The following is a 57671-nucleotide window of genomic DNA, read 5'->3' on the forward strand; positions in this document are numbered from 1 at the left end:
ATTCGGTAATCCTGCGAGAGCATCGTTATTTTTTCGGATTCTTGCGGGTTGCGTTCGGTTTAGCAACCGGTTTCACGCCGCTCTTTGCCGCAGGTTTCGCTGCCGCTTTCGGTTTCGCTTTCGGCTTGGCGGCAGGTTTCGGCGTTGCCGTAACGGCTTTTGCTTTGTCGGGCTTCGGCACCGCCGCCATCAGGTCGGCGAAACTTTCCTCGATACAGGTCCGGAAAAAGGCGATGTCGGGCATCACGGCGCGCTCGGATATGAGCGAAAAGGCGATGCGGCCGTTGTAGCTGGGGGTCGCGACGAACAGCCCCATATTGTTCGCAAGCGGCGCCATGCCATGCTGCTGCACCAGTTGCGCGCCCGCGAGGTACAGCGGCACCTGCGCGCCCGGCACGTTCGAGATGAACAAATTGGTCCCGCGCACCGCGAACCGCTCGCTGGTGACGAGCCGCGCGACCGCCGCCATCGTCGCGCCGGGAATATGCTGCGACAGGTCGGTCATGATCCGCGCGCTGACGCCGGCCTTCGCTTCCTTCGCTTCGACGGTATAATCGCGGATCGCGGCGAGCCGTTCGAGCGGACCCGCGATGTCGGTGCGGATCGGCACGCTCATCGCCGACACCTGATTGCCCGGCGTCGACGCCTTCCCCCCCTTGCCGCGCAGATTGACCGGCGCGACCGCGACCAGGCTTTCCTTCGGCAATTCCTTATGCTTGGCGAGATATTTGCGCAGCGCGCCGCCGACGGTGGTCAGCACGACATCGTTGACCGTCGCGCCCGGCACCTTCTTGCGGATTTCGGCGACATCGGTCAGTGCGACCGTGGTCGCGTCGAACATCTTGTGCGGGCCGACCGGCACGTTGAAGCGCGTTTCGGGGACGCCCGCGGTCATGCCGCCCTCGGCAATCGACCGGCGCGCCGACGAGATGATCGCGGGCGACATCTTCATCAGCGCATTCATGAATTTCACCGGCGACTGCATCGACGCCGACCAGGCGCGCGACAGCGTCTCGGCGCTCGACGGGGCGGTGCCGAGGTCCTCCACCGGGGGCGGTTCGGCAATCGCAGGGGTGCCCTTGGCGTCGATGTCGCTCATCGCGATAAAGGCGTGGGCGCCCGAAGCCCCGTCGACCGCGGCGTGATGGACGCGGTGGAGCATCGCGAAACTGCCCTTGGGGATGCCCGGGATGCGGTCGAGCCCTTCGATGATATAAATGTCCCAAAGCGGGCGGTTCATGTCCATCGGCTTGGAAAAATGGCGCGCGACGGCGATGCAGAATTGCCGCCAGTCGCCGGGTTCGGGCAGGCGCGCGTGGCTCATATGCGCTTCGATATCGAAATGTTCGTCCTCGACCCAATAGGGATGGTCCATGTCGAAGGGCAGCCGGTGGAGGCGGCGCTTGAACAGCGGCGAGGTGTGGACGCGACTTTCGACGTGGCGAATGATGTCCTTGAATCGCACGAAGCCGCCCGGCGCGGTCGAGGGGTCGTAGATATAGACCCCCATGATGTGCGTCAGGTTGTTCGCGGTCTGGGTGTAGAGGAACTGGGCGTCCTGTGCGCTGAGCTGTTTGAGCATATTAGGTTCCTTTACAGACATCGTCATGGCGAGGAGCCGAAGGCGACGCGGCAATCTCCAGCTTTCGAGGTTGCGCGACTCCGATGGCTGGAGATTGCTTCGCTTCGCTCGCGATGACGAAACGGGGGTAAGTCACGTCCGCTCCCCCGCCTCCACCAAACGATCCGCCAGCGCCACCGTCGACAGCCGCATCGTTTCCATCACAGTCGCCAGCCCGCGCAGTTCCATCAGCAGCGCGCGGCGCGCGGCGAGGATGTCGGGGGTCGCGTCGTCGGCAAGGCCCATGTGGCGCATCAACGACAGGCCGTTGGCGAACAGCAATTTGCCGATCGCCGCCTCGCTGCTGATCCGGCGGAGCAGATAGGCCTGCTTGCCTTCGGTCAGCGCGGCGCCCTCCAGCGCCTTGTCATCGACCGCTTCGCCCGGCTTTGCGCGCGCGAGCAGGTCGGCGACGACCGAATAGGCTTCCGCAAAGGGCAGCAGGATCGCGTGGCCGACAACCGGCTGGCAGCGGCGCAGCATCTGCGCGATGCCGCGGTCGCCGCTTGCCAATCGGCGATCCCAGACGGGGTCGATGCGCGCCAGTTCAGCCTCGATCGCTGCCAGATGCTCGCCCCGCGGCGGGTAGAAAAATTCAAATTTGAACAGGTCGCGGAGGCGATCGATCTTGCCCCAGAAAGCGGCCGTCGCATCGCCGCTGTCGGCGTCGCGCAGATCGAACAGCGCAAGCTCGATCATCGCGCGATCGAGGAAATGATGCGCGATGATGTTGCGATAATAGCTCGCCATCGGATGTTTGTCGGGGTCGATCGAATAGATGGTCTCGCTGCCCGCTTCAAAACGCGTCAGCAGCCCGCTCGCGACGAGCGTGTCGACGGTCGCCGACAGCGCGGCATCGTCGCCGCTGTCCACTTCCTTGCTGAGCCGGATGCCCCGCGCCCTGGCCCAGTCGGTCACCGCGCCGATCGCGCCGAGCAATTCGGCCGAAGTCGCGCCGCGCGGCGCCATGCCGAGCAGGATCAGGCACATCACCGAGGTGACCGTCAGCGGCGTGACGCGGTTCGCCTCCACCGCGACCGCGAAGGCGATCTTTTCGAGCGCGCGCTTGTCGTCGGGACCGGGTGCCTCGTCGATCACGACCGGATTGCCGATGTCGAGCCGAATACGCCCCGAGGGCTCCTTCAGGCTTTTCATATAGCCGATGAACCACGACAGGCTTTCGGGCTTCTTGTTGCGGCCGGTCTGTTCGGCGGCATATTCCTCGACGTCGCGGATCAGGTCGAAACTGGTGACGAAGGGGACGAAATGCACATCCTTCGTGCCGGTCGCATGGGCGGCGTCGAGGACATATTTCATCAGCCCATATTTGGGCGGCATCAGCTTGCCGAGGCGCGAGCGCGTGCCCTCGAACGCCCAGCTCAAAGGAAAGCGTTTGGCAAGCAGCCAGGCGATATAGTGGCGCAGCACCAGCTTATAGACCGGCTGGTCCTGAAAGCTGCGGCGGATGAAGATCATTCCCGAACGGCGGAAAAATTCGCCCATCACGGCAAAGTCGAGGTTCGCCCCGCCGAAGCTGTGCAGCATCAGCATGTCATTTTCATAGGTCAGGCGGCTGGGCGTTGCGCCGTCGATATAGGTTTTGTGCGAAAAAAGGATCGCGGTCGGATGCTCGCGCAGGATATTGCGCAACTTGGCGAGTTCGGCCGCGTCGACCTCCATCGCGGGCGCATAGCCACCGAACATCATGCGGTCGAGCCGGGCGCGCAGGTCGAGGAACAACGCCGAAGGCCGCGCGATGACTTCCTTCATCAACGGGCGCGCCTCGCGGAAAAGTTCCGCGACCGGGCGGCCGGTCTTTTCGGACAGTTCGGCCAGCGCGGCGCGGAATTTGGGGCTGGTGCGCAGGCCATCGGCGACGAAGCGCGGCACCTTGTAGCGCGTGCCCCGAACGCCGCGTTCGGCGACGTCGAGCGCCAGCCCCGCTTGTCGCGCCACGAAGCCCGCGAATTCGGCGCTGTCGGTCCCCTCGCCGTCGCCGCCGCCGGTCTGGCGGCAGAAACGCATCCGCAGCGCGTCGAGCGTTGCCGCCTCCCCCACCAATATTTGCGCGCGGCGGCGGTCGCGAAGCAGGATCAGCCGCGCGCGGAGCGGCCCGGGGTGGCGCGGATCGCCGAAGATGATGTGGCGGAATTTGAGCGCGCGATCGCGATCGAAGCCCGGGATTCGCCACGCGACGCGCAGCGGCACCACCTGCCGCGACGGCTGCCCGTCGAGCCGCGCGCGGAGCGTTTCGAGCGGCAGGGCGTGGTCGTCGTCGGCGATCGCAAGGCTGGCCCATTGCGGCTCGGTCTCGCCCGCGGTGGCATGGACCCAGTCGAGCAGGAGCCGTCGCTCGACGCCGTTGCGCGCGTCGATGATATAGAGCCGGTCGGCCGCGTCCTCCGTCACGATCGGGGTGCGGGCGGTTCCGTCGGCCACCGCTTAGTTACTCTCCGCCATATGTCCGCTCGTGTCGAGCGAAGTCGAGACACCCCGATGGCTAGCGCCATGCCGATGGGCATCTCGACTTCGCTCGATGCGAACGGGGATTATATGTCGGGTGACAATCGTCATTTGCTCGACGGCTTTTTGGCGGGCGCCTTTTTCTTCGCGGCGGGCTTCTTCGCCGCCGCCTTCTTGGGCTTCGGCTTTTCGGCCTTGTCCTGGGGCGCGGCGGCATCGGGCGCAGGCTCCTTCGCCACCGATTCCGCCACGCTCTCCTCCGGCTGTCCCAGCGTGCGCAGGAACATGTTGCGGACGTCGCGGACGTGGTTGCCCACCGTCCGCGGTGTCCACCCCGATGTGTCGACCGGCGGCAGCACGGTGACGCGCACCGTCGCGGGGCGCATCACAAATTCGTTTTTCGGTGCGACGTCGGTGGCGTTGTGGATGACGATCGGGACGATCGGGACGCCCGCCTGCATCGCGAGGTGGAACGCGCCCTTTTTGAACGGCTCCAGCTTCGGCGTCAGGCTGCGCGTGCCTTCGGGCGAAATGCAGATCGACTTGCCCTCTTCCCGGATCGCATCGACCAGCGGTTCCATCGCCTTGATCGCGCTCTTGCCGTCGGCGCGGTCGACGAACACGGTGCCGCCCCATTCCATCAGCTTGCCGAGGATGGGGATGTCCTTGATCTCCTTCTTCCCCACGCCGCCCATGTCGCGGCGGATGAGCTTGGCGAGGATCATCACATCGGCCTTGCTCTGGTGGTTGAAGATGAAGACGCAGGGGCGCGACGACCAAAGGTGCCGTTCGCCCTCGACCTCCAGCTCGACGCCGGTGATCGCGGTCGCGAAATCGCCGAACAGCCCCATCGAGAAATTGACCGCCTCGCGCTGCGAGCGGGTCAGTGCCCAGATCGGCAGGCCCGCGGCAAAGGCGCCGACGAGCGAGCCGGTGGCGTAAATGGTGCGGGTGTAATCGACCCATGACGGCGTGCCGCGGCTGGCGAAACGCTGGACCGGCCAGTTCCGCTCGTCGGCGATACCCTTGAGCTTCATGTTCGGGTTGAGCGGGCGCGGCTTGCCGACGCGTTCGAGCAGTTCGATGTCGTCGTCGCTGTCGGAATAGAAAAAGCTCTGATCCAGATCGAGGCCATATTCGGCGGCGAGTTCCTCGGCGGCGAGCACCTTGCCTTCGCCGAAGCAGAGCGGCCGGATGATCTCGCCGGTAAACACCCCATCCTCAATCTCATAGGCCGAGCATTTGATATCGGTGATGCCCAGGTCGCGCGCGGTCGGTTCGATCTGGTAAATCGTCGCCGACGAGATGATCGCGACGCGGTGGCCCTTGGCCTGATGCGCCTCGATGATCGCGCGCGTTTCGGGGTAAATCTTGCGCGCGATATGCTTTTTGTAGAGTTCTTCGCCAAATTCGATGAAGCTTTGTTCGTCGACGCCCTTCATGAATTTGGCGGCGCCCGACATCAGCCCCGAAAACCCGATCGTGCCAAGGCTGTGCTGCGCGATGACCTGCGCGGTTTCGGCGATTTCCTCCACCGACATTTCGCGCCGCTGGAATTTCTCGCGCAGCATGGCGGTGGCGGAATAGCCCGAGATGATCGTGCCGTCGAAGTCGAACAAGGCAGCGATATGCGATCCGGGTTCGGACGCGAGGACTTCTTCCAGATGCGGCTGCGGTCTCGGCACGCCTGTCTCCCCACCAACGGCTATATTGCCGTTTTACCTAGGCACAGTGGCAGTAAAGATGGCGTTTATCAATGGCGGCGGATCACAGCTTTTTGCCGTGAAAAATGCGGTATGCACCCGCGAAGGCGGGAGCCCATCTTCGGCCGGCGCTATTTTGAGCCGGCAGGAGATGGGTCCCCGCCTTCGCGGGGACACACGGCCCTTATGATCCGGGTTTGTGATCAGGGTTTGAGCGCTGCCGCTTCTCTCGCCAACCCCTCGATCCGCGCCGGATCGACCGGCCCCGACGGGACGACCCAGCTGCCCCCGACGCACAGCACCGGACCCAGGGCGAGCCATTCGGGTGCGGTTGCCAGGCTGATCCCGCCGGTGGGGCAGAAATTGACCCCGCCGAACGGCCCCGCCAGCGCCTTCAGCGCCGGGATGCCGCCACTAGTCGCGGCTGGAAAAAATTTGAAGCTGTCGAGCCCGAGGTCGAGCCCCGCCATGATGTTCGACGCATTGGCGACACCCGGCAGGAAGGGAATCCCGGCGGTCACCGCCGCCTGCCCCAGATCATCGGTCAGGCCAGGCGACACGATGAATTCGGAGCCCGCGTCGAGCGCATCGTGAAGCATCCGCGGGTTGAGCACGGTGCCCGCACCGACGACTGCACCGGGCACCGCCTTCATTGCCTTGATCGCGTCGAGCGCGGCAGGCGTGCGCATCGTCACTTCGAGCACCTTGAGCCCGCCCGCGACGAGCGCCTCGGCCATCGGCACCGCATCCTCGACGCGGTCGATGACGATCACCGGGATGACGGGCGCCAAACGCATGATCTGTTCGATACCGCTGTCGGACATTCTATCTCTCTTTCATCGTCATCCCAGCGAAGGCCGGGATCTTATTGTTGCGTCTTAAACTACCGACAAATTAAATGACGGCCTCCATCGCCGCCAATACCGCCGATCCGCCCTTTTCGGCCTCGTCGGCGTGGTGGCGGAACAGGGCGAAGAGTTCGCGCCCGACGCCCAGCGCGGGTGGCGGCGCGGTGGCGGGGGCGCGCGCGGCCCATGTCGCTTCGTCGACGAGCGCGACAACTTCGCCGTTCACCGCGCAGATGCGGACGATGTCGCCGTCCTGCAAAAAGGCGAGCGGGCCGCTGACCCCGTCGATGCCGGGCAAGGCTTCGGGCGAGAGATGGATCACCGCCGGCACCTTGCCGCTCGCCCCCGACATGCGCCCGTCGGTGAGCAGCGCGACGCGGAATCCGCGGTCCTGAAGCACGCCGAGCGCCGGGGTCAGCTTGTGAAGTTCAGGCATGCCGTTGGCGCGCGGTCCCTGAAAGCGAACGACGACGATGACATCGCGTTCGAGTTCGCCCGCCTTGAACGCTACCAGCACCGCATCCTGATTGTCGAAGATCCGGACCGGGGCCTCGATCGTCCAACGATTCTCGGCCACCGCGCTGGTCTTGATGATCGCGCGGCCAAGGTTGCCCGCAAGCAGCCGCATCCCGCCATCGGGCGAGAAGGGCGCGGCGACGGGGCGCAGCATCGTGTCGTCGCGGCTTGTTGCGGGCGCCGCCTGCCACTGGAGTGCGTCGTCGACAAGAACCGGCGCATTGCCATAATCGGCCATCGCGCCGCCGACGGTGAGCACGTCGCCGTGCAGCAGCCCGGCGTCCAGCAGTTCGCGCACGACATAACCGATGCCGCCCGCGGCATGGAAATTGTTCACATCGCCCGCACCGTTCGGATAGACGCGCGCAAGCAAAGGCACTGCATGGCTCAGCTCATCGAAATCCTGCCAGTCGATGATGATCCCCGCGGCGCGCGCGATCGCGGGCAGATGGATCGCATGGTTGGTCGAACCTCCCGTCGCGAGCAGCCCGATCACGGCATTCACGATCGCCTTTTCGTCGACGCAGCGTGCCAGCGGACGGTAATCGTCGCCGTCCCAGCCGATCTCCGCAATCCGATGCGTCGCGGCGCGCGTCAGTTCCTGCCGCAATTTGGTGCCGGGATTGGTAAAGGCGCTGCCGGGGATGTGCAGCCCCATCAACTCCATCATCATCTGGTTCGAGTTCGCGGTGCCATAGAAGGTGCAGGTGCCCGCGCCGTGATAGCTGGCCGCTTCGGCTTCCAGCAATTCGTCGCGGCTTGCCTTGCCTTCGGCATAGAGCTGGCGGACGCGCTGTTTTTCCTTGTTCGCGAGGCCCGAAGGCATCGGCCCGGCGGGGACCAGGATTTGCGGCAGATGGCCGAAGCGGAGCGCGCCGATCAACAGGCCGGGGACGATCTTGTCACAAATGCCGAGCAGCAGCGCGCCCTCGAACATCGCATGGCTGAGGGCGATGACCGTGCCCTGCGCGATATTGTCGCGGCTGAACAGCGACAGGTCCATGCCCGCCTGCCCCTGCGTCACACCGTCGCACATCGCCGGAACGCCGCCCGCGACCTGCGCAGTGGCGCCGACTTCGCGCGCGAAGAGTTTGATCTGCTCGGGATAGCGGCCATAGGGCTGATGCGCCGAGAGCATGTCGTTGTAGCTGGTGACGATGCCGATATTCATCGCGCCGCCGGTGCGGATCGCGGGCTTGTCCTCGCCCGACGCGGCGAAACCGTGCGCGAGATTGCCGCACGACAGGCTGCCGCGATTGGTCCCGGCGTCGCGCTGGCGGTCCATCAGGTCGAGGTAAGCCGCGCGGCGCGGCGCGCTGCGAGCGATGATGCGGTCGGTGACCGCGGCGATGGTGGGGTGGAGCTTGGTCATATTTTCCTCGTCACCCCGGCGAAGGCCGGGGTCTCAACGGCGCGACAGGATGCGAGGTCGAGATCCCGGCCTTCGCCGGGATGACGATCAAAAATGCTAATCATGCCAGCTCGCCCCGTCGCGTTCGATCAGCGCGATCGACGAACTCGGCCCCCAGCTTCCCGCGGTGTAAGTCTGCGGTGCCATGTCGACCGCCGCCCAGGCGTCGCGGATCGAATCGATCCACTGCCACTGCGCCTCGACCTCGTCGCGGCGCACGAACAGCGTCTGGTCGCCCTCGATGAAATCGAGCAGCAGGCGTTCGTAAGCGATGCGCCGCCGTTCGCCCGCAAAGCTGTGCGAGAGCGAGACGTCCATCGTCACTTCTTTGAGCTTCACCCCCTCGCGGTCGAGCCCCGGCTGCTTTGCCATCACCTTGACCCGGATATTCTCTTCCGGCTGCAAATTGATGATCATGCTGTTGGCATCGAGCTTGCCCGCACCGACGCGCGCGAAGATATTGTGCGGCACCGGCTTGAACTGGATCAGCACCTCCGACTTGCGTTCGGGCATCCTTTTGCCCGTGCGCAGGTAAAAGGGCACGCCCTTCCACCGCCAATTGTCGATATAAGCCTTGAGCGCGACGAAGGTTTCGGTGTTCGACGGATTGCCAAGCTCGTCGGCATAACCCGCGACCGCGCCGCCGTTCACCGCGCCGCTGCTATATTGCCCCTTGACGCTGTGCGCCTTCACATCGTCGGCGCTCATCTTGCGCAGGCTGCGCAAAAGCTTGACCTTTTCATCGCGCACCGCGGTCGACGACACGCTTGCGGGCGGCTCCATCGCGATGATCGCGAGCAATTGCAGCATATGGTTCTGGACCATATCCTTCAGGGCGCCGACGCCGTCATAATAGGACACGCGGCCTTCGAGCCCGACGGTTTCGGCGACGGTGATCTGGACATGGTCGATCGCCTGGGCATTCCACAGCGGCTCGAACAGCATGTTCGCAAAGCGTAGCGCGAGCAGGTTCTGGACCGTTTCCTTGCCCAGATAATGGTCGATGCGGAACACGCGGTCTTCGGCAAAAGCGTCGCCCACCTCGGCATTCACCTCGCGCGACGAGGCCAGGTCGTGGCCGATCGGCTTTTCCATCGCGATGCGGCATTCGGCGCAAGCAATGCCCGCGGCTTTCAGCCCCTGTGCGATCGGGCCGAACATCGACGGCGGGGTCGACAGATACACGCCGATGGGGTGCGCCATGCGGTCGCCGAGCAAGGCCGCAAGTTCGTCGTAGCCAGTGCCGGCCCCGGCATCGATCGCGCAATAATCGATGCGGGCAAGGAAGCTTTCGACGCCGGCATCCTCGATGCGGTCGGCGGGCAGATGTTCGACCAGCGCCTCGCGAACCTGCGCCCGAAACGCCGCGCGGTCCATCCTGGACCGGCCCGAACCGACGATCGTCAGCGCATCGGCGAGCAACCCGTCGAGATGCAGATTGTAGAGCGAGGGAAAGAGCATGCGCTGCGCCAGGTCGCCCGTCGCGCCGAACAGCACCAGTGTTTCGACTTTCACGCTCACATTCGTCCCCTTGGATAACGCATCAGAATTGGAGGATGCGCCACGGGAATGCAACGCGCATACGTAGGCCGCAGTTGATGTCGCCCCTTGGCAAAACCGACAACGCTGCCATAGGAATGCCATGATGCCCGGCACCCCTCCCCCCTATGACGTCATCATTGTCGGCGGCGGCGTCAATGGCGCGGGCGCCGCGCGCGACGCCGCCGGGCGCGGCGCCCGCGTGCTGTTGATCGAGGCAGGCGACCTTGCGCAAGGCACCTCGTCGAAATCGACCAAGCTGATCCATGGCGGGCTGCGCTATCTGGAACATTATGAATTCGGCCTGGTGCGCGAGGCGCTGAAGGAGCGCGAGATATTGTGGGGCATTGCGCCGCATATCATCCGGCCGTTGCGCTTTGTGCTGCCGCACCGGCCGGGGCTGCGCCCGCGCTGGCTGCTGCGACTCGGCCTGTTCCTTTACGATCATATCGGCGGGCGCAAGAAACTGCCCGCGACGCGTTCGATCGATCTGTCCCGCCACGTCGCGGGCGGACCGCTCCAACCGCAATATCGGCACGGATTCGAATATTCGGACGGCTGGGTCGACGACGCGCGGCTGGTCGTGCTCAACGCGCGCGACGCCGCCGACCATGGCGCCAGGGTGCGCACGCGCACCCGCGCCGAGATGCTGCGCTGCGAGGATGGTTTATGGATCGTCGACGCCCGCGACGAACTGGGACATCAATATCGCTTCACCGGCCGCAGCATCGTCAACGCGGCGGGACCGGCGGTCCTCGACCTTTTGAAGCGCGCCGACGCCGAGCCCGACCACCAGATGCGGCTGGTGCGCGGATCGCATATCGTCGTGCGCAGGATCTTCGAGCATGATTATGCCTATTTCTTCCAATTGCCCGACGGGCGCATCTTCTTTGCGATCCCCTATGAGCGCGACTTCACGCTGATCGGGACAACCGATCAGGACCATGACGGGCCGGCAAGCGAAGCGAAGGCGAGCGACGAAGAGATCGCCTATCTTTGCGAAGGCGCGAGCCTGTATTTCCGTGCGCCCATCACCCCCGCCGACGTCGTGTGGACCTATTCGGGGGTTCGGCCGCTGATCGAGGACGGGTCGGGGCGCCCGGAGGCCGCGACGCGCGGATACCGGATCGACCTCGACATGGCCGAAGGCGCGCCGCTGCTCACCATCTATGGCGGAAAGATTACCAGCTATCGCCATGTTGCCGAGGCCGCGGTCGACGCGCTGGCGGGGCACATCCCTGCGCTGACCGGAAAGGACTGGACCGCGAAGGCGCCGCTGCCCGGCGGCAATTTCGCCACCGATGGCGCCGCGGCGCTCAAGGCCGAATATAAACTGGCCTTCCCCTTTCTAACTGCCGCGACGGTCGACCGCATCGCACAGGCCTATGGCACCGACGCGCGGCACTGGCTGGCGGACGCCACCGACTGGGCCGCATTGGGCGGCGAGATTGCGCATGGGCTGAGCGTTGCCGAATTGCGTTGGATGGTGACGCACGAATGGGCGCGCACCACCGACGACATCCTTTGGCGGCGCAGCAAGCTGGGGCTGCATTTCACCCCCGACGAAACCGCACGCCTTGCTGGCTATGTCGAACGTTTCGCGGCCGAAGCGCGGCTGGCCGATGCCGCGTTTTTCGGCGACATGCTGAATCACGGATCGGCGGCGAGCGGCTCAGGCGACTAGCGCGATCGCGTCGGCGCCCGCGGGGAAATGCGGCCGTCCCGTCTGGTCGTGCACCGCCTGCCACACCGCCTTGGCGACATCGGCCTCGGTCGTGAACAGCGCGGGCTCGGCCATCGCGGCGAGGATCGGTGCGGCATAGCTGCCATAAGGTTCGGGCAGGACGTCCTCGAGGCGGATATCGGTGTTCTGCGCGAAGGCGGTCGTCGGGCCATAGCCGGGCTCGACCAGCTTCACCACGATGCCGAGCGGCGCGAGTTCGTGCGCGAGGCTGCCCGTGAAGCCCTGGATCGCGGTCTTGCTGCCCGTATAGGCGGCGGCGAGCGGGAAAGAGGCGAGCGTCGCCGACGAGGTGATGTTGACGATCGTGCCCGAGCCGCGTGCCCGCATTTGTGGGATCACCGCCTGTGTCATCGCGATCGTGCCGAGGGTGTTGGTGGCATAGACGTCGCGGATTTTCGGCATAGGCGAATGTTCGAGCGCGCCGAACAGGCCGACGCCGGCGTTGTTGACGAGCACGTCGATCGGCCCCGCCAGTTCGAGCGCGAGCGCGATGCTCTCGGCGTCGGTGACGTCGAGGGCGATGACGCGCAGGCGATCAGACGCGGGAAAGAGGTCGCGGCGCGGGCTCCGCATCGTGGCGATGACGTTCCAGCCTTTGGCGTGGAAATGGCATGCGATTTCGCGGCCATATCCCGACGAGCAGCCAGTGATGAGGATCGTTTTCATGGAGGCTTTCCTTTTGAAGCTGGTGGAAAGCATCTAGCCAAGCGCAATCGGACTATCTATAATTTCAAATCCATATTTAGTTATTGATAGTCCAGATATGTCTGATCCTTTGTCCGACCTTATCGCGCTTCTCCGCCCCCGCACCGTTTTTTCAAAAGGGATCAGCGGCGCCGGGAACTGGTCGGTGCGTTATGGCGATTTCGGCCATCCGGGCTTTTGCACGGTGATCGAGGGGCGGTGCCGGCTCGCAGTCGATGGTGCGGAGGCGGTGACGCTCGATGCGGGGGATTTCGTCTTCCTTCCCGCGACGCCGGGCTTCACCATGTCGGGGTTCGAGCCCGCCGATCCGGTGTTTATCGACCCGCACGCCGCAGCCGGGATTGCCCAGAACATACGTCATGGCCGGCAGGAAGGCGACGCCGATGTGCGGATGCTGGGCGGCTATTTTGTCTTCGATTCGCCCGACGCGGACCTGCTCGTGTCGCAGCTTCCCGCGCTGATCCATTTGCGCGGCGCCGAAAGGCTGACGACGCTTGTCCAACTGGTGCGCGAAGAAGCGGGCGCGGAGCGGCCGGGATGCGACCTGATCCTCTCCCGGCTCGTCGAGGTGCTGATCGTCGAAGCGTTACGATCGGTCGAGGGGAACGATGCGCCGCCGGGATTGCTGCGGGCCTTAAGCGATCCGCGGCTCGCGGCGGCGATCCGGCATATCCACGAGGAGCCCGCGCATCCGTGGACCGTGGCCGAACTGGCGAAAGAGGCCGCGCTGTCGCGTTCGGCATTCTTCGACCGCTTCGCGCGCACCGTCGGGGTGTCCCCGATGGAATATCTGCAAGGATGGCGGATGAGCCTCGCCAAGGATTTGCTTCGTCGCAATGCAGGCGGGCTGGCCGAGATCGCCGAACGCGTCGGCTATGGATCGGCGAGCGCGTTCAGCACCGCCTTTACGCGTCATGTCGGAATGCCGCCGAAACGTTATGCGATGGCGGCCTAATCGACGCCCAATTGTCCGGCGAGCTTGGCGCGCCTCACTTTCCAGGTTCCGGCGAGTATCGGCACGTCGCGCAATGCGCTGAGGTCCGCGAGGCGATCCTTCGCCTCCCCGCCGATCAGCAAGGCGAACAGCGATGCCAGCGGCCATTCGGGATAGGGCCGCTCGACCAGACTCAGGGCATCGCCCGCTTTCACCAGACCCGGTTCGAGCACGCGGTAATACCAGCCCGTCCGGCGCGTCTTCACCACCTGTGCCATCACGCCCTTCGCCCCGAAACGATGATCGAGTTTCCAGCACGGCTGGCGCGCCTGCGTGACCTCGACCAGCGCGCTGCCGAGGCGAAAGCGGTCGCCGAGGAAAACGCTGTTTTCGTCGAGGCCGGTGGTCGAGATATTCTCCCCGAACGCACCGGGCGCATCGAGCAGGGGCGCGTCGCGCAGAAACCCGCGCCACCAGTCATAATGGTCGGCGGGATAATGGTGGATCGCCTTGTCGATGCCGCCATGCACGGTCCGGTCGGCCTGTTCGTCGCCGGCCAGGCCCATCGCGCCGACCGCGACCGCGTGCGCCACCGGCAGCTTGCCGATGGCGCTCGGTTCGTCGTCGCCGCGGAAGGGACGGACCTTGCCTAGGAGGACGGCTAGAATCTCGGCGTTCATGGCGATGATTGCATAGGCCCCACCGCCGAAATGGCAATCGTCAGGCTTGCGCCAGCACCACAGGTTTCCGTGCCCGCGCTGCCAGCACGATCACAAGACCCGCAACCGCCATCACGGCGCCCGCAATCGATACTGCCGGAAAGCCGAGGCCGAGGCCGATCACACCGCCGCCGACCGCGGCGCCAATCGCATTGCCAAGGTTGAACGCGCCGATATTGACCGCCGAGGCAAGGTTGGGCGCATCCGACGCAGCCTCCATCACGCGCATCTGGAGCGGCGGGACGATGGCGAAGGTCGCGACGCCCCACAGGAAGATCGTGACCGCCGCCGCGACGGGCGAGTACATGGTGACCGCAAACAACAGGAGCATCGCCGCCAGCCCGGTGAGCGAGACGATCAGCGTGCGGTCGATCGAGCGATCGGCGAACACCCCGCCGAGCCAGTTGCCGGCAGTGAGGCCGAGTCCATAGATCACCAGCATCGCGGTTATGAACAAGGTCCCTGCCCCTGTCGCTTCGGTCAGGATCGGCGCGATATAGGTGAAGACGGTGAACATCGCCGCCGAACCGATCGCGGTCAGCGCGAGCGCGACGAGCACTTCGCGGCGCTTCAGCACGCCCAGTTCGGCGAGCATGTTGCCGCCCTCGGCACGCGGGAGGTCGGGCAGCGCGAAGCGCAGCGCGGCCATCGTAAAGAGGCCCCAGACCGCGATGATGCCGAAGGCGGTGCGCCAGCCGAACGTCTCGCCGACCCAGGGCGCGAGCGGCACCCCGATCACATTGGCGAGCGTCAGCCCCATGAACATCGCGGCGACCGCGCTGGCGCGCTTTTCGGGCGCGACGAGGCTCGCCGCCACGACCGAGCCGACGCCGAAAAAGGCACCATGGTTGAGCGAGGTGATGACGCGCGCGATCATCAGCGTCGTATAATCGCCTGCAATCGCCGAGAGGAAATTGCCGAGCGTGAAGATCGCCATCAGGCCGATCAGCAAGGTGCGGCGGTTCAGCCGCGCGGTGGTCAGCGTCATCAGCGGCGCGCCGAGCATCACCCCGAGCGCATAGGCCGACACCAGCAGCCCGGCGGCGGGGATCGACACCCCCAGCCCGTCGGCCATGTCGGGGAGCAACCCCATGGGTGCAAATTCGGTGATGCCGATGCCGAAGGCGCCGATAGAGAGCGCCACGAGGGGAAAGTTGATTTTCATGTCGGTTCTTCCGATCAGACGAGCGGCGGGTTCAGCCGGGCAAAGCCCGCCTGCTGCCGGTATGGCGTGTGCGGATAGGGCGGCAGCACGTCGCTCGCGGCGTCGAGCGCCGCCACTTGCTCCGCAGTGAGCGCCCAGCCGACGGCGCCGAGATTCTGCCTGAGCTGCTCTTCATTGCGCGCGCCGATGATCACCGACGACACGGTCGGGCGCCGAAGCAGCCAGTTGATCGCGACCTGCGGCACCGTCTTGCCGGTTTCGGCGGCGACAAGGTCCAGCGCGTCGATCACGCGGTAGAGCAGCTCGTCGGCCACCGGCGGCGCAAATTGTTCGGTTTCGTGAAGGCGGCTGCCCGCGGGAACGGGTCGGTCGCGGCCGATCTTGCCGGTCAGGCGACCCCAGCCGAGCGGGCTCCACACCAGCGCCCCGACCCCCTGATCGGCGGCAAGCGGCATCAAATCGGCTTCATAGGCGCGGCCGATCAGCGAATAATAGACCTGGTGCGCGACAAGGCGCGGTTTGCCGAGCCGGTCGGCGGCAGCCTGCGCCTTCATCAGCTGCCAGCCGGGATAGTTGGAGACCCCGGCGTAGCGCAGCTTGCCCGCGGCGATCAGGGTGGCGAGCGTGTCCATCACTTCGTCGACCGGGGTCGACGCGTCGAAGGCGTGAAGCTGGAGCAGGTCGATATGGTCGGTGCCAAGGCGGCGGAGCGCGGCATCGACCGCGCCGATCAACCGACTGCGCGAGGCGCCCCAGTCCCGCGGACCGTCGCCCATCGGCAGGCCGGTCTTGGTCGAAATGAGCACCGCGTCGCGCCGCCCCTTGATGGCTTCGCCCAGGATCGTTTCGGACGCGCCGTCCGAATAGACATCGGCGGTGTCGAACAGCGTGACCCCGGCATCGAGGCTGATGTCGATCAGGCGCCGCGCCTCGGCGGCGTCGCTCGTGCCCCACGCGCTGAACAGCGGCCCCCGACCGCCGAACGTGCCGGTTCCAAAGCTCAGCGCCGGGACGCGCAGTCCCGATGATCCCAATTGACGATATTCCATGATCCTGCCCTTTCATTTGCGAGTCGGAGCCAGACGACTTCAAACCGGCCCGTCCCTGTTCCCCCGCGAAGGCGGGGGGCCATCTCCAAGGCTTTCGCCTCCCACCGCCGTCGGCTCGACATGGCAGCGGCAGGTGATGGGCCCCCGCCTTCGCGGGGGAACGGGTTTGGGAATAGCAAAGGTCATCATGCTCTAGACGCATAGATGGACGCGCAGCTCTGCACACAGTAGCGTCGCAAAAAGCGAAAGATTTTTGAAATGAACGCAAAGATGGACAATGGCGGCGACCGCGCACGGTCGATGGAGGTGTTCGCAGCGACGATTGCCGAGGGCAGCTTTTCGGCGGCCGGGCGCTGCCTGGGCCTGACTCCGTCGGCGGTGAGCCGCACGATCGACCGGATCGAGGCGCGGCTGGGCGTGCGCTTGCTTTTGCGCTCGACGCGCGGCTTGACGATGACCGCCGAGGGTGAGGCCTATCTGCGCGCGGCGCGGCGCATCCTGGCCGACCTTGGCGATGCCGAACAGGCGATCGCCGATCAGGGCGCGCCGCGCGGGCGGCTGCGCGTCAGCGCGGCGCAGGCGCATGGGCGGCTGACCATCGTGCCGCTGATCGGCGAGTTCGTGCGGCTGTATCCGCACATCGTCGTCGACATCAGCCTTGCCGACCGGCTGGTCGACATCGCGGCGGGACAGGCCGATGTCGCGATCCGCTTCGGCCCGCTTGCCGACAGTTCGCTCACCGCGCGCAAGCTTGGCGAAAGCCGCCGCGTGATCGTTGCTTCGCCCGCTTATCTGGCGGCGCACGGCACGCCCAAGATACCCGAGGATCTGCACGGCCATAATTGCCTGAACTTCAATTTCCGCCGCGCCGAGCCGGTATGGCCGTTCCGAGATGGCGAGCGGGACTATGCCCTGTCGGTGCGGGGGAATATCGAGGCGAACAATGGCGAGACGCTGGGCCAGCTTGCCGCCGCCGGGGTCGGCATCGCGCGCGTCGGCGCGTTCAGCATCGCCGACCAGATCGCAGGCGGCGCCCTGGTGCCGATATTGGAGGACTATAATCCCGGCGACATCGAGGCGATCCACGCCGTGTTCGCGGGCGGCGCGAACACCCCGGCGCGGGTGCGGGTGTTCGTCGATTTCCTGGGCGAGCGTTTGGGGCGGGGTGCGTGAGGCGGGAGCTGCCGCTTTGTCTCCCTTCGGCATGGGAAACGACAGCTTTCGACCAGAAACGGACGTAAAGTTCCTCCCCATCGACTTGCGATGGGGAGGTGGCAGCCCGCAGGGCTGACGGAGGGGTAATGGCGCAACGTTGCGGCCCCTCCACCACCGCCTGCGGCGGCGGTCCCCCTCCCCATCGCAAGTCGATGGGGAGGATCGTCAACGCCCGCTCTCCACCCCACACCGGCCGCATGCCATGTGGCCGGGTTGGGACAAGCCGATACAGATCGGCTATCGTGCGGACATGAATGACAAGATGATCCCCCTTCCCGTCCGCCGCCTCGGCCTTGCCGAAGCGGGCGACGCGATGCTGACGCGCAGCATCGCGATCGAGGCGCCGGTGTCGGTCGAGGTCGGCGGCATCGGCTATGCGGTGATGATGGCGACGCCCGCCGACCTTGAGGATTATGCCGTGGGCTTTGCGCTGGGCGAGGGGCTGGTCGAGACCGTCGATCAGATCGGGCGCGTCGATGCGCAACCGATCGAGGGCGGCTGGGCGCTGCGCATCTGGTTGCCGCCCGAGCGCAACGCGATCGCGCTCGAACGCGCGCGCAAGCGCGTGAGCGAGAGCAGCTGCGGGCTATGCGGGATCGAGAATATCGAAGAGGTTTTGCGGCCGTTGCCGCCCGTGACCGCGCGGATCGCGACCGATCGGCGGGCCATTGCGGCGGCGCTCGCGGCGCTGCGCGACCATCAGCCGCTCGCGCGCGCGACCGGGGCGGTCCACGCCGCCGCCTTCTGCTCGCCCGCCGGCGCCATCCTGCTCGCGCGCGAGGATGTCGGGCGGCACAATGCGCTCGACAAGCTGATCGGGGCGCTGGCGCGCGCTGGCACCGATCCGGCGAGCGGCTTTATCCTGTTGTCGGCGCGGTGCAGTTACGAGCTGGTCGAAAAGACGGTGCGTGCGGGATGCCCGATGCTCGTCACCCTATCGGCGCCGACCAGCCTGGCCGCCGCACGCGCGAGCGCGGCGGGACTGGCGCTCGTCGCGCTGGCCCGGACGGACTCGGCGCTGGTCGTCAGCGATCCGCACGGGATGATCGCATGACGACGCTCGGCGCGGTGCTCGCCGGCGGGCGATCGAGCCGTTTCGGGTCGGACAAGGCGCTGGCGATGCTGGCGGGGCAAAGCTTGCTCGACCATGCGGTGGCGGCCCTCGCCCCGCATTGCGATGCCGTGATCATCGTCGGTCGCGGCGACGTCGCCGACTGGCCGCACGCCGACATGGGACCGCTGGGCGGCATCGCGGGGGCGTTGATCCACGCGGCGGCGACGGGTTTCGACCGGGTGCTGACCGCGCCGGTCGATTGCGTGCGGCTGCCGGACGACCTGCGCGCGCTGCTCGAACCCGCGCCCGCCTTTCTCGACACGCAGCCGGTGATCGGGCTGTGGCCCGTCGCGGTGCTGAACGATATCAAGGCGATGCTGGAGGATGCGGGCGACCTTGCCGTCCGCGCTTTTGCGCGGCGGATCGGCGCGCGCGCGGTGGCGAGCGGCTTCGTGCCGCCGAACATCAACAGCCCCGACGACCTGACGCGCCTTGCCGCGTTATGACCCGCCGATGGCGTTCACGGTGAACGCCAAAATGCCCATGTTGAAGACGAACGCCGCCATGCAATGGCCGAGCACGACGCGCCGCATGTGCGGGCCCGATATGGTGACGTCCGACGTCTGGAAGGTCATGCCCAGCGTGAAGGCGAAATAGAGGAAGTCCCAATAATCGGGCTCGCGGACGCCCGGCACCTCGATCCCGGCGAGGTCGCGGCCGCCGACCTGAAGATAATAGAGATGGGCATAGTGAAGCGTGAACACCATGTTCGCGAACAGCCACGCGAGCGCGAGTGTCGCGACGATCAGGATCACGTGGGGACGGCCCAACCGGCCCGGACTGGCGATCAGCGTGCCGACCGCAAACAGGATGACGAGCGACAGCAGCACCGTGATTGCAAGCAGGCCGAGGCGGTTCGCGTCATTGTCCGCCGCGCGGCGGCGCATCCGGTCGGCATCGGCGCGAAACAGCGGGACGAGCGAGGCCAGAAAGACAAGCGCGGCGACATCAAAACCGATGAGGAACGCGGCGCGCGGATCGGCGCTCCATTGCAGCGCCGCGGCGGCCGCGCCGACGAACAGGACAGGGAAGACCAGGAAACGGACCGGCGCGATATGCCTGCCGACGGCCACCCGGAGCGTCAGCCCGCGACCGCGACGACGCGCACGGGAATCGACTTTGCCGCGGGGCAACCGCTGATCCCGTCATGGTGGGCGAGCGGCAACAGCGGGTTGAGTTCGGGGTAATAGCCCGCGACCGAACCGCGCGACATCGGATAGTCGATGATCGTCAAACCATCGACGCGGCGGCGCACGCCATCGTCGCTGATCGTTTCGAGCGCGACCTTTGTCCCTGCCGCCAGCCCGCGGCTGGCGATGTCCTCGGCATTCATGAACAGGATCATGCGGTCGTTATACACGCCGCGATACCGGTCGTTGTAACTATAGATCGTGGTGTTGAACTGGTCGTGCGAGCGCACCGTTGCGAGGCGCAGCATGTCGGTATCGGTGACCGGCGCGTTGACCGCGAGCCCCGGAATCACGAGGAAATTGGCCTTGCCGTTCGGGGTTGCCCAGACGCGGCGGCGCGGCGGGATGTCGAGGTGAAAGCCCATCGGCGCCTTGATGCGGTCCGAAAACCCCGCATAGAGCGCCGGATAGACCTCGGCGATCTTGTCGCGGATCAGGTCGTAATCGTCGATATAGCTGGCCCAATCGACCTTGCTGCCCGGCAAGGTCGCCATCGCCATGCGGCAGACGATTTCGGTTTCGGGCAGCAGGTCCGGGCTGGCGGGTTCGAGCACACCGCGCGACGCGGTGACGTTCGACATCGAATCCTCGATCGTGACGAACTGTTCGCCCGCCGCGGTCTCGATCCGTTCGGATCGTGCGACGACGGGCAGGATCAGCGCGTCGCGCCCATGCACCAGATGCCCGCGGTTGAGCTTGGTCGCGATGCCGACGGTCAGATCGAGTTTGCGCATCGCTTCGTAGGAGCGATCGGTATCCGAAATCGCACGGACGAAATTGCCGCCGAGCCCGATGAAGACCCTGGCGGTGCCCGCCACCATCGCCTCGACCGCTTCGACCGCATGATGGCCGTGCATACGCGGCGGATCGAAGCCGAAAACATCGCGCAGCCGGTCGAGATAGGCCGGGGTCGGTTTCTCGTCGATCCCGACCGTGCGGTCGCCTTGCACGTTGGAATGGCCGCGGATCGGCGAAATGCCCGCGCCGGGCTTGCCGTAATTGCCCTTGAGCAGCAGCAGGTTGGCGATCTGCTGCACCAGCTCCGACCCTCGCTGATGCTGGGTCACGCCCATCCCGTAACAGATGATCGTCGCGTTCGAGCGGATGTAGATTTCGGCGCAGCGCCGGATCTGCGCCTCTTCGATCCCCGCCGCGGCGACCAGGTCGGGCCATGCCTGCGCGTCGATATCGGCCTTCAGCGCCGCGAAGCCCTCCGTATGTTCGGCGATGAAGTCATGGTCGAGCAGCTTTTCGCCCGCCGCCTCGCGCTCGAACAATATCTTCATCATGCCTTTCAGCAGCGCCAGGTCGCCGCCGATCCGGATATGGACAAATTCGCTGCTGATGTCGGTCGACCCGAAGGTCGCCATTTGGACGATATCCTGCGGCTCGGTGAATTTGATCAGCGCGCGTTCGGGCATCGGGTTGACCGCAACGATCGGCACGCCGCGTTTTCGCGCCTCGACCAGCGGGGTCATCATGCGCGGTGCATTGGTCCCGGCGTTGTGGCCGATCAGGAAAATTGCCTCGGCACGGTCAAAATCGTCGAGGACCACCGTGCCCTTGCCCACCCCGATCGAATGCGGCAGCCCACGGCTTGTCGGTTCGTGGCACATGTTTGAACAATCGGGAAAATTGTTCGTCCCATATTCGCGCACAAAGACCGAATAGAGGAACGCGGTCTCGTTCGCGGTGCGGCCCGAGGTGTAGAATTCGGCCTGATGCGGGCTGTCGAGCGCGCGGAGATGGTCGCCGATGAGCGCAAAAGCATCGTCCCAGCTTACCGGCACATAATGGTCGGTCGCGGCGTCGTAGCGCATCGGTTCGGTCAACCGGCCCTGCATTTCGAGCCAGTAATCGGACTGGGCCATCAGTTCGGTCACGCTGTGACGCGCAAAAAATTCGCGCGTGACGCGAAATCTGGTCGCTTCATGCGCGAGCGCCTTGGCGCCATTTTCGCAAAATTCGAGCTTCTTGGTGCAGGTCGCGTCGGGAAAGGCACAGCTCGGGCATTTGAAACCGCCCGGCTGGTTCATCGACAGCAGCGCGCGCGACCCTTTGGTCACCACGCTCTGTTCCAGCAGCACCTTGGCGGTCGCCGCCGCAGCGCCCCAGCCGCCAGCGGGGCTGTCATAGCTTTTGTAGCGGGGGCGGTCGCTCGTCATCGGCGTTCGGCTAGCTGACCTTCGCGGTCGGCATCAGCCACGCCGACCCCCGCCCGTTCAGCTTGTAGACAAAGCCCTCGCCGCTGCGCAGTGCGTTGCGCAGCCCCTTGACCAGCGGGCCGATCGACACATTGAGGTCGGCCGAGAACATCAGCATATAATCGCCGTCGACGGTCAGCTCCTTGCTGCCGTCGAGTTCGACGATGTCGATCTCCTCGACCGGGACCGGCGCCTCGACTGCAAAGACCCCGGCGCCCGCCATCTTGGGCTGGACCAGGCCATTGCCGCCGAGCACGCCCGCGACCGTGTTGTGACGGTGCGTGGTAAGGGCGATCCCCGACGAGCAGGCGTAAAAGGCCTTGTCGTCGAGCAGCAGCGCGTCGCCGTCGATCGCCCCGATGATGAAGTTGCGCCGCCCCGGTTCGGTCCAGATCGTCCCATGCCCCGAAAATTTCGTCGCAAAGGCCGATTCGCCCGTGCCCGCCGAGGCGAGCGCCCGGCTGAGGAAGCCGCGATCCTCGTGCTGCTGCACGGTCGATTCGATCTTGCCGTGCATATATTGCAGCGCGCCGGGTTCGAGCAGGATGGCGCCGCCGGTCAGCGTGATGCACAGCTGGAAGATGTCGGTCGCCTCGGCGACATAATGAAAGCCGCCCTCGGCCGTCGGGATGCCGCGGGTAATCAGACGTTTTTCGACGAACCGATATTTTTCGATCCGCACCCCGCCGTCTTCGACGCTTTCTTCCAGTCTGCGAAATTCGGTCATCCTCAGCCTCTTTCCTTATCGCGCGCGGGGCTTACCGGAACGGATTGTCGTCGTCCGAATAGCGTTCGTTGATGAATTGCGTGTTGTTGGTGAAGGCGTTGATATCGTGCTGCGCCAGGTCGCGCAGCATCGTATCGACTCGTTCCTGCAGCCGGTCGAGGCTGGCACCGAGAAGGAAACTCGCCGATTTTCCGGTCTTGCGAAAAATCTCGCCGCGGTGGCTGGCGGGCACGTCGATATAGCTCTGGACCAGCTGGGGCAGGTGGACGTCGCGCATCTGGCCGGTGTCGACACGGCTGAAGCTCGGCACCTGTTCGCGCTCCATCGCCTTTTCGACGGCTTCGATCGATTCCAGGATATGGGCGATCTTTGCCTGCGCGCTGTCGGGAATCCGGTCGTCCTGATAGTTGAAGGCTTTGGGCTGCGGCGCAGCCGGGGGCGACGGCGCCGCACGCTCGTTCGCCTGCGCTGCCCCCTCCCCGCCGAAAAGGCGGCCGAGCCGTCGAAACATGCTCATACCGTTGCCGCTTTCACCTCGTCCAAAAAATCGCCGTCCCTTCCATAGCCTTGCGCCGCAAGCTTTCCAAGAACAGCGAGAATTAAAGCGACCCCAACGCCGACTGCTGCTGGCTGCCCAGCGCGTCGACCGAGGCGGAAACCTCGGCAATGGCCGACCGCAACGCCGCGACCTGCTGCGACGCCTCTGCGCTGTCGAGCGCGATGCGGGCATTGCCCGCCGCCGACGCGCCGCTCGCGCGATTGCCCAGCGCCGTCGCGGCGGCTGTGACACCGCCGATACGGTCGAGCACGATCTGCTGGTTGGCGAGCGTCTGCGCCGCGACGATGGCGGTCTGGAGCGCGGCCACCGTGGTTGCGGAGGCGCGGTCGATGCCCTTGACCAGTTCCAGGTTGTTGGCGTGGACGATGCCGAGCATCGCATAGCTTTGCTGCGACACCGCCATTTGGGTCAGGAGGTCGCCGTGGCGCTGGCGCGCCTCGAACAGCGCGACCTGGCGCAGGCGCTGCGCCTTTGCGGGGTCGCGTGCGTCAAGCTGTCCCGCGAGCCGTTCAAACCGTTCGTCGAGGCTGGCGCACAGGCCGATCGCTTCGGCCAGGCTGGACAGCATCGGGCGGACCGTCCGGCGGTAGGCGGTCACGGCGATATTGTCCTGAAGCAGCGTATCGCGGCTGGTCGCCATCGTTGCCAGCGCCGCTTCGATTTCGCCCTCGCTGTCGCGATAACGGTCGAAATAGCTGGCGAGCGCGTCGCCGCGCGGGAACAATCCCAGAAATTTGCGCGGTTTCAGCAATTCGTCGCCGATGCCGGGGTTGAGCCGTTCGAGCACGGCGCGCAGCCGCGCGAGCTGGGCATGGACCGCGGCGACCGCGCCTTCGCGTCGGCCGCTACGCGCCATCGCCAGCCGCGCCTGGTCGGACAGCGCCCGCACCTCCTCGGCGCCGATCAGGGCAATCCGCGCCGCCATGCGGTCGAATTCGGGGCTTTGCGCCTCGATCGCGACGAAGCCGCCCGCATATTCGCGCGCGACCGCCTTGATCCGCGCCGCGGTCGCCTCGCCAAGCGCAAACTCGCCCGCCGGATCCTGCGCCGGTCCGCCCGGTCCCGGGGGTTCGAGTTGCAGTCCGTTCATCGCCGCGGCCCTGCGATCATGCGACCTTGACGCCGGTGTGCTGGTCGGGGCCCGCCACGCCGTGCGTCTGCGCGCGCTTGACGACCATCCCCGCCCAGGGGGCGTGCGTCGCGGGTTCGCACATGCTGCCGTTGCGGCCGAACACGGCTGGCGCCTCGTGGTTCAGGATCGCGCGCGCCTCGGCCATTTCCTGGACGTCGGGGCGATAGACCGAATGGATGATCGCGATCTGGTCGGGGTGAATCGCGGTCTTGGTCAGCAGGCCATGCTCGATGTCCTGTTCGACCTCGCGGCGCAGCACGTCGGGCGCGGCGAAATGTTCAAAGACCGGGGCCGCGACCGAGAATCCGTGCGGGATAAAGGTGCCCGCAATGTCGCGAATGACACTGCCCAGCGGGCCGTCATAGGCGGTCCGGTATCGCGAACGGCGGATGCCGAGCAGCCCGAGGATGTCGTTCCCGCCGATCCGCACCGCCGACACGCGTTCGGCATAGGGTTTGAGCTGGTCGCAGAGCCGGGCGAGCGCGAGCCGGTCGAACGCGTCCTCGCCCTCGATCGTCGGCATGATGCGATGATCCTCGTGCATCAGCGCGGTCAGCCAAACGGGCAGCGACTGGGTCGTCACCTTGGGCAGCACAAAGCCGTCGATGCGGTCGATGCCCTTCATCTTCAACAATTGCGTCAGCATCCGGAAATCGCGCGGCCGCACATAGACCGACAGCGTCGGCGATTTGGCGACGAGCGCGCGGAGCAGTGCCGCAAGATCGTCGAGCGCGGCATCGACCTGGTCATCGCGAACCGAATCCTCCAGGCACACGACCATCGACCGCAGGTCGTCGATCGCCCCATAGGCCATGGTGCGTGCGGCGGGGTTTGTTGCCGGCACATACAGGGTGGCACCCAGCTCGACAGCGTTCATTGCTGGTCTCCTCCCAGATCCTTGATAATGGTCACGGCGCGATAGCTCCGCAAGTTTCTTTCGATGACGGGAACCCCCGCGGCATCGGCCAACAGGACGATATGCGCGACGTCGGCATCGCCGCGTCGCTGGACATAGATGCGGTCGGGAACGCGGCGCAAGATGGCGCGCGTAGCCTCTGCAATTCCCGGTTTGATGCGGTTGAGATCGCGAACCCCGCATTCGGCCGCAATCGCCGCGATCGCCCCCTCCGCCGCCGCGCGGACTTCGGTCGCGGCCGCAGCGGACCATGGCGCCGTTTCCGGCTGCCACGCGCCCGCGCCCTCGATCGCGTCGATATAGGCGCGGCTGCGGTCGCTTGCGGCGTGGTCGGACAGGACAAGGCAGGCGTGGAAATCGTCGGGGCCGACGAGGGCGTCATTTCGCACCGACCGGCTGACCAGCCCCGAAACGATGCCGTTGAGCAGGCCGCCGGGGATGACATAATCGTCGAAGGTCGCGGCCAGGTCGGCGCGCCCCGCGGGGTCGGCGACCACGGCCAGGAACGGGGCGAAGCCGCTTGTCCCCGATGCGAGCGCGCGGTCGAGTTCGCCGCGGATTGCGCCCTTGCCGGTCCACCCGTCGACGAACACGGCGTTCGCCGTGCCGTGTCGCCGCGCGATATAGGCCAGCGCATTGTCGTCGATGCCGCGGCCGCGCAGGATGCTGACCGAATAATGCCAGGCCTCGACCCCCCGTCGGCGCAGCGCGCGCGCCAGCAGGATGCCGATCGGCGTCCCGGCACGCGCGAGCGAGATCAGGACGCAGCTGGTCGCGGTCTGCGAGCGATCGCCGATCGCGCGCGCAAGCCGTTCGACATCGTGCCGGACCCGTGCCGCATTCGCCGCGAGCGCCTGGTCATACAGGCGCAGGTAGCGCGCATCGGGCACCGATTCGGCCGACAGCATCTCCGAATAATGGCGCGCGCCCGACTGGATCAGCCGTTCCTTTTCGGCGATTGCGGTCGGCTCGATCCGCGCCGGGTTGAGCAGGAAGATGACATCGCCGGGATCGTAGGAGCCCGAAAAGGTCCAGTTCCCCTCGGCGTCGCGGTAACCGTCGCCAGCATGGCCGGGCGTCGCCATCAGTCGATCCAGCCGTTGCCAAGCGCGATATGCGACCAGAGCTGGGTGCCTGTCGGGACCGCCGCGAAATCGCACAGGTCCATGAAGCCGACGTCGGACACGCTGTCGCCGATGCCGATGATCGGCTGGTCGGGGCGGGCGGTGCGGATATGGTCGATCAGGTAGCGCGCGGCGTGCCGCTTGCTGAGCCAGGGCGGCAGATAGGCCAGATTGTTGCCATTGCGGTGACAGCGCCAGCCGGTCGGCACCTGCGGCGCCAGTTCCTGTTCGAGCACGGCCAGTTCGCCCGCGTCATGCGCGTTGCTCTTGACGACGATATAAAGCGTCAGGCCATTTTCCTCGACCGCCCAGTGGCGAAAACGATCGGTGCAGAGCGCGTCGGTAAGCGCATGATAGACGGCCTCGACCGGCGCCCCGCGGCGGGCTTCGGTTTCCAGGCGATCGTGCCATTCGCGGTCGAGCGCGCCGTCGTCGCCAAGGATACAGCCGCCGTTCGAGCAGATCGCCGGCGCCTGCCCGATATCGACCCGCGCAAGGACATCGCGCCCGCGCGCGGTTACCGGGATCACCGTCCCCGTTTCGAGCCAGCGCAGGAAATGCTGCTGCATCGGCGTCGCAAATCCGCTGGGGCTGCCGTCGAGCAGGCTGCTCATCTGTCGCAGTCCGTCCATCCCCGGCGGGCATTTGGGCAACGTCTGGAACAGCGTGTCGTCGAGGTCGGTCAGGATGACGGGGGTCATTCGCCCTCCCCCCCGGCATAAAGGCACGCGACGACATCGACGGGCACCGACGACCCGAGGTCCGCCAGCGCGGCCGCCGCCTCCGCCCGCTGGTCGGCAGGCCGTTCGGTGACGATCACCACCCGGTCCGGCGCGTGGGCCAGCATATTGTAAAGGAAACAGGGCGCGCCGCTGTCATAGCTGTCGCGAAACGTCGATTTGCTCGCCATGGCGCCGCCGATCAGCGCGGGGCTGCGGGTGATGCACTGCACCGCGGCGATGCCCCCCTGGCGCTCGATCTCCTCGGCGACCAGCAACGCTTCATAACTATGTTCGCCTTCGCCCAGCACCAGCACGCGCTCGCCGGGAGCGGCAGCGACCGCCGCGCGCCGGGCGCGTTCGGGATGCAGCAGGCCGGTGCGGCTTTTCATGCCGGCATCGGGCGCGGCGCCCGGTGCGTTGCTGCCCGCCGCCAGTTCGGCGGGCGGCGCCGCGGTCGCCGCCGACCAGCGCATCCGCCCGCTGACGATCGCCCGCGCCGCGGCAGGGCGCGGCATCGCATCCAGATAGCTGCCGTCGCTCCAGTCGGTGATGCAACAGGTTTCGATCCGTTCGAGCCGCGGCATCGCGCCCAGCAGCGCGGTCGCCGCCGCGACGAAGGTCGCGCCGGTCGAACATTCGTCATCGACGATCACCAGCGCGCGGGCCTCCGCCACTCGCGCGCGGATCGCCGGATCGGCGATCTGGACAAGGTGCGACGTCGCGTGGCTGTGCCCTTCCTCGAACCGGGCGGCGACCTCTGCCCCCGCCACGCGCTGCCGCGAGGATTGCAGATAGACGGCATCGGCGCCCGGATGCCGCGCCTGCCATGCGGCGAAACAGCCCTGCCCCAGCGCGGTCGCGGTTTCGGCCATGCCAAGGAAGACGACCGGACCCGGCAGGTCGCTTCCCACGCGGGCAGCAAGCCCGTCCATTGCCGCGCGCATGGCGCCGGGACGCGCGGGCAGGTGGCGGCCGAGGACGCGCGACACGATCAGGAAGCCGCGGCGCGGATTGGCGCGCGCCGCCACATCGCAAAAGGCCTCGAGATCCGCGTCGCCATCGACAAACAGGTCCAGCGTGCCGGTCGACAGGTCTACCGTCATTGCCGGCGCCGCACGCGTAAATTGCATAGGGTAACTCATGTCCTAGGGAGGGCGACGAACCGCAATCGGGGAATCGATACGGGCGCGCGAACGTCGGGGGATCAGGCGCGCTTTTTACGCGCTGACAATTATGCTGACAACCGAATCGCGCAGTCGGCCGACCAGGCTGCGCCGGTTGTTGTCGGTCGATAGCGGCACCGCCGTCCCTTCGACCCCCGACGCCGCCAGCATTTCGTGGACCAGGCTGACCTTGATGCCGAAATTGACATTTTCGCTGATCGCGCCGCGATCGCGCAGGTTGCCATGCGCCAGCGACGAAGAGGTGATGCCGACGAGATTGCCATATTCGTCGAGGATTGCGCCGCCCGACGATCCCGACCCGATCGGCGCGGTGAACTGGAACCGGGCGACATCGCCTTCCCAACCCTTCAGCCCCGACACATTGCCCGTCGAAACCTTCAGATCGGCACCGAGCAGGTCCATCAACGGGTAACCCGCCGCCAGCACCGCCTCGCCCAGCCAGATCGCCGCGCTGTTGCGCAGGGGCAGCGGCGTGCCCTGAACATCGCCCTGAAGGATCGCGAGGTCGTGCAGCGGATCGACCGCGAGCATGGTCAGCGCCTGTTTGCCGCGGCCCAGCTTGAAATCGCTGCCGCCTTCGATGACATGGGCGTTGGTGACGACGATGCCCGGCGCGACGAGAACGCCGCTGCCCGAACCGAGCGGGGTGCCCGGCGGCGCGGTCCGGCGCTCGCCGCGCTCGCCGCCTTCCCATCGTTCGCGATTTCCATCGCGGCGCTGGCGACCCGGAATGGCATCGACCGAAAAGTTCCGCGCCCGCGCAAAAGCCTCGATCCCGAACGTATAGCCTTCGTTGGCGACCTTCACCCGCCGTCCGCCGTCGCGCATATAGGCTTCGGCGATGATCACCGCCGCCAGCTGGTCGAACGGCTTGGGAAAGTCATAGCTGGTGCCGCCGAAATCGACGGTGACGGGATAGCTGTCGTTGACGAAGCCGCCGGTCCGGTCGTCGGCGATATAGAGCAGGATTTCCGCCTGGTCGCCCAGGTCGGCCATTGTCGAGAGGCGCCATTCGCCCGGCGCGCCGCCACGTTCGAGCGGCTGGAACGCCCCCTCGCGTGAGACGGCGACGACGGTGATCCGGTCGGCATCGCGGCCGCCGATGCGGATCGTGCAGGCGGCGTCGGTGGCGACGGCAAGTCGTTCGCCCGGCTGCGCATTCTTCATCGCCATCCCCCCACCATCGTCATGCCGCCACCATCGTCATGCTGCCACGGGGCGGACGACGGTCGAAAACGCCACTTCGGTATCGATCGCGGGCCGGTCGATCGTCGCGGCCGACAGCCGCCCGGTGAGCAGCCCGGCCCAGTCGGCGACAAGGCCGCAGCCAACCTGATCGGCATACACGACGCCGCCGGCCGGGCGCGCGTTGATTTCGAGCAGTTTCCACGTGCCGTCGACGGCGCGGCGGAACTGCGCATTGACCAGACCGTGGAGCGTGAAGCGGTCGACGATCGCGGCGACGACAGGCTCCAGCGGGTGGCGGGTGACGATATGCTGACGCGCGGTGCCCAGCTTGGTGCGCGCGGCATATTTCAACAATTGTCCCGCGTCGGCGAGAATGTCGAAAGAGATTTCGGGACCGGGAAGATAGGCCATTGCGACGATCTCGTCGATCGGCCCGCGCTGTTCCTGGTCGCGCAGTGCCGCCAGATAATGGTCGGGACGAATCCGGCGCCGTTCCGAATCCTGGAGATGCGCCATCGGCGACACGTCCGCCAGGCGCCAGAAGCCAAGGCCATTGACCCCCTGTCGCGGCTTGACGCACGGCGCGGCGTCGTCGCCGTCCGCCATGTCCGGCCAATCGGCGAGCAACGCCGCAAGGTCGTCGCTGCCCCGCACCAGATGGGTCGGGAGGTGATAATCCTCCCCCGCGAGCGCCGCCGCAAACGCATATTTGTCATCGAGCAGTTCAAGCGTCGGAACCGCCGCGGGCAGGTGGACGCGGCAGGGAAGGTCGGTCGCCGCGATCAGCTTGCGCCGCCGGGTGGGCACGAAGATATCGACCGCGTGGCGATCGATAATGTCCCGCACCCAATCCAGATAGGCGGCGGGATCGTCGGCCGCGCCGTCCGCGCCGTCCGCGCCGCCATCAATCCAGGTCGCGGTCGGTCCCGGATAATGGGCGCTCATCGGCGAAACGCTGACATAGACGTCGAGCGACGCGTCGGCGGCTCGCATCAGCGCCGCGATCGGGGCGAGCGAAAATCCGCGATTGAACCAGATCCGCACCGGCTGCGTCATCGCCAAAGGGTCATGGCACCCGGCGCGCCATCAACCGAGGTTGACGCCCAGGCTGCCGGCAAGGCCCGAAAGCCCGCTCGCCCAGCCTTCGCCGATCGCCTTGACCTTGATGTCGCCCTGCGGCCCGCGATAGAGTTCGACGAAGATCAGCGAGGTGTTGGTGCTGCCGTCTTCGGACAGGTCGAAACGTGCCAGTTCCTTGCCGTCGGCATCGTTTAAGACGCGCGCATAGGCGTTGGAAACCGATCCGAAATTCTGGCGGCGTTCCTGCCCTTCATGGATCGTGACCGCGACGACGACCTTTTTCACATCGGCGCCCAGTCGGCCGAAGTCGATCTTGATCGTCTCGTCGTCACCGGCGCCATCGCCGGTGCGATTGTCGCCGCCATAAACGACCGAGCCGTCGGGCGACGCCTTGTTGTTATAGAAAATGAAATGGGCGTCGCTCAGCACCTTGTCATTGCTGCCGACGACGAACGCCGACGCGTCGAGGTCGAACGCCGCGCCATCGGTCTGCCGCACGTCCCAGCCCAGCCCGACCGTGACCGACGACAGGCCCGGCGCCTCCTTGCTGAGCGAAACATTGCCGCCCTTGCTCAATGACACCGCCATGTCCGTTCCCTTTCCGAAAAAAATGCGGCTACCGTCGGCGATCACGCAGCCGGTAGCCATGGGCATCCATCAACCGACGTTGACGCCAAAGTTGCTCGCGAGCGGGCCGAGCCCGCCCTTGAAACCCTGTCCCACCGCGCGGAATTTCCATTCGCCGGCGTTGCGATAGACTTCGCCCAGGATCATCGCGGTTTCGACCGATGCATCTTCCGACAGGTCGTAGCGGACGATTTCGGTCCCCGTCTTGGCATCGACGATGCGGATGAAGGCGTTCGACACCTGGCCGAAGCTCTGCCCGCGCGATTCGCCGTCGTGGATCGTCACCGCCACCGCGACCTTTTCGACTTCGGCCGGGGTCTTCGACAGGATGATCTTGATCTGCTCGTCGTCGCCGTCGCCTTCACCCGTGCGGTTGTCGCCCTGATGGATCACGGCGCCGCCGACATCCTTGTTGTTGTAGAAACAGAAATCGCCGTCCGAACGCACCTTGCCGTCGCCCTTCAACAGGAAGGCCGATGCATCGAGGTCGAAATCCTGCCCGTCGGTCGCGCGGACGTCCCAGCCAAGGCCGACGATGACTTCGTCGAGACCGGGCGATTCCTTCGACAGGCTGACGTTGCCGCCCTTGGAGAGAGAGATTGCCATCGAATTTGTCCTTTCTGATTCCGATCGAGTGGCCCGGATCACCGGGCCACCGTCACATGGGGGTTGTTTCAGGCCGCAGCCGAGGCTTCGCCCTCGCCAGCCGAATTGGCCCGGTTCCAGCGGACCGACGACCAGAAGGCGATGCCGATCAGCACGGCACCGATCAGGCCGGTGATCACTTCCGGAATATGCTGGAAGGTGTTGATGTACATGATCACCGCGAGTGCGAGGATGGCATAGAAGGCGCCATGTTCGAGGTAGCGATATTCGGACATCGTGCCCTTGCGCACCAGAAAGATCGTCATCGAACGCACGAACATCGCGCCGATGCCGAGGCCGATGGCGATGATGATCAAATTGTTGGTCAGCGCGAAGGCGCCGATGACGCCGTCGAACGAAAAGCTGGCGTCGAGCACTTCGAGATAGAGGAATGCACCGAAACCGGCCTTTGCCACGTCGCCGGTCGACGGCGTCGGGGGTTCCAGAATATGGTTGACGATCTCGACGACGATGAAGGTCAACAGGCCGCCGATCGCCGCGATGATGAAGGTCAGCGCGTCGGCATCGGACAGCATCGTCGAGGTTCCCCAGGTGGCGAGCAACACCAGCCCGATCGCCACCGCGTCGATATCGGCGACCTTCGCAAGCGGCCGTTCGATCGCGGCGATCCAGTCGACCTCCTTGTCGGAATCGAAGAAATATTTGAGGCCGACCATGCCCAGGAAGGCGCCGCCAAAGCCCATCAGCCCGATATGCGCGTCGCTGACGATACGCTGATATTCGGTGGGTTCATTCAGCGCGAGCTTGAACGCCTCGATCGGGCCAAGACCCGCGGCGACCATCACGATTACCAGCGGGAACACGATACGCATCCCGAACACCGCGATCGCGATACCCCAGGTGAGGAAGCGTTGCTGCCACACCGGGTCCATGTCCTTGAGCACCGATGCGTTGACCGCGGCGTTGTCGAACGACAGCGACACCTCCAGCACCGACAGCACGATGCAGATCCACAGGATCCCCAGCACGCCGTCGACCGTGCCGGTGAGTTCCCAGCCGTACCAGCCGCCCAATGCGAGCGCCACCACCGAAAAAAGCAGTGAGCCGCCGAAATGTTTCAACATCTACCTATGTCCCCTTGCCGCCCTGTGCGGCGCTTTTCGTCTTGCCGCCCGGCGCGGCGTTGTCGTCGTCAATCTTTCGATCCCGCTGCCCAGCGCAGGATGATACCGACGTCGTCGGCATATTCCTTCTGGTCACGGTAATAACGCATGTGCCGCTGCATCCGCAGGCTGCCACCTTCGTTTTCGAGAAGCGCTATACCGCAAAGGCGGCAATTGTCGCGCCCTTCGTCAAGCCGGACCTCGATCTCCGGCTGGCCGGGCACTGTCATCCGCACCACGCCGTCGGTCTTGGTCCAGTTCGGAACCCCGTCATAGATGAGCGCGAAGACCGCGATGCGTTTGATCTGGTCGAAATAGCGCCCGTTGACGCGGATCGTTTCGCCCGCCGACACGGCGCCCGTCCGGTCGTCGCCCGACAATTGGATGAAGGGTTCGCGTTCATAGTCGCCGAACGAGCGGCCAAGGGCCTGGATCACACCCTTGTACCCGTCCTGGAGTTCAAACAGGACGCCGAGATCGAGGTCGATGTTTTTCGCGCCGCCACCAAAGAAGCCGCGCTTCTGGTCGGCCTGGCTCCAGTTGAGGTTCAGCACAATCTCGCCGAACGTCGCCCCTGTTTTCTTGAGGCTGACGCTCGGGCTCGATTTTTCGAGGGTGATTTTCTTGAGGCTGACCGGCGCCGAAGGCGCTGGTGCAGGTGCAGGTGCAGGTGCGGGCGCCGGTGCGGGCGTCGGAGCCGGTGCAGGCGCATCCGCCACCTCGCCGCCGAAATGGGCGATCAGGCTCGCCAGCCCGCCCGCAAAGCCCGCGGCAATGGTGCCGCACTTCCAGCCCGAGCTGTGCCGGTAAAGCTCGATCATCATCACCGCCTTTTCGTCGGTCAGATGCTCGGCGACGTTGAACTCGGCCTTGCCCTGGTCGATCGACACCAGCAACGGCCGCGCCTCGGCGATCGGGCGGCTGTCGTGCGTCGCGGTAAAGACGATGCGGTCGACCGTCGCGGGCAACGCGTCGAGATCGAGCGTGAACACCGCCTTGTCCGACGCGGACGCCAGGCTGATCGCGCCTTCGGGCGAGCGGGCGTTGGAGAACAGCACGACATAGCGATCATCGCCGATCTTGCGCGCGGCATCGAGCCCGAAGGCAGCGATATCGACCCCCGCCATCCCGAAGGACACCGCCACGTCGCAGCGCCCGCCGATCCCGAGATCGGACAGGCCGCGCTTTTCACCTTTTTGCAATTGCATGCATCATTTCCCACTGGCTTCGCGGCACACCCGCTGCAAAGCGACGCCGATTGTTCGGAAGGATCAGATCAGGCGCCGCGACTGGTCGACCAGTTGCTGGACGTGGACGCCCGCGGCACGCTCGCCGATCGCCTTGTAAACCCATTCCCCGCCGCTGCGTTTCAGCGAGGCGAGGATCAGTCCGGTGTAGGAGCCGCTTTCACTGATGTCATAACGCGCAAGTTCGCGGTTGGTCGACAGGTCGATCACGCGGCCGAACGCATTGGCGACCTTGTCAAAGGTCTGGCCGCGAAAGCTGGTCACCGTCAGCACGAGCGTTTCCACCGATGCGGGCAGCCGCGTCAGGTCGACCGAGATCGTCTCGTCATCGCCGTCGCCTTCGCCGGTCAGATTGTCGCCGCTGTGGCGGACCGAACCATCGTCGCTGGTCAGTTTCTGGAACCACACCGTGTCGACGACATTGCCCGCCGCATCGAAAACAAGGCAGGATGCGTCAAGGTCGATGTCGGCGGTGCCGCCCGACAGTTTCGCGAAGAATCCGGTCGGCTTGACCATGTCCCAGCCCACGCCCAGGGCGATCCGCGTCAACCCGCCTGCCCCGGCCTCTTTTGCCAGGCTGACGCTCGAATTTTTGTTCAGCGAAATAGCCACGCGCTTCACCCTCCTTACGACAATCAACAAATATGTCGTAACTGATATAAATTGGCCGATGGCCTGTCCATATCTTTGCGGTCGGGCTTCATAAGAAAAAATGAATGAAATAAATCTGCAATTCAAATTCTTAATATAATATATGCCCGGTCCGGAAACGGCGCACCGCACGAATAGCAACGCAGCGCAATCCTTTAGGGAAGTCCCGGCACGAAATTCGCGGCGAGCGCCTGCGCAAGGCCCGCAGGGTCAGGCCCCTAAAGAGTGACGCCGCGTTTCCAGATACCGATCGCGCGTTCGTCATTGACCTCGTTGCGCGCCAGCTCGCCGCTCGCCACCGCCAGGATGCGCGCCAACAGCGCGGCCGCCGCGGCATCCATCCCTTCGTCCAGCACCCGCCCGGCGTCGAAATCGATCCAACCCGGTTTGTGCGCGGCGAGCGCGGCGTTGGAGGCGATCTTCATCGTCGGAACGGGGCTGCCGAGCGGGGTGCCCCGCCCGGTCGAGAACAATGTGAGCGTGACCCCGGCGGCCGCGAGCGCGGTGGTCGATACCGCGTCATTGCCCGGCGCCTCGAGGATGGTAAGCCCGGTGCGTTCGGCGCGTTCGCCATAGGAAATCACGTCCGCCACGGTCGCAAGCCCGCCCTTCTGCACCGCGCCCAGCGACTTTTCCTCCAGCGTCGTGATGCCCCCCGCGACGTTGCCGGGGCTCGGATTTTCCGACACCGGCTCGCCATGGTCGAGGAAATAGCGTTTGAAGCCGTTGATCATTGCGGCAAGGCGCGTGAACACCGCCTCGCTTTCCGCGCGTTCGAGGAGAAGACCTTCGGCCCCGAAAATTTCCGGAATTTCGGTCAGCACCGCGCCGCCCCCGGCGCCGGTCACCGCATCGGCCATCCGCCCGATCAGCGGATTGGCGGTCAGCCCGCTCATCGCATCCGACCCGCCGCATTTGACGCCGAGCCGCAGCGCCGAAAGCGGCACCGCGCGGCGCGCGTCGGCCGCCATCGTCGCGATCAGCTCTTCGATCAGCGCGATCCCGGCGGCAAATTCGTCGACCTCCCCTTGCGCGTGCAGCGTGCGCAGCCGCCCCCGCGCGGCGGCGGGGATGCGGTCGATCAGCGCGTCGAGCTGGTTCGATTCGCACCCGAGGCCAAGGATCAGCACCCCGCCGGCATTGGGATTTTGCGCCAGCGAAGCCAGGATCGCGGCGGTTCCGTCGAGATCCGCGCCGAGCTGCGAGCAACCGAAGGGATGGTTGAACGCATGAACGCCGTCGATGCGCCCCGCACCGATCCGCTCGCCCGCCCGCGCCAGCCGCTCGCCGAGCCGCCCGACACAGCCGACGGTCGGCAGAATCCACAATTCGTTGCGCGTCGCGACGCGGCCGTCGGCGCGGACATAACCCTGGAAGGTCGGCGCGTCCTTGCAACGCTCGCGCACCGCGGCAGGCGCGACGAAGCGATATTCGCGCTCGCCGCCCAGCGCGGTCTTCAGATTGTGGCTGTGGACATGTTCGCCGCGCGCGATCGCGCGCGTCGCAATGCCGATGGGTGCTTGGTATCGGTGGACGCGCCCGCCCGCCGCGATCGGGTGCAGCGCGAACTTGTGTCCCGAACCGATCGCATCGACGAGGCGCACGGCGTCCTGCCCCACCATCACCGTCTCGCCCGCCGACAAGGGCGCCAGCGCGACCGCCACATCATCGGCGTCGGCAACGCGCAGGGCCCGTGGCCCGACCGGGTTCGCGGCATCGTCCATATCGCGGGATTACGTTATTGCCAGCGTTGGCACAAGCGCCTAGACAGCGATTTCGACGATTGCCAGCGCTAGCAACGCCAAGCTGCCGCGCGACGAGGAGAGACGCCAATGGCAATGCTTCAACTACACCCCGATCGCCTGCTCCCGGCCGACCCGAAGACCCGCGACATCGCGCGCGCGCTCTATGCCGAGGTTGCCGACCTGCCGATCATCAGCCCGCACGGCCATACCGATCCCGCATGGTTCGCGACCGACGCGGCGTGGGACAATGCAACCGAACTGCTCATCGCGCCCGACCATTATGTCTATCGTATGCTCTACAGCCAGGGCCTTGACCTCGATGCGCTGCGCGTCCCCCGGATCGACGGCGTTACGGCGACCGACCCGCGCGCGGCCTGGCGCCTGTTCGCGAGCCATTATCACCTGTTCCGCGGCACGCCCTCGCGCATGTGGCTCGACCATGTCTTCGCCGATGTCTTCGGGTTCGAGACGCTACTCGATGCCGCCAGCGCCGACGATTATTACGACCGCATCACCGCGTCGCTCGCCGCCCCTGCCTATCGCCCGCGCGCGCTGTTCGACCGTTTCCGCATCGAATTTCTCGCGACGACCGAAGGCGCCGACGATCCGCTCCACCATCATGCCGCGATCCGCAATTCGGGCTGGCCGGGCCGCGTCGTCACCACCTATCGCCCCGATTCGGTGATCGACGTCGAACATGAAGCCTTTCGCCCTGCGCTGGCGGCCTTTGCCGCGCTGACCGGCGAGGATGTGACGCGCTGGCAGGGCTATCTTGCCGCGCACCGCAAGCGTCGCGCCGATTTCCGCGCCGCCGGAGCGACCGCGACCGACCATGGCTTCGCGACGGCACAGACGGCGAACCTGTCCGCGGCCGAGGCCGAGCGGCTGTTCGATCGCATCGTGGCCGGCACATGGGACGCCGCCGACGCCGAACTTTTCCGCGCCCAGATGCTGACCGAAATGGCAAAGATGAGCGTCGAAGACGGGATGACGATGCAGATCCACCCCGGATCTTGCCGCAACCATAATCGCCAGCTTTTCCGCAGCCATGGCCGCGACAAGGGCGCCGACATCCCGATGCGCACCGATTATGTCAACGCGCTGAGACCGATGCTCGACCTGGTCGGCAACGAACCCGATCTGACCGTGATCCTCTTCACGCTCGACGAATCGACCTATGCGCGCGAACTTGCGCCGCTGGCGGGCCATTATCCCTGCCTGCGCCTGGGGCCGAGCTGGTGGTTCCACGACAGCCCCGAAGGAATGCGGCGGTTCCGCGAGATGACGACCGAAACCGCAGGATTTTACAACACCGTCGGCTTCAACGACGATACGCGCGCCTTCTTCTCGATCCCGGCGCGCCACGATGTCGCGCGGCGGATCGACTGCGGCTTCCTCGCCCGCCTTGTCGCCGAACATCGCCTCACCGACTGGGAAGCGGCGGAACTCGCTTATGAACTGACCAATGGCCTGGTGCGCAAGGCCTATCGCCTCGACCCGGCGGTGCCGGCCCGCGAGGCCGCGTGACGCGCCTGTCGAACGCCGCGCTCGCCGGGCTTCCCGCCGCGATCGGCCGCCCCCGCTATGATCGCGGCGCGGTTGCGCAAGGGGTCGTCCATTTCGGCCCCGGCGCCTTTCATCGCGCGCATCAGGCGGCGGCGTTCGACACGCTGCTGGGCGAAGATCCGCGCTGGGGGATCACCGCGGTCAGCCTCAATTCGGCCTCGACCGCGGCGGCGCTGAACCCGCAGGACGGGTTGTATACGCTCGCCATGCTCGATGCCGACACCGAATATCGGGTGATCGGCGCGATCGGGGGCGTGCTGACCGGCGATCAGCCGGGTGCCATCCGCGCCGCCCTCGCCGACCCCGCCACCCAGCTCGTGTCGATGACCGTCACCGAAAAAGGCTATGGCCTTGGCGGCGACGGCACGCTCGACTTTGCCCATCCCGCAATCGCCGCCGACCTCGAACCCGGCGCCGCGCCGCGTTCGATCATCGGCTGGCTCGCCGCCGGGCTGGGCGAACGTCGCCGCCGCGGCCTTCCGGGCCTCACTTTGCTGTCCTGCGACAATCTTGCCGACAATGGCCGCAAGCTGGGTGCCGCGGTGCGTGCCTTTGCCCAGGCGGTCGATCCCGAAACCGCACGCTGGATCGAACAGGAAGCGCGCTTTCCCAATGCGATGGTCGACGCGATCACGCCGGCCACCGACGACAGGCTGCGCGCGCGCGTTGCCGCCGAGCTTGGCCTCGCCGACGCCTGGCCGATCCAGCGCGAGCGTTTCACCCAATGGGTGATCGAGGATGATTTTGTCGGCGAGCGCCCTGCCCTCGAACTGGCCGGGGTCACCTTCACGCGCGACGTGCGCGGGTTCGAGGCGGCGAAGCTGCGCCTGCTCAATGGCGCGCACTCGACCCTCGCCTACATCGGCCTCGGCCTCGGCCATCAAAGCGTGGCCGGGGCGATGGCCGACCCCGCGCTCGCGCGCTTTGTCGAACGGTTGATGCGCGACGATATCGCGCCGTCGCTGACCCCGCCGACGGGGCTCGATCTTGACGCCTATATCGGCGCGATCCTCGACCGCTTCCGCAATCCCGCCATCGACCATCGCCTGTCGCAGATCGCGTGGGACGGGTCGCAAAAGCTGCCCTACCGCATCCTCGACACGGTGCGCGATGCGCTCGCTGCCGATCGCCCGATTGCGCGGCTCGCGGTGCCGGTCGCGGCATGGCTGCATTTCATCGCGCGCGCGGCGGCGACCAAATCGCCGATCACCGACCCGCTGGCCGACCGCTTGCTGGGCGCGGGTGGCGATTGGCGCGCGATCGTCGCGATGCGCGACATTTTCGGCGATTTGCCCGGCGAACCGCGCTTTATGGCGGCGGTCGAGCAAGTCCATGACGCCCTCGCCGACCCCGCGGCCTATGCGCTGGAACCCACCGCCTAGGGTCCGGGCCCTAGACGGGGGCTGGCCCGGTCGAACCGCCTTCGACAAGGCTGAGTTCCGCCGCAAGGTCGGTGCGGTCGCTGCCGCCTTCGACGATGTCGATCAACCGCCGCGTCGCGCGCAAGGCCATGTCGCCGAGCGGCCGCGCGACGGTGGTGAGCGCGGGGGTCAGCATCCGCGCGATCATGCTGCCATCGAAACCGACCACCGACAGATCGGCCGGCACCGCAATCCCGCGCGCCGCCGCGGCCTTCAGCAACGCGGCCGCCATGATGTCGTTCGCAGCGAAGATCGCGGTCGGGCGCGGCGACAGCGCCAGCAGCACCTCGGCCGCGGCAAAGCCCGAATCGAAATCATAATCGCCCTCCGCCTCGCCGACCATTTCGACGCCCGCCGCCGCCAGCGCGCCGATGAAACCTGCGCGGCGTTCGCTGGCCGATTTGACCGCAAGCGGCCCGTTGATCAGCGCGACGCGCCGGTGCCCCAGCCCGACAAGATAGCGCGCGACGGCCGCCGCAGCGCCGCGTTCGTCGGAGACAAGAAGCGCGGTGAAATCCGACGTCCGAACCGAAGAGAGCGCGACCGCGGGAACCTGGGCGGCGGCCAGCGCCGCGCCCATCCCCTCGACGCCCGAGACGGGCGGCATGACAAGGACACCGTCGACGCGCGAGCGGTGCACGAAATCGAGCACATCCTCGACCGATCCGTCGTGGCCGGTCGGGGTCGGATGCACGATCAGTTCATAACCGCGCTGCGACGCTTCGGCGACGATGCCGCGCTGGATGGTGTCGAGCACCAGTGCGTTGCGGTCGTTGTGAATGACCCCGATCAGATAGGACCGTCCGGTCGCCAACCCGCGCGCGCGCGCGCTGGGCGAGAAGCCAAGCCGCGCGATCGCTTCCTGTATCCGCGTGCGCGTTTCGGCGTTCACCTTGGGCGAATTGTTGAGCACGCGCGAGACGGTGCGAATGGAAACGCCCGTTTCCCGCGCAACATCGATGATCGTGGGTTCGGCCCCCGAGCGGCCGCGCGCCTGTTCCAGCATGGGAAACTGCTACCCCGGCGCCGCGGCCTGTCAAGTCCATCCTGCGCCGCCTTTGCCGCCGCCTCGCCCCGCAATTTGAACGTTCGTCGCGCCGTTGGCCCGATTGTCGGCCAGCCGATTGCATCGGGAAGGGTGCCAGCCTTGTTGGGCCCATGAGCCTTGCTTCGACCGTCCACCGTTTCGTATCGCCAGCATTCCTGCTGGCCTATTTCATGGATATTCGCGAACGGGCCAAGCAGATCAGCCGCGAACCATGTCACGGGACCTGCGGCTGATGTCGACCTGGCACGGCGCGCTGCCGAATTTCTCCCTGGACATGTCTCGGCCGCTCGCGCGCCTGTTGGGGGATGTCGGCGATTTCCATGATGCCGCGCGCCGGGTCGAAGGCTGGCCCTACGGACGCAACAGTCGTCCACTCGATTATCGCCTGGTGCCGGTCGAACAGCGAGGGACGTGCACGACCAAACACGCGTTCCTGACCGCTCTGGGCCGCGAACAGCAATGTCCGCTACAATTGCTGATCTGCTTCTTTGACATGAGCGGCGAAACCCATCCGGCCGTCGCTGAAACCCTTGCCCAGGCTGGCCTGCCGGCCATTCTCGAAGCGCATTGCGTCATCGGGTTTGATGGCAAGACGTTCGACATGACGGGGCTACCTCGCGGTGACCGGGCGCCGGAATATTCACGCTTTGCGGAACTATCGCTCGAGCGGCTGGACCAAAAGCCGGCGCTGCACCGCGCCGCGCTTGCGGCGTGGGCCGCGAACAGGCGAATCGCGGTGCCGATCGAAGCCTTGTGGTCGATACGCGAGCAATGCATCCGCGACTTGGCGGGCGACCAGCGACAGGAGTTGTACAGATGACCGTTTATGTGCTGGCCCAAATGACGATTACCGCTCCGTCCCGGTACAATCGGTATCGCGACGCGTTTCTGCCCACGCTCAAGCCCTTCAACGGCCGCCTTCTGGTTGCCGACCCCAATCCCCGCATCATCGAAGGCGAATGGAACGCCCATAAAGTGATCCTGATCGAATTCGATACCGAGGATCTTTTCCGGGCGTGGGTGCAATCGCCCGAATATCAGCGGATCTCGGTCGATCGCCGCGCGGGTGCGATGGGTCCCGTGCTGCTCCTTCAGCGCGTCGGAGCCGTCTAGCCGGCGGGTATATCCGCCGGTTGTTCGTTTTGGTCGAAATGGCCCGCGTGCGTCGGCGCGGCGCCGATGATCGTCAAAATATCGGGACTTCATCAGCCCGCCATCATCGCCCTCCTGCCTGCGATCCGATAGCCGCCGCGGCAGTTTCGCACTTCAGACCAGAGGCAAATGATGATCAACCTGTCCCCGCGGCCGCTTGGCCGCGCGCTGATGGCGGCTGCCGCCATCGCCGCCTTCCCCGTTCACGCCCAGACCGCGGACGAAGCCGACGAACGCGCGGTCGAACGCGCCGCCGACGCCTTCGGCATTCGCATCGGCGTCGAACAGGTCGGGCTTTACAACGAAACCCAGGTGCGGGGGTTCAACCTGCAAGACGCGGGCAATTATCGGATCGGCGACGCCTATTTCGCCAAATCGGGCGGTCTCGTCGACAGCATCCTGTCCGGGGTCGTCACGCGGGTCGGCTATAATGCCCTCGACGCCGACTTCGCCGCGCCTTCGGGGGTCGTCGAATATCGGCTGCGTTCGCCCTTCGACGCCTCCGCGGTCCATGCCGAAGCCATGCTCCGCGAATATGGCGGTCGATCCTATGACCTTCGGCTGGCCCAGGCCAGCGCCGACGGCCGCATCGCCGGACTCGTCGGCGCGCAGGCGCTGCTCGGCAAAAGCTCGTCGGGTCTGTCGCCCAAATATTATCGCTTCGGCGCGGTGACCGAATTTCGTCCGGCCGAAGGCACCAGCCTGACCGGCTTTGCATCGCTCAACATCTTCGACCTCGAAGGCTTCTATGGCGTCAGCGCAACCGGCACGGTGCTGCCGCCCAAGATGAAACACCCCCGCCGCTATGTGACGAGCTGGAGCGACCACGACGGGACCGATCTCAACCTTGGCGTCCTCGGATCGACCCGGCTGTCCGATGGCGTCGATATCAAGGGATCGCTCGTCTATTCGCGCCTCGATCTCGACCGGGCCGACTTCACGCAGCTTATCGTCGATGGGGCGGGCGTCGGCCGCGCCGTCGGCTTTTCAAACCGCCCGCGCGACAACCAGACCTGGTCGGCGTCGCTCGGCGGCAGCTGGCGTCCGGCCGAGGGGCACCGGCTATATGCCGAACTGCGCGGCCGCCAGACACGCAACCGCTTCGCTCCCGGCGTGTCGGTCGACCTTGGCGCCTTCGATCTCGACGACGGCATTGCGCCGTCGCCCGAACCCGGCCTGCCGCCGGTGCCGACGACGCTCGACGCGATCGACCAATATAGCGGCGCCGTCGGCTATGAACTGACGGCGGGGCGGCTTCGGGTGAAAGCCGGCGTGCAGCAGACGTGGCATCGACGCGCAATCACCGCCCCGGCAACCCCGCGCGAATCGAAAACGCAAAGCCCGTGGCTCTATGATGCGTCGGTCGCCTTTGCGCTCGCGCGCGACTGGACGGTCTTCGCCAGCGCGACGCGCGGGCTCGAGGAATCGGGGGCGGCACCGGACAATGCGGCCAACCGCAACGACATCCTGCCACCGGCGATTTCGACCCAGCAGGAACTTGGCATCCGGGGACGCCTGACCGACGGGCTGACGCTGATCGGCTCCCTTTTCGCGATCAAAAAGGCCGCCCCCGGTTTCGACGCGAACAATGTGTTCGGGCTGTTCGGCAAATTGCGGCACCGCGGCGCCGAACTGTCGCTGACCGGCGAAGTGGCCCCGCGGCTGCGCATCGTGTCGGGTGCCGTCTGGCTCGACGCCCGGCGCAGCGGCGATCCGGTCGAAACCGGCGTCTGGTCCAAAGAAGCGGTGGGTTTGCCCAAATTTCAGGCGATGACCGGCCTCACCTACGCGGTGGCCGCGATCGAGGGGCTGTCGTTCGACGGACAGGTCAACCATTCATCGAGCAGGCGCGTCTCTTCGCGGGGCGAATTGCGTACGCCATCGCTGACGACCGTCGACATCGGCCTTCGCCACGGCTTCGATATCGGCAAGGTCAAGGTGGCGCTGCGCGCACGCGTGACGAACCTGTTCGATGCCGACGGCTGGATCGCCGCACGATCCGAATTGCTCGACCGTCCCGGCCGCCGCGCTTTCCGCCTGTCGCTGACGATGAATTACTGACGCGGCGCGGCCGCGCCTTTGGAGATATGGAATGAAAACGATCCTATTTTCGGTGCTGGCGATGGTCGCGGCCCCGGCCGACGCGCCCGCGACCACGGGCTGCACCCCATTGCCGGGCGCCGAAACATTGCGCGACGTCCAGCGCCCCGACTTCGTCATCATGGGCGAAGCGCATGGCACCGCCGAACTGCCCGCGGCCTTCGCCGACCTTGTCTGTGCTTATGCGGCGTCGGGCACATCGCTGACCGTCGGGCTGGAATTTCTGCCCGCCGAACAACCGGCCCTCGACGCCTATCTCGCCTCGAACGGCGATCAGGCGGCAAGGCAGGCGTTGCTGGCCTCCCCCGGCTGGACGATCCGCGACGGCCGCGCCAGCCAGGCGATCTTCGACCTGGTCGAAGCCTTGCGAAAGATGAAGGCCACGCACGGCGACCTGGCGGTGGTTGCGTTCGACCACCCCAGCGAACGGGCGGGAACATCGGCTGCCCGCGAAAAAGGCATGGCGGAGCTTCTGCTCGCCGCCCGGCGCGCGCGGCCGGCCGCGCCGGTGCTGGCGCTGACCGGCAACGGCCACGCGGGCAAGAGCGAATGGACATCACTCGGCCCGCCCTTCCCCGCCATGTCGCAGCTTCTGCCCGCCGACAAGACGCTCGCCATATCCTTCCATGTCGAGGGCGGTGCGATCTGGGCGTGCGGCCGCGAGACGCCAGAGGCGGAGGAAACGTGCGGCCCCCGACCGATCCGGGTCCGGGGCGAAAGCCGCCCGCGCGGAATTTCGGCAGGCAGCAGCCGTAAGGGTTTCGACGCCACCCTTGCGGTCGGAACGGCTTTTTCGCCGTCGCCCCCGGCGAAGCCCGCACCTTGAACTGGCTTGGCTCCGGTCGGCGCACGCCGACCCGAATGGAGGCCGCCAACGACACCTGTTCATCGGCGGCCGGAATCGCTACGCAAGCTGCGATGGACGATTTGTCCTTCGGCACGGTCCAGGCGGCGATGAACGAGATGTCTTCCATCCCGGCGCGTCCGATCGAACTTGCGATCGAACCGCCGTTCCGGTTGCGAACGCTGGAGGTTACTCCGGCGGCGCTGGAGATACGCCGCGGGAACGATGTCGTGACGCTCGAACCGCGCGTGATGCAGGTTCTCGTCGCACTCCATCGCGCCGAAGGGCGCGTGGTCAGCCGCGAAGAACTGCTGGAACTGTGCTGGGAAGGCCGGATCGTCGGCGACGATTCACTGAACCGCAGCGTCAGCCAGCTTCGCAAGGCGCTTGCCGACGAAGATGGCGTGTCGGTCGATACGATCCCGCGCGTTGGCTATCGCCTGCTCATATCCCAAAATCCCAAAACCTCCGCCACCATAACTGAGGTTCCACCGGCGCGACCGCGCTTCTCCTTCCGAGCCAAGGTCGCCGCCTCGGTCGCCCTCGCCGCGGTCTGCGCCGTTGCCGGTGCGCTCACGCTTTACGCGGGCAGTTCCAAAAGCTGGTCGGCCAGCGGCGTGCGTCCGCTGACGCAGGAATCCGGCGTCGAGATGTTCCCCGCGATGGCGCCCGATGGCCTTACCGTTGCCTACGCCGCCGGTCCGGGGTTCTGGGAAACGCGGGACATTTATTTGCGCAATGTCAGTGTCGGCGACGCCACGCCGGTGCGGATCACCAATACGCCATACGCCGACGAATCGGCGCCGGTCTGGAGTCCAAACGGCGACCGCCTGGCCTTTCTTCGCGACATGCGGGATGGCGAATGCAGTATCGTGCTGGTGACACCGCCGAACGGGGCGGAACGGATCGTCAGCAAGTGCCTCGATCCCTACGCCGGGCTTGCGTGGCTCAATGCCAATGAACTGATTGTGGGTTTTCGCCCCGCCGGCACCAGAGCGCGGCACCTCGTCGCGATCGACGCAACGAGCGGCCGCTCGCGGCCGCTGACCAATCCGCCCGCCGACATGCTCGGCGATTCCGCGCCGGTCGTATCGCAAAGCGGCCGCTGGGTCGCCTTTCGCCGAACCGCCGCAATCGGCAGCGATTCGATCCAGATGCTGGATACGACGACAGGCCGCGAACAGACATTGACCGATGACGGGTGGAAAGCAGCCGGCTTTGCCTGGGCGAACGACGATCGCACGCTGTTTTTCAGCAGCAACCGCGGCGGCGATTTCGGTCTGTGGGCGATCGACACCGCGCGCCGGTCGGAACCGCAGCGGGTTACGCTCGGCATGCTCCCGCTCGGCCGCCTATCGACCGATCGCGAAAGCCGGAAAATCGCGGTCGAAACGGGACGCATCCAGGCCAATCTCGCGCGTGTGGGTCGCGATGGCGGATCGGCGTTGCCAATCACCATGGGCGAGGGAACCGACCGCGACCCCGATGTCCGCGGCGACGGAACGATTCTTTTCGCATCGGATCGCAATGGCACGAACCAGATCTGGACGCGGCAGACGGATGGCAGGATCGTGCGCCTGACCGATATGAAGGCAAGCTATGTCTACGCGCCGCGCTGGTCGGGCGATGGCGAGCGAGCGCTCTTTCTGGGCGTCGTCGACGGCCGCACCGACGTTTTTTCGATCCGGTCCGATGGCTCTGCGTTGACCCGGCTCACCAGCGACGGCGCACCGAAGGGGCGCGCTATATGGGCCCCTGGTCAACGCCGGATATTCTTCACCGCGGTCAACGGATCGGGGTGGCAGCTGATGTCGCTCGATCTCGCTTCGGGACGCAGCGCGCCCGTGCCCGACAGCCGGGGCATCGCCATTGTCGAGCGCGCCGGCACGCGGCTGTTCGCTCGGCGGTCCAGCGCCAGCCCCATCGTCGAGCTTGATCCGGCCTCGGGCGCTGTCCGTGCACTCCCCGTCGACATTGCGGTAAGTGAACTCGAAGGATGGGCGCCGCGCGGCGACGGCATCGTCCATATTCGCGGCAGCGGCACCTCGGCCGAACTGTGGATCACCGGCTGGAACGGGGTTAGCCGCCGTTTGGCCCCGCTGCGTCAGGCGCCGCGTTTTCCTCTCGCGATCGCGCCCGACGGCAGCGTCGTCACACCGCAGTTGATAGCAGACAACCGCGATTTGATGCTCATCGAACTCCGCTAGCTATCATCGGCTGCGAACCTCGATCCGCAGTTGATAAATGCCCGGCCCCGTCCGCTCGAAACGCCCGACAACCGACGCTTGCCAGTCATAGTCGCGCTGCGGGGTCAGTGCGGCACTCACCAGCATCGGCTGCCCGCGATGCGTCGCGGTGACGCGATAGGCCACCGGGCGCAATCCGGTCACGACCCAGCCCTCGCCGGTGCTGCGCAGCCGCTTTTCGATCGGCGCGCCGCCGCCGACCGGATGCAGCGTCACCGTCACCTCGTCCAGCGGCGTATAATCGCCGATGGCCGATTGGACGACCAGCATCCCGCCGACGCCATAAGCATCGTCGGCGGTCTGCTCGACAAAACGCAGCCGGAAATTCCGCACCGCACCGGCATTGCCGGCAAAGGGTGCGCGATTGTCGGGGACGAGGTCGACCGTCATGCGCGATCCGTCGATGGTCTGCGTCGCCTTTGCGTGCGCGGTCCAGACGCCCGGCGGCTGGCGGACGTCGATCCGGTAACGTCCCTGCCGGTCGGTCCGCGCCGACCGGCTGATGCTGCCCCCGCCGGGGTTCGATTGGTAACGCACGGTCACTTCGGCACCGGCAATCGGTCGCCCCTGCTCGTCGGCGGCCTGTCCCTGGACGACGCCCTTGACGGGTGCCTGCGCCTGCACGGCGACGGAAACGCCCGCCAACAGGGCGGCGGCGAACAAAGAACGGGACATCATCGAATCCTCGGCGGTTCAGCGGATGGCATAGCGGTTGAAAATCGCGTCGAGCCGCTGCTCGTGCCGTTCCGACAGTTCGACGCGGCGGCGCGTGAAGTCGGCGACGCGATCCGGCATATAGGCGTCGAGCGTCGCGTCGAAGGCCTTCAACTCGTCGGCGAACCCCGCATATTCGTCCTTATACGCCTGCTTATACCCCTCGCGCATGTCGAGGAACGTCCAGTCGGTCCGGTGAACATGCGGGTTCCAGCTGTTGCGCACCTGTTTCAGCGCGCGTTCGGCATCGCGCAGCCGGATCTGCGCCGCGCGCGTTTCCGCATCGCCCAGCGGCGCGATGAAATCATCGACCAGCGGCGCCGGCTGAAACCCCGGCGAGCCCAGCGGCGCGATATAATCGTCGGCTTTGGCCGCCTCGCGGGCGTGATAACGCTGCCACGCGCGTTCGAGCGCGCGCCGCGCCTCGACCACGCGGCGCACCGCATCCTCCAGCCGGGCGTGCATCACATCGTCGGGCGCATTCACGACGACGATCTGTTCAAATTCGCGTGTCAGCGTGTCGATCTCCGCAACGGCGGCCTCGATCTCGGACAGTGCGGTCGGGGCGCTCCGACGCGACACGGCAAAGGCGCGCATCGCGCCCGCATAGTGCCGCGCAGCATCGCGATAATCGCCGACTGCCTGCAACTGCTCGCCTTCGTCCTCCGACGCGCGTTCGATCCGCCGCCGCAGCCGCTCCTCATCGTCGAGGTGCAGGTCGGCGAGGATCGCGGCGGGGTCGACCCCGCTGGCCTCACCCTCGACCTCGACCTCGACCTCGACGGGCGCCGCCGCGCCGCCGCCCGCGCCGTGGCGTGCCATCAACGCATTCATCCGCCGCACCACCGCCAGGCATTGCTCGGGGTCGCTTTCGACCAGCGCCGATGCTTCGTCATAGAGCGCCTGCAAGGCGTCCGGCACCTGATACGGCACGTCGCCGGGCAGCTGTGACACCGCTTCCGCCGCCGACTGGAGCGGGCCGTCGCACGCGCGCGCCATCGCGCTCGCCGGCACCAGCGCCAACGAAACGGCGGCGGCAAGGCCGTACCGGCTTGTCAACATCGCCACGTCCCGCGCTCCGTCAGGCCGCCTCGGCGGGGCATGTCGGCGACGCGAACGCACCCACCTGCCGCGTGCGAATGACGTGCGTCTCGCCGTTCAGCTTCATCTCCATCACGCCCTCGACGTCAAAGGATTCCCGCTCGAACGTCCCGTCGATATTCAGCCGGCTGCCCGACGGATGCCGCGCGGCCACTTCGATCGTGCCGCCCGACATGCGGTTGGTGTCGATCGTCCAGCCGTCCTCGACCGTCCCCGGCACCGCGAAGCGCCCGGCCGCGACATCCGCCGCCTCGATGCACCGCGCGTCCTGATGATCGACGTCGCCGGTCTGGACGACGCGGTAAAAGCCCGCGCGCAGCGGTTCGCTGCTGGCGCTCGGCGTCGCGCGTCCCTTCGCATCGTCATTCTCGGCCGAGCTGCACCCGGCCAGAAACAGGACCCCGCCAACGATCGACAGGGCTTTGGATCGGCTCAGCATTTCGGCCGCTCCGGCGGTGGCGCCATGCGACTGGTGGCATCGGCGACGTCGATCGCGGTGTTCGCGGCCGAATTGACGAGCGCGCCGCCGGTCCCCGCCTTGCCGGCGACGACACTGAGCAACCCGGAACTGCGCGCCGCGCGCAGCAAGCCGCCCAGCCCCTTCTTTTTCTTTTTCTTGCACGCCTTGGCGGGGTCGACCGCCGCGGCCTGGTCGGGCGCCGCAGCGACCGGCTTGTCCTCTTCCCTGGGGGTCGCCGCCGAAGCGGGGACGACCAGGGCAAATGCGGGCAGGACCGCCCAAAAAGCAGGTTTCATATATATCTCCTCTGACTGCCGAGATCCGGGAACGGCGGTGCAGCACGCCCTTGCCGTCGCGCCGGATGGCCCCGCCTGCCCCGTCGCGCCGTGCGGCATAAGCACGCGCGCGACGAACGGCGGAACGAAGCGATGAGCGGCTGGACAAAGGAAACCCCGGCCGCGTCTGGACGCGACCGGGGTCAGGGGCCGGGACGTCGGACCAGACGTCCCGGCGACGGAGAAAAGGGTCAGAAACGGATCGAGAGGCCGCCGGAAAATGTGCCGCGATCCTTGTTCCCCAGGTCACGGCTATAGCCGACATTGACCCGCACCGATGGTGCCAGATCGATCGACGCGCCCGCGGCAAGGTTCGCCGCGCTGCGGTCGAGCCGCGCGCCATCGACGCGCATCCCTGCCCCCGGTGCCCCCGTGAAGCCGCCGGTCGCACTCGCCGACATGCCGTCGAGCGCGAAGCGATAGCCCATCTCGACATAGGGCGTGAACGCCGTGCCGCCCGCGTCCAGCGTCGACGACAGCTGCAACGCCACGTCGCCATAAAGCCCGCGCATCCGCTTTTTGTCGATCGACAGGGCAAAGGCGCCCGCGCCGTTTTCGGCCACTGCGTCGCGCTTGGTGTCGACATAGGTCAGGCCGACGCGCGGCGCCAAACGAATGTCCCCCAGCGCCATGCCATAATCGACGGTCAGGTCAGCAACCCAGCTGTCGAGGTCGTAACGGCCGACCGCGGCAGACGACGGCGCGGCGAGCAGCGACCGGCGCGTCGTCGCATCCGAACCGACGCGCGCAATCATCGCGTGCATCCCCAACCCGCCAAGACGCGCATTGGCATAGGCGCCGACCGCAAAGCCGTCCGCTTTTGTCGTGGCGCCCAGCGCCCCCAGGCTTTGCCGGGTGTCGAGCGAGCCGATGAACAGGCCCGCCTGGCTATTTTCGCCAAAGCCATAGCCGATGCCGCCATAGACACCGTCGGTGCTGCTGTGCCCGCCCGATGCGCCGGTGCGTGCGCTGCCGCGCAGCTTGCCGTCGCCCATCGCTGCCTGCCCGAACAGGAACAGGCCGTCGCGTTTCGGCGCGAAGGCGACCATCTGGCGTGTGCTGGCCGACAGCGTCAGCGCCGCATCGGCACCGATATGGAGTGCCGAGGCATAGGCTTCACCCGTGAGCTGTGCAAAGGCAGTCCGGTTCGCGCGGCCCTCGGCGTCGGTCAGTATGTTCAGCGCGTCGGTATAGGCCTGCACGCCATAGCCGCCGCGCAGCACCTGGTTTGAATAGTCGATGCTGGTCCGCACGTTCGACGGATAGGCGGCGTCATTTTCAAACTCGCTGCGGATTTGCAGGCGATTGCCGTTCTGGACGACGAAGCCGAAGATCGTGGCGGACTTGTTGATCGTGGTAAAGCGTCCCTCGATCCCGCCTTCGGCCACGACCAGGTCGAGCAGTTCGCCCGGCGACCCTTGCAGCGCCCCGGTGATATCGACCGCCGCACCCTGTTCGATCGTCATCGTCCCAGAGATATTCAGCAAGTCGCTGACCGTCGGCGTCAGTTCAAGGAGCAGGTTCGATCCGGTGCGGAACGTCACATCGCCGTTCACCGTCATCGTGCCCGGCGACGCGCCGGGCGACAGCGTGCCGCGCACGTCGATATCGGCATTGACGGTGCCCGCCGACCCGAATGTCGCGCCCGCCCCGACAAGGATTGCCGACGACGAGGTGATCGTCGTTCCTGCCTGACCGATCAGGCGGCCGCCGGTAATCGACACGCCGTCCCAGCTCGTATCGCCGGTGAGCGACACCACGCCGCCGCTGACCGCGAGCCGCTCGAAGTCGGCAATTTCGTCGCCGCTGAACGCGAACGGGTTCTCATAGGTCGATGCCGTGCGCAGCTCGATCGTATCGACGCCTGCGCCGCCCGCATAGCTGTTGGCGGGATCAAAGCTGGCGAGGATCAGGCGATCGTCGCCCGCGCCGAGGTCGACATCGCCGACCAGCGAGCCAAGCACCGCAAGCGTGTCGTTCGCTGCCCCGCCAATAACCGGCGCGGTCAGCGTCGTGCCTGCGACGATCGTCGTCAGCCCGCCGTCGATCGACACCGAATCAAAGGTCGAGTCGAGGTCGAACCGCAGCTCGCCAGCGCCCGAGCTTTCAAGCCGCTCGAAATTGGTCGCGCCGACCGACGACAGCGCGCGCACCGTGCCTTCGCCCTGGTTGAGCTGGAGCAGGTCGTTGCCGTCGCCGCCATCGACGCCGCCGGTGACGGTCGCACCGCTGGCGAGAAGGAAGCGGTTGTCGCCGGACCCGAAGGTCACGCCCCCCGCCGACGTCAGGCTGCTGCCCGCACCGAGTTCGAGTGCGCCATCGATGCCGACGGTCTGGAAGCTGTAGGCGCCGCCGATCAGTGCGAGCGTGCCCGGCCCCTCCGATTCCAGATCCTCGAAATTCTGGATCTGCGCAGCAATAACCGTGCGGTTTTCGTCGGCGCCCGACTGGATGCGAAGCAGGTCGCGGCCCTCGCCGCCATTGACCGTGCCGTCGAAGGCCGCGCCCGATCCGATGATCAGTTCATTGTCCGATCCGTCGAAATTGACCGTCTGGCCCGCCCCCAGATTGCCGAGCGTCAACTGCGCTTCGCCAAAGATGTTGGCGACCTCGAACCCGTTCATGCCGTTGATGGTCGATGCGTTGGTGAGTGTCAGGTTGAGCGTGTCGGTGCCCGCACCGCCGTCGAGCGCGCCCGACAATATCCCCGCCAGCGTCAGGTTCAGCGTGTCGTCGCCGCCGCCAAGGTTGACGCCGCCCGCCAATGTGCCGGTCACGGTCACGGCATTGTTGCTGTCATCGCCAACGATATTCTGGATCGTGCCCATGCCGTCGTTGAGGATCAGGTTCGCACCTTCGAGCAGTTCGATGGTGTCGATGTCCTGGTCGAGCGTGACGTTGATCGTGCCCTGCCCGCGCGCCGCATAGGATTCAAATCCGTTCAGCCCGCTCGGCAGGTTGCCGGTATCGCCGGCAAGCAGGAATTCAAACGTGTCGATGCCCTCCCCGCCATCGAGCAGCCCTTCGATCACGCTGCCCGCGCGCGCCACATATCGGTCGTTGCCCGCGCCCAGCAGCACGTCGCCCCTGATCGTGCCCGAATTGACGACAATGTCGTCACCCGCGCCCAGATCGACGCTGCCCGAGATGGTGCCATTATTGGTGATGCGTTCGGACCCGGTGCTGCCGGTGAAGGTATATTGGCCTTCGCTGCGCACCGTGTCACCTGCGTCGACCTGGATCGAAATATTGGCAAGGCCGACGGAAGCCACATCGAAATCGCCGACGACCGACAGGATGCCGGTGCCCTGCGGCACGCCCGCGAGACCCTCGATCCGCTCGAACTGACGATATTTGGCAGCGTCGAGCCGGCCGTTTTCGCTGCCGCTGCCGTCGATCAGCAGCGTATCGGTGCCGTCGCCGCCGAAGGCCGTTCCAGTCAACGTTCCGCCGAGCGCGAAGACATAGGCGTCGTCGCCTTCGCCCATCCGCACATCGCCCTCGACCGTGCCGCGATTCTCAAATCGGTCGTCGCCATCGGCCAGGTCGACATTGCCGATGATATTGCCTTCGTTGACGATGTCATCGGTGGTGCCAAAGGTCTGGATGGCGCTCGCGACCACCCGTTCGTCGTCGGAGTTGTTGATGGCGTCGGGGATATCCATCGCGGTGCGGCGGACAATGTCATTTTCCGCGAACACCGTGTCGACGCCGCTGCCGCGGATCGTGCCGCTGTTGGTCATGCGGAAGAACGAGCGCCCTGCGCCATCGGGATTATTGGCTTGGACGAACACGGCAACCGAGTCTGCGCCGGTCGATTCGATCGTCCCGTCATTCTCCAGCTCGACGATCGCATTATCGCCATCGATCTGCGCGCCGAAACCATAAGCAAGCGCCGTGCCGCCATCGATATCGGCGCCGCCGCCATTGGCGCGGATCGTGCCGCTGTTGCGCACCGATGCGACGGTTTCGGGCTCGCCGCTCAATGTGCTGCCTTTGGCGATGACCGTCAGGCCGCTGCCGCCTGCGCCGCTGCCGTCGATCGTGCCGCTGTTGTCGATGTCGATCGATGCCGCTTCGATTCGGACGCCGCCGTCGATACGGCTGCCGGCCGAAATCTCGCCCGCATTGTCCAGTTCGACGCGGCCCAGCGACCGCACGGTCATGCCGAAATCGCTGTCGGCGTTCGAGCCGGGGGTTGTCTGTGCGATCCGCCCGCCTGCGCTGTTCGTGATCCGCGCAAGATGATCTTCTGACGAGAAAGCCGCAAAAAAGGCCGAGCTATTTTGCGACGTGGCGGAAATAAGCCCCGAGTTGATGAAATCCAGCCTATCGCCGTCGGTCGACCCGCTTTCCAGCCTGACGCCCAGGCTTCCGGTCATCGATCCTTCGTTGCGGATCGTTCCGCTGAAACCCTCACCGAAGAGCGCATAGTTGCTCGAATTAATGTCGCCGCGATTCACAAAAGTGCCGCCGCCCGGGATATTCGCGATACCCCGCAAATAGGCGCCATAGCTGGCGCCCGACGCGATGTCGGCGTCGTTGACGACCGTTCCGTCGCCGATCATCTGGATGCCGTTCGACAGCGCGCCTTCGGCGGTGACGGTCACGACCGTGTCGGTACCAGAGGCCTCGATGCCGTGCATCTCGAACCCGCTGCGCCCGTCGATGTTGAGCATGTTGTTGGCAAGCGCAACGTTCGCGCTTGCCGAATAGGATCGGCCATAGGCGTCGTGGTCCCCGCTGCCACCCTGAATGCTGCCGGTAACGGTGCCGTTGCCCTTCGCAAGATAGATGTCGTTCCCCTGCCCCAGGTCGATATCGCCGACGATCGTCCCTTCGTTGACGACGACGTCCGTGCCGGTGCTTCCCTGATAGGCGGTGGTGCTGGTGCCGGTGCTCTCGAATGCGCTGCCGACCCGGATCAGGCCCTGCGCGCCGTTGCGCAGCACCGTGGTCGGACTTGAGCCCTGCGACCGCACCGCTGCTCCGAACAGGCTGGAAATTTCTCCATCGTTGACGATCAGGGTGTTGCCCTGCGCCAGAATCGCATCGCCCGACGCCTGGATCTTGCCGATCTGGCCGCCGTTGCGCCGGTTGACGATCGTCGCGTCGGTCGCATGGATCGCGTTCGCGTTGGTGCCGCCCGCGGCGCGCGTGTTGATGCCGGAAATCGTGCCAAGATTATCGACCGAACTGGTCGTGCGGATCGCCGCCGATCCATTGATAGTGGGAAGCGAGGTCTCGCGAATCTGCACGGTTGCGCCCGCCTCGACAAAGGTTTCTGCTTCGCCGGCATTCAGCGCGGTTCCGCTGGTGGTGCTGAGCGTGACGTTGCCCGCCACCCGGACGCTGTCGGCGGCCCGCGCATCGACAAGCTCGTTTACGCCATTGTTTGCCCGTCCGTTCTGGTTCGCGCGAATGACCAGGTCGATCTTGCCGTCGCCCCCCTCGCCCAATCCGCGCGAGGTCGAAACGTCCCGAACGACGATCGCCGACCGGCCTTCTGCGGCGGTCGTATTGACCACCGCATCGACATAGATCGTGCCGTCTCCGCCCAGGTTGAGCGTTTGCTCCATCTCGTTGTTCACGCCCACGCCCGGCGCGGTGAGTGTCAGGATCGAATCATTGCCCGACGCTTCATACCCGACCGCGCCAAAGGTGCGGCCATCGGCGAGCTGCGCCGTGCCCTCGAACACCGTCTCGGTCGTCGTGCCTTGCGCACGAAGCCACAGCTGATCGACGCCGTCCTCCATAATCAGGTCGCCGGTGAAGAGCGCCGGGCTGTTCGCCGTCGCACCCAGGTTCACGTCGCCTGTCGCATGATCGAGACGCCCGCCGTTCATGTCGAGCACGACCCGGCCATCCGCTCGCGGCACCGCAACATCGCCCTGCTGCGTCTGGCCGTCGGGCAGATAGATGAACTCATCGTCCGTCTGCGCCTGTGCCGCCGACGCCAGGATGATCGAAATGCCGGCGGCGCTCGCCAGCAACGACGTGCGGCTGAGCGCGCGGGAGACGCGGGGACGGGCGATGCGGGGGTGGGTGAGTTTCACGGGTGGGGACCTTTTCAATGACCTGAATGGTTGCCGGAGCGCACACGGGGCACCCTCCGGCGTCGCCACGCGACCGGGGGAGTCCACATGGCGTCCGGCGCATTGGCCGACGGGCACCAACGCCGGGATAGCCAGCGCGACCAATGGCGCACTCACGCGATCAATGGTCGCAATTTCAGCAAAAAAGACATGATTTGAACGCGATATATCGCCATAAAATCAGTCGGCCATCAGGTCGCCATCATGGCTTTTGCGGCGCCGGCGATCCAGACCGCCAACAATCATTCAACAGCGATGGGCACCATGATTCAGCCGTTTGCGAATTCACCTCTGTCAAAGCGCGCCAGCGGCTCCGCCGCGGCGCAGCCCCTCGTCTTTGCCATCTGGATCACAAGCTATCTGGCGATAGATCTCATCATGTGGGCCGGGGGACGATCGACCCTGGTCAGCAATATCGTCATCAGCTTGCCGATGATGCTCACCGCCCCGTTGCTGACGATGCGGCTCGACCGGCTGCGACGGCGGCTGCTCCCCCTCGGCGGCGTCCCGGTCACGCTCGTGCTGGTCCCCGCCGCCTTTGGCGCGGCCATGATGCAGGGCGCGGTCGACTATGCCTCGGTCCGCGTCGCGGCGGCGATGCTCTTTCCCGACTGGCAGGTCCATGTCCCGACCGAGCATCGCCAGTTCGGCTTCGGCATTTACGTCTATACCCTGCATTTCCTGTGCTGCCTGCTGGCCCTGACGTTGCTTCAGGCCCGGCAGTCGGTCGAAGTCGCCGTCCGGCGGCATGACGAGGCGCTGGGCGCCCGGCGCCGGGCAGAGGCACAGGCGCTCCGCCTTCAGCTCAATCCGCATTTCCTGTTCAACGCGCTCAATTCGATCGCGGCGCTGGTCGCGACCGGCGGGAACCGCGTCGCCGATGCGATGATCTGCCGCCTCAGCGACTTCATGCGCGCCACCATGACGGGCGCCGCGGAAAGCGACGTCAGCCTGGCAAAGGAAATTGCGACCACCGAATCCTATCTGGCGATCGAGCGGCTTCGGTTCGGCGATCGGCTGCGCTTCGCCTTCAACGTCGCGCCCGATGCATGGGACGCCACCACCCCGCCGCTTATCCTGCAACCGCTGGCCGAAAATGCCGTCAAACATGGCCTCGCGATCCCGCATAGCGCCATCCATGTGCAGACCGACGTCGAACGCGTCGGCGACCTGCTCGCCATCACCGTCACCGACCGGCGCGTCGCCACGGGCGCCGACGCTGTCCGCGTCGTCCCCGACGGCACCGGGGTCGGCCTGGGCAATGTTCGCGATCGCGTCGCCTTGTTCGGCGCCAGCGGCGGGCAGGTCGAAACCGAGGTCCTCGACGACGGCTTTTGCGTCCGACTGGTCCTTCCCTATCGGCGTTTCGCGACAGCGGGGGAGGTCGCGCAATGAAAGGGCGCATCGAACGGCCGCTGGATATTGTCGCGATCGACGACGAACCGCTGGCGCTCGCGCGACTGGCGCTGCTCGTTCGCGATATACCCGGCACCCGGCTGGTCGGATCGATCGGCGATCCGGACGTCGCCCTGTCGTGCATCGCGGAGCGCCGGCCCGACATCGTCCTGCTCGATATCGAAATGCCGGGCACAAACGGCATCGAACTGGCGTCGAAGCTCCTCCATATGGACGGTTATCGCCCGTTCGTCATTTTTGTGACCGCGTTCCAGCACCATGCGATAACGGCCTTTCAGGCGCAGGCGATCGACTATGTCCTGAAACCCGTCACCTATGCGCGCCTGGCACAAGCGATCGCCCGCGTCCGCATCCTGGTGCAT

The 57671-nt window shown here is 66.1% G+C and carries 48 protein-coding genes (1 of these 48 running past the window's edge); 15 read left to right on the forward strand and 33 right to left on the reverse strand.

The features are described from left to right. Nucleotides 1-25 precede the first annotated feature (25 nt). The 6 genes from A3E77_RS02765 to zwf all read right to left on the reverse strand — a co-directional run bounded on the left by A3E77_RS02765 (nt 26) and on the right by zwf (nt 10023). Nucleotides 26-1582, reverse strand: a complete 1557-nt coding sequence (locus A3E77_RS02765) for a wax ester/triacylglycerol synthase family O-acyltransferase (protein WP_293643375.1) — start codon at nt 1580-1582, stop codon at nt 26-28. A gap of 132 nt (nt 1583-1714) precedes the next feature. After that, entirely contained in the window at nt 1715-4060 is a 2346-nt protein-coding gene (locus A3E77_RS02770; RefSeq protein WP_293643376.1) for a glycerol-3-phosphate 1-O-acyltransferase, read from the reverse strand. 131 nt (nt 4061-4191) lie between these two features. Continuing rightward, complete coding sequence (locus A3E77_RS02775) at nt 4192-5769, reverse strand: HAD-IB family hydrolase (protein ID WP_293643377.1); 1578 nt, start codon at nt 5767-5769, stop codon at nt 4192-4194. 221 nt (nt 5770-5990) lie between these two features. Then, complete coding sequence (gene eda / locus A3E77_RS02780; RefSeq protein WP_293643378.1) at nt 5991-6611, reverse strand: bifunctional 4-hydroxy-2-oxoglutarate aldolase/2-dehydro-3-deoxy-phosphogluconate aldolase; 621 nt, start codon at nt 6609-6611, stop codon at nt 5991-5993. A gap of 70 nt (nt 6612-6681) precedes the next feature. Continuing rightward, a complete protein-coding gene (edd, locus tag A3E77_RS02785; protein WP_293643379.1) occupies nt 6682-8523 on the reverse strand; it encodes a phosphogluconate dehydratase in 1842 nt (613 codons plus the stop codon). A 96-nt stretch (nt 8524-8619) separates the two neighbouring features. After that, nucleotides 8620-10023, reverse strand: a complete 1404-nt coding sequence (gene zwf, locus A3E77_RS02790) for a glucose-6-phosphate dehydrogenase (RefSeq protein WP_293643525.1) — start codon at nt 10021-10023, stop codon at nt 8620-8622. Between the two features lie 184 nt (nt 10024-10207). On the opposite strand from zwf, the gene glpD reads away from it, so the two are divergent. Next, nucleotides 10208-11785 (forward strand): glycerol-3-phosphate dehydrogenase, encoded by a 1578-nt coding sequence (glpD, locus tag A3E77_RS02795; RefSeq protein WP_293643380.1) that lies wholly within the window; start codon nt 10208-10210, stop codon nt 11783-11785. Here glpD and A3E77_RS02800 read toward each other — a convergent pair. Beyond that, complete coding sequence (locus tag A3E77_RS02800) at nt 11774-12511, reverse strand: SDR family oxidoreductase (protein ID WP_293643381.1); 738 nt, start codon at nt 12509-12511, stop codon at nt 11774-11776. The two genes, glpD and A3E77_RS02800, sit on opposite strands and share 12 nt — an antisense overlap. Before the next feature lie 97 nt (nt 12512-12608). On the opposite strand from A3E77_RS02800, the gene A3E77_RS02805 reads away from it, so the two are divergent. Then, on the forward strand, nt 12609-13505 hold the full coding sequence (locus A3E77_RS02805) for an AraC family transcriptional regulator (protein ID WP_293643382.1): 897 nt from the start codon (nt 12609-12611) through the stop codon (nt 13503-13505). Here the strand turns inward: A3E77_RS02805 and A3E77_RS02810 are convergent. From A3E77_RS02810 to A3E77_RS02820, 3 genes are read right to left on the reverse strand one after another with little or no spacing between them, the layout of a single operon-like run. Next, complete coding sequence (locus A3E77_RS02810) at nt 13502-14164, reverse strand: MOSC domain-containing protein (RefSeq protein ID WP_293643383.1); 663 nt, start codon at nt 14162-14164, stop codon at nt 13502-13504. The two genes, A3E77_RS02805 and A3E77_RS02810, sit on opposite strands and share 4 nt — an antisense overlap. A 40-nt stretch (nt 14165-14204) precedes the next feature. Continuing rightward, nucleotides 14205-15368 carry an MFS transporter gene (locus A3E77_RS02815; RefSeq protein ID WP_293643384.1) on the reverse strand — a complete coding sequence of 388 codons (1164 nt, stop codon included), beginning with the start codon at nt 15366-15368 and terminating at the stop codon, nt 14205-14207. 14 nt (nt 15369-15382) lie between these two features. Continuing rightward, nucleotides 15383-16417, reverse strand: coding sequence for an aldo/keto reductase (locus tag A3E77_RS02820; RefSeq protein WP_293643385.1), 1035 nt, complete (start codon nt 16415-16417; stop codon nt 15383-15385). Between the two features lie 258 nt (nt 16418-16675). Between A3E77_RS02820 and A3E77_RS02825 the strand changes: the two genes are divergently transcribed. The 3 genes from A3E77_RS02825 (at nt 16676) to mobA (ending at nt 19192) form a co-directional block, all read left to right on the forward strand. Beyond that, nucleotides 16676-17590, forward strand: coding sequence for a LysR substrate-binding domain-containing protein (locus A3E77_RS02825; protein WP_293643386.1), 915 nt, complete (start codon nt 16676-16678; stop codon nt 17588-17590). A gap of 292 nt (nt 17591-17882) precedes the next feature. Continuing rightward, on the forward strand, nt 17883-18686 hold the full coding sequence (fdhD, locus tag A3E77_RS02830) for a formate dehydrogenase accessory sulfurtransferase FdhD (RefSeq protein WP_293643387.1): 804 nt from the start codon (nt 17883-17885) through the stop codon (nt 18684-18686). Next, entirely contained in the window at nt 18683-19192 is a 510-nt protein-coding gene (mobA, locus tag A3E77_RS02835) for a molybdenum cofactor guanylyltransferase (protein ID WP_293643388.1), read from the forward strand. Before fdhD ends, mobA begins: the two co-directional genes overlap by 4 nt. Here mobA and A3E77_RS02840 read toward each other — a convergent pair. From A3E77_RS02840 to A3E77_RS02920, 17 genes are all read right to left on the reverse strand, one after another. Beyond that, nucleotides 19187-19819, reverse strand: coding sequence for a DUF1345 domain-containing protein (locus A3E77_RS02840; protein ID WP_293643389.1), 633 nt, complete (start codon nt 19817-19819; stop codon nt 19187-19189). The two genes, mobA and A3E77_RS02840, sit on opposite strands and share 6 nt — an antisense overlap. An 8-nt stretch (nt 19820-19827) precedes the next feature. Beyond that, nucleotides 19828-22101, reverse strand: a complete 2274-nt coding sequence (locus A3E77_RS02845) for an FdhF/YdeP family oxidoreductase (protein ID WP_293643390.1) — start codon at nt 22099-22101, stop codon at nt 19828-19830. Nucleotides 22102-22111: 10 nt separating this feature from the next. Beyond that, on the reverse strand, nt 22112-22867 hold the full coding sequence (locus A3E77_RS02850) for an AIM24 family protein (protein WP_293643391.1): 756 nt from the start codon (nt 22865-22867) through the stop codon (nt 22112-22114). A 31-nt stretch (nt 22868-22898) separates the two neighbouring features. Continuing rightward, nucleotides 22899-23384, reverse strand: a complete 486-nt coding sequence (locus tag A3E77_RS02855) for a hypothetical protein (RefSeq protein WP_293643392.1) — start codon at nt 23382-23384, stop codon at nt 22899-22901. Between the two features lie 82 nt (nt 23385-23466). After that, nucleotides 23467-24516 (reverse strand): toxic anion resistance protein, encoded by a 1050-nt coding sequence (locus A3E77_RS02860; RefSeq protein ID WP_293643393.1) that lies wholly within the window; start codon nt 24514-24516, stop codon nt 23467-23469. Between the two features lie 16 nt (nt 24517-24532). Continuing rightward, nucleotides 24533-25435, reverse strand: a complete 903-nt coding sequence (locus tag A3E77_RS02865) for an HpcH/HpaI aldolase/citrate lyase family protein (RefSeq protein WP_293643394.1) — start codon at nt 25433-25435, stop codon at nt 24533-24535. Then, a complete protein-coding gene (locus A3E77_RS02870) occupies nt 25432-26559 on the reverse strand; it encodes a cysteine protease StiP domain-containing protein (protein WP_293643395.1) in 1128 nt (375 codons plus the stop codon). The genes A3E77_RS02865 and A3E77_RS02870 overlap by 4 nt, the downstream gene beginning before the upstream one ends. Further along, nucleotides 26559-27299, reverse strand: a complete 741-nt coding sequence (locus tag A3E77_RS02875; protein ID WP_293643396.1) for an HAD family hydrolase — start codon at nt 27297-27299, stop codon at nt 26559-26561. The genes A3E77_RS02870 and A3E77_RS02875 overlap by 1 nt, the downstream gene beginning before the upstream one ends. Then, nucleotides 27296-28462, reverse strand: coding sequence for a phosphoribosyltransferase domain-containing protein (locus A3E77_RS02880; protein WP_293643397.1), 1167 nt, complete (start codon nt 28460-28462; stop codon nt 27296-27298). The genes A3E77_RS02875 and A3E77_RS02880 overlap by 4 nt, the downstream gene beginning before the upstream one ends. 75 nt (nt 28463-28537) lie before the next feature. Further along, on the reverse strand, nt 28538-29677 hold the full coding sequence (locus A3E77_RS02885; RefSeq protein ID WP_293643398.1) for a S1C family serine protease: 1140 nt from the start codon (nt 29675-29677) through the stop codon (nt 28538-28540). A gap of 30 nt (nt 29678-29707) precedes the next feature. Beyond that, on the reverse strand, nt 29708-30748 hold the full coding sequence (locus A3E77_RS02890; protein ID WP_293643399.1) for an ATP-grasp domain-containing protein: 1041 nt from the start codon (nt 30746-30748) through the stop codon (nt 29708-29710). 30 nt (nt 30749-30778) lie between these two features. Further along, nucleotides 30779-31360, reverse strand: coding sequence for a TerD family protein (locus tag A3E77_RS02895; protein WP_293643400.1), 582 nt, complete (start codon nt 31358-31360; stop codon nt 30779-30781). A gap of 69 nt (nt 31361-31429) precedes the next feature. After that, nucleotides 31430-32005 carry a TerD family protein gene (locus A3E77_RS02900; protein WP_293643401.1) on the reverse strand — a complete coding sequence of 192 codons (576 nt, stop codon included), beginning with the start codon at nt 32003-32005 and terminating at the stop codon, nt 31430-31432. Between the two features lie 68 nt (nt 32006-32073). Continuing rightward, entirely contained in the window at nt 32074-33129 is a 1056-nt protein-coding gene (locus tag A3E77_RS02905; protein ID WP_293643402.1) for a DUF475 domain-containing protein, read from the reverse strand. A gap of 68 nt (nt 33130-33197) precedes the next feature. Further along, nucleotides 33198-34376, reverse strand: a complete 1179-nt coding sequence (locus tag A3E77_RS02910; RefSeq protein ID WP_293643403.1) for a TerD family protein — start codon at nt 34374-34376, stop codon at nt 33198-33200. Nucleotides 34377-34439: 63 nt separating this feature from the next. After that, nucleotides 34440-35027: a TerD family protein gene (locus A3E77_RS02915; RefSeq protein WP_293643404.1), complete on the reverse strand. Its 588-nt coding sequence runs from the start codon at nt 35025-35027 to the stop codon at nt 34440-34442. A gap of 257 nt (nt 35028-35284) precedes the next feature. After that, complete coding sequence (locus A3E77_RS02920) at nt 35285-36790, reverse strand: UxaA family hydrolase (RefSeq protein ID WP_293643405.1); 1506 nt, start codon at nt 36788-36790, stop codon at nt 35285-35287. 108 nt (nt 36791-36898) lie between these two features. Here A3E77_RS02920 and uxaC point away from each other — a divergent pair, with 108 nt between their 5' ends. Beyond that, a complete protein-coding gene (gene uxaC, locus A3E77_RS02925; RefSeq protein WP_293643406.1) occupies nt 36899-38338 on the forward strand; it encodes a glucuronate isomerase in 1440 nt (479 codons plus the stop codon). Then, nucleotides 38335-39759, forward strand: coding sequence for a mannitol dehydrogenase family protein (locus A3E77_RS02930; protein ID WP_293643407.1), 1425 nt, complete (start codon nt 38335-38337; stop codon nt 39757-39759). The genes uxaC and A3E77_RS02930 overlap by 4 nt, the downstream gene beginning before the upstream one ends. Nucleotides 39760-39769: 10 nt before the next feature. On the opposite strand, the gene A3E77_RS02935 is transcribed toward A3E77_RS02930, so the two are convergent. After that, entirely contained in the window at nt 39770-40804 is a 1035-nt protein-coding gene (locus A3E77_RS02935) for a LacI family DNA-binding transcriptional regulator (RefSeq protein ID WP_293643408.1), read from the reverse strand. Nucleotides 40805-40956: 152 nt separating this feature from the next. Between A3E77_RS02935 and A3E77_RS02940 the strand changes: the two genes are divergently transcribed. The 6 genes from A3E77_RS02940 to A3E77_RS02965 all read left to right on the forward strand — a co-directional run bounded on the left by A3E77_RS02940 (nt 40957) and on the right by A3E77_RS02965 (nt 47149). After that, on the forward strand, nt 40957-41079 hold the full coding sequence (locus A3E77_RS02940; RefSeq protein ID WP_293643409.1) for a hypothetical protein: 123 nt from the start codon (nt 40957-40959) through the stop codon (nt 41077-41079). Further along, nucleotides 41079-41666, forward strand: coding sequence for a hypothetical protein (locus A3E77_RS02945; protein WP_293643410.1), 588 nt, complete (start codon nt 41079-41081; stop codon nt 41664-41666). Before A3E77_RS02940 ends, A3E77_RS02945 begins: the two co-directional genes overlap by 1 nt. Then, nucleotides 41663-41959 carry a DUF1330 domain-containing protein gene (locus A3E77_RS02950; RefSeq protein ID WP_293643411.1) on the forward strand — a complete coding sequence of 99 codons (297 nt, stop codon included), beginning with the start codon at nt 41663-41665 and terminating at the stop codon, nt 41957-41959. Before A3E77_RS02945 ends, A3E77_RS02950 begins: the two co-directional genes overlap by 4 nt. Nucleotides 41960-42130: 171 nt before the next feature. Next, the gene (locus tag A3E77_RS02955) at nt 42131-44059 is read left to right on the forward strand and encodes a TonB-dependent receptor domain-containing protein (RefSeq protein WP_293643412.1); all 1929 of its coding nucleotides are present in this window, start codon (nt 42131-42133) and stop codon (nt 44057-44059) included. 31 nt (nt 44060-44090) lie between these two features. Continuing rightward, nucleotides 44091-44924, forward strand: coding sequence for a TraB/GumN family protein (locus tag A3E77_RS02960; protein ID WP_293643413.1), 834 nt, complete (start codon nt 44091-44093; stop codon nt 44922-44924). Nucleotides 44925-45016: 92 nt separating this feature from the next. After that, nucleotides 45017-47149 carry a winged helix-turn-helix domain-containing protein gene (locus tag A3E77_RS02965; protein ID WP_293643414.1) on the forward strand — a complete coding sequence of 711 codons (2133 nt, stop codon included), beginning with the start codon at nt 45017-45019 and terminating at the stop codon, nt 47147-47149. Between the two features lie 3 nt (nt 47150-47152). Here the strand turns inward: A3E77_RS02965 and A3E77_RS02970 are convergent, their stop codons facing one another. The 5 genes from A3E77_RS02970 to A3E77_RS02990 form a co-directional block, all read right to left on the reverse strand. After that, the gene (locus tag A3E77_RS02970; RefSeq protein ID WP_293643415.1) at nt 47153-47863 is read right to left on the reverse strand and encodes a carboxypeptidase-like regulatory domain-containing protein; all 711 of its coding nucleotides are present in this window, start codon (nt 47861-47863) and stop codon (nt 47153-47155) included. Between the two features lie 18 nt (nt 47864-47881). Then, a complete protein-coding gene (locus A3E77_RS02975; protein WP_293643416.1) occupies nt 47882-48970 on the reverse strand; it encodes a hypothetical protein in 1089 nt (362 codons plus the stop codon). Between the two features lie 13 nt (nt 48971-48983). Continuing rightward, on the reverse strand, nt 48984-49442 hold the full coding sequence (locus A3E77_RS02980) for a hypothetical protein (RefSeq protein WP_293643417.1): 459 nt from the start codon (nt 49440-49442) through the stop codon (nt 48984-48986). After that, nucleotides 49436-49759: a hypothetical protein gene (locus tag A3E77_RS02985; RefSeq protein ID WP_293643418.1), complete on the reverse strand. Its 324-nt coding sequence runs from the start codon at nt 49757-49759 to the stop codon at nt 49436-49438. The genes A3E77_RS02980 and A3E77_RS02985 overlap by 7 nt, the downstream gene beginning before the upstream one ends. A gap of 230 nt (nt 49760-49989) precedes the next feature. Continuing rightward, a complete protein-coding gene (locus A3E77_RS02990; protein WP_293643419.1) occupies nt 49990-55854 on the reverse strand; it encodes an autotransporter outer membrane beta-barrel domain-containing protein in 5865 nt (1954 codons plus the stop codon). 243 nt (nt 55855-56097) lie between these two features. On the opposite strand from A3E77_RS02990, the gene A3E77_RS02995 reads away from it, so the two are divergent. After that, entirely contained in the window at nt 56098-57288 is a 1191-nt protein-coding gene (locus A3E77_RS02995; RefSeq protein ID WP_293643420.1) for a sensor histidine kinase, read from the forward strand. Further along, nucleotides 57285-57671 carry the 5' portion of a LytR/AlgR family response regulator transcription factor gene (locus tag A3E77_RS03000; protein ID WP_293643421.1) on the forward strand. 453 nt of this gene lie beyond the right edge of the window, so 387 of the gene's 840 nt are visible here — the first part of the coding sequence; the start codon lies at nt 57285-57287; its stop codon lies beyond the right edge, outside the window. The genes A3E77_RS02995 and A3E77_RS03000 overlap by 4 nt, the downstream gene beginning before the upstream one ends.

The organism is Sphingopyxis sp. RIFCSPHIGHO2_12_FULL_65_19, from assembly GCF_001830555.1.
In the GTDB taxonomy this organism is placed as follows: domain Bacteria; phylum Pseudomonadota; class Alphaproteobacteria; order Sphingomonadales; family Sphingomonadaceae; genus Sphingopyxis.

Excerpts from the sequence above, each read along its gene's own strand:
- A3E77_RS02940 (WP_293643409.1), top strand. The coding sequence starts at position 40,957 with ATGAGCCTTGCTTCGACCGTCCACCGTTTCGTATCGCCAGCATTCCTG.
- A3E77_RS02910 (WP_293643403.1), bottom strand. The coding sequence starts at position 34,376 with ATGCAATTGCAAAAAGGTGAAAAGCGCGGCCTGTCCGATCTCGGGATC.
- A3E77_RS02765 (WP_293643375.1), bottom strand. The coding sequence starts at position 1,582 with ATGCTCAAACAGCTCAGCGCACAGGACGCCCAGTTCCTCTACACCCAG.
- edd (WP_293643379.1), bottom strand. The coding sequence starts at position 8,523 with ATGACCAAGCTCCACCCCACCATCGCCGCGGTCACCGACCGCATCATC.
- uxaC (WP_293643406.1), top strand. The coding sequence starts at position 36,899 with ATGGCAATGCTTCAACTACACCCCGATCGCCTGCTCCCGGCCGACCCG.
- A3E77_RS02965 (WP_293643414.1), top strand. The coding sequence starts at position 45,017 with ATGGACGATTTGTCCTTCGGCACGGTCCAGGCGGCGATGAACGAGATG.
- A3E77_RS02900 (WP_293643401.1), bottom strand. The coding sequence starts at position 32,005 with ATGGCAATCTCTCTCTCCAAGGGCGGCAACGTCAGCCTGTCGAAGGAA.
- mobA (WP_293643388.1), top strand. The coding sequence starts at position 18,683 with ATGACGACGCTCGGCGCGGTGCTCGCCGGCGGGCGATCGAGCCGTTTC.
- glpD (WP_293643380.1), top strand. The coding sequence starts at position 10,208 with ATGCCCGGCACCCCTCCCCCCTATGACGTCATCATTGTCGGCGGCGGC.
- A3E77_RS02985 (WP_293643418.1), bottom strand. The coding sequence starts at position 49,759 with ATGAAACCTGCTTTTTGGGCGGTCCTGCCCGCATTTGCCCTGGTCGTC.
- A3E77_RS02950 (WP_293643411.1), top strand. The coding sequence starts at position 41,663 with ATGACCGTTTATGTGCTGGCCCAAATGACGATTACCGCTCCGTCCCGG.
- A3E77_RS02960 (WP_293643413.1), top strand. The coding sequence starts at position 44,091 with ATGAAAACGATCCTATTTTCGGTGCTGGCGATGGTCGCGGCCCCGGCC.
- A3E77_RS02880 (WP_293643397.1), bottom strand. The coding sequence starts at position 28,462 with ATGAGTTACCCTATGCAATTTACGCGTGCGGCGCCGGCAATGACGGTA.
- A3E77_RS02955 (WP_293643412.1), top strand. The coding sequence starts at position 42,131 with ATGATCAACCTGTCCCCGCGGCCGCTTGGCCGCGCGCTGATGGCGGCT.
- A3E77_RS02890 (WP_293643399.1), bottom strand. The coding sequence starts at position 30,748 with ATGACGCAGCCGGTGCGGATCTGGTTCAATCGCGGATTTTCGCTCGCC.
- eda (WP_293643378.1), bottom strand. The coding sequence starts at position 6,611 with ATGTCCGACAGCGGTATCGAACAGATCATGCGTTTGGCGCCCGTCATC.
- zwf (WP_293643525.1), bottom strand. The coding sequence starts at position 10,023 with ATGCTCTTTCCCTCGCTCTACAATCTGCATCTCGACGGGTTGCTCGCC.
- A3E77_RS02905 (WP_293643402.1), bottom strand. The coding sequence starts at position 33,129 with ATGTTGAAACATTTCGGCGGCTCACTGCTTTTTTCGGTGGTGGCGCTC.
- A3E77_RS02850 (WP_293643391.1), bottom strand. The coding sequence starts at position 22,867 with ATGACCGAATTTCGCAGACTGGAAGAAAGCGTCGAAGACGGCGGGGTG.
- A3E77_RS02820 (WP_293643385.1), bottom strand. The coding sequence starts at position 16,417 with ATGGAATATCGTCAATTGGGATCATCGGGACTGCGCGTCCCGGCGCTG.
- A3E77_RS02845 (WP_293643390.1), bottom strand. The coding sequence starts at position 22,101 with ATGACGAGCGACCGCCCCCGCTACAAAAGCTATGACAGCCCCGCTGGC.
- A3E77_RS02995 (WP_293643420.1), top strand. The coding sequence starts at position 56,098 with ATGGCTTTTGCGGCGCCGGCGATCCAGACCGCCAACAATCATTCAACA.
- fdhD (WP_293643387.1), top strand. The coding sequence starts at position 17,883 with ATGAATGACAAGATGATCCCCCTTCCCGTCCGCCGCCTCGGCCTTGCC.
- A3E77_RS02810 (WP_293643383.1), bottom strand. The coding sequence starts at position 14,164 with ATGAACGCCGAGATTCTAGCCGTCCTCCTAGGCAAGGTCCGTCCCTTC.
- A3E77_RS02920 (WP_293643405.1), bottom strand. The coding sequence starts at position 36,790 with ATGGACGATGCCGCGAACCCGGTCGGGCCACGGGCCCTGCGCGTTGCC.
- A3E77_RS02805 (WP_293643382.1), top strand. The coding sequence starts at position 12,609 with ATGTCTGATCCTTTGTCCGACCTTATCGCGCTTCTCCGCCCCCGCACC.
- A3E77_RS02945 (WP_293643410.1), top strand. The coding sequence starts at position 41,079 with ATGTCGACCTGGCACGGCGCGCTGCCGAATTTCTCCCTGGACATGTCT.
- A3E77_RS02860 (WP_293643393.1), bottom strand. The coding sequence starts at position 24,516 with ATGAACGGACTGCAACTCGAACCCCCGGGACCGGGCGGACCGGCGCAG.
- A3E77_RS02825 (WP_293643386.1), top strand. The coding sequence starts at position 16,676 with ATGAACGCAAAGATGGACAATGGCGGCGACCGCGCACGGTCGATGGAG.
- A3E77_RS02855 (WP_293643392.1), bottom strand. The coding sequence starts at position 23,384 with ATGAGCATGTTTCGACGGCTCGGCCGCCTTTTCGGCGGGGAGGGGGCA.
- A3E77_RS02870 (WP_293643395.1), bottom strand. The coding sequence starts at position 26,559 with ATGGCGACGCCCGGCCATGCTGGCGACGGTTACCGCGACGCCGAGGGG.
- A3E77_RS02885 (WP_293643398.1), bottom strand. The coding sequence starts at position 29,677 with ATGGCGATGAAGAATGCGCAGCCGGGCGAACGACTTGCCGTCGCCACC.
- A3E77_RS02800 (WP_293643381.1), bottom strand. The coding sequence starts at position 12,511 with ATGAAAACGATCCTCATCACTGGCTGCTCGTCGGGATATGGCCGCGAA.
- A3E77_RS02815 (WP_293643384.1), bottom strand. The coding sequence starts at position 15,368 with ATGAAAATCAACTTTCCCCTCGTGGCGCTCTCTATCGGCGCCTTCGGC.
- A3E77_RS02935 (WP_293643408.1), bottom strand. The coding sequence starts at position 40,804 with ATGCTGGAACAGGCGCGCGGCCGCTCGGGGGCCGAACCCACGATCATC.
- A3E77_RS02865 (WP_293643394.1), bottom strand. The coding sequence starts at position 25,435 with ATGAACGCTGTCGAGCTGGGTGCCACCCTGTATGTGCCGGCAACAAAC.
- A3E77_RS02970 (WP_293643415.1), bottom strand. The coding sequence starts at position 47,863 with ATGTCCCGTTCTTTGTTCGCCGCCGCCCTGTTGGCGGGCGTTTCCGTC.
- A3E77_RS02980 (WP_293643417.1), bottom strand. The coding sequence starts at position 49,442 with ATGCTGAGCCGATCCAAAGCCCTGTCGATCGTTGGCGGGGTCCTGTTT.
- A3E77_RS02895 (WP_293643400.1), bottom strand. The coding sequence starts at position 31,360 with ATGGCGGTGTCATTGAGCAAGGGCGGCAATGTTTCGCTCAGCAAGGAG.
- A3E77_RS02875 (WP_293643396.1), bottom strand. The coding sequence starts at position 27,299 with ATGACCCCCGTCATCCTGACCGACCTCGACGACACGCTGTTCCAGACG.